This is a genomic window from Schaalia naturae, from assembly GCF_042665795.1.
In the GTDB taxonomy this organism is placed as follows: domain Bacteria; phylum Actinomycetota; class Actinomycetes; order Actinomycetales; family Actinomycetaceae; genus Pauljensenia; species Pauljensenia naturae.
In genome coordinates this window covers 747,215-803,512 of the sequence record NZ_JBHTEF010000001.1, presented here as the reverse complement: position 1 = coordinate 803,512, position 56,298 = coordinate 747,215, and the positions used below count along the sequence as shown (strand labels likewise).

Below are 56,298 nucleotides of genomic sequence, written 5' to 3'. Positions count from 1 at the left end.
TCCCGCTGGTCGGCGGCGAGGTCATGGGCGTAGACCTGCGTCCACCGTCCCTCGTGGTAGCGCAGATAGCGCGTCCCGCAGGTCGGCATGAGGTGCAGCCGCCGGAGCTGGGCGTCGCCGGCGTGCAGGTTCTCCAGGACCTGGGTGCGGAACTGGCCCATCTGCCCGCCCGAGATGATGCACACGTCGACGTGGTCGAGGAGCGCCTGGAGGCGCTGGTCCATCAGGGCCGGCAACGGGGACTTGGAGGGGGCGAGGGTGTCATCGAGGTCGAACGCGACCATCCGCAGTGCCATGAGTGCCTTTCCGGGAGGGATGTTCCCGGGGGTGTTCCTCGGGGACGAGGACGGGGCCGGGCGGTGTGCCGTCCGCCCGAAGCCTACAATGGGTCGGCGCCCGGGCTCCGCGCCGCGAGGGCGCGCGCCACCCACGAGCCGCCGCGGGGCGGCACCAGAGGAGATCCGCAGACATGGCCACACCCCACATCGACGCCGAGCCCGGGGACTTCGCTCCCGCCGTCCTCATGCCCGGGGATCCCCGGCGCGCCCAGCGCATCGCCGAGCAGCTGCTCGACCGGCCCCGGCTGGTCACCGACGTTCGCGGCATGCTGGGATTCACGGGCCAGGTCGACGGGCGTCCCCTGTCTGTCATGGGCTCGGGCATGGGCCAGCCCTCGATCTCCATCTACGCCACGGAGCTGTTCCGCGTCTTCGGCGTCGAGCGCATCATCCGGGTGGGCACCTGCGGGGGCATCGCGGACGGCGTCGAGGTGGGCTCCACGGTGGTGGCCCTCGGCGCCCACACGGACTCCGCGATGAACCAGCAGCGCATCCCCGGCATCAACTTCTCCGCGGTGGCGAGCTTCGGCCTCGCGCGCGCAGCCGTCGAGGCGGCGGGCCCCGGGGACCGGGTGCACGTGGGCACGGTGGTGTCGCGGGACCACTTCTACTTCACGCCGGCGGGGCAGTCCGAGGCTCTGGCCGCCTACGGCGTGCTGGGGGTCGAGATGGAGACGGCCGCCCTGTACGCCGTCGCCGCCGAGTTCCACCGGGAGGCCCTCACGGTGCTCACCGTGTCCGACCACCTCTTCGACCATTCCTCGGACATGACGGCCCAGGAGCGGGAGACGACGTTCCAGACCTCGCTGCGCCTGGCGGTCGCCGCCGCCCTGAGCTGACGGCCCCGGAGCCGGGCCCCCGCCTCACACCCCGATGACCGCGTGGAAGACCCACGCGGTCAGCAGCGTCATCGGCAGGGAGGCGAGCGTCGTGATGAGCACCGTGCCCTGGGCGATCTCCTCGCCGGCGTGGGCGCGGGAGGAGGCGACGAAGGCGTTCTGCGCGGTGGGGAGGCCGCCCATGACGGTGACCGCCATGAGGTCCACGCCCCTCAGGCCGAGGAGGGCGCCGACGAAACAGGCCAGCGCCGGCTCGAGCACCAGTTTGAAGACCGAGGCGATCGCCACGAGGTGTCCCAGGCGCGAGCGGATCGCGAAGGACTGTCCCACCAGCGAGGCCCCGAAGGCGATGAGCACCACCGGCGGCGCCGACTGCCCTGTCATCTCCGTGGCGATGGCGAGGAGACGGGGGACGGGGAGATGGAAGAAGGCGCAGACGAAGCCCAGGACCGCGGCGATCACCATCGGGTTCGTCGCCACGCTTCGCGCGATGCCCCACGCGGTGGGCCTGCGCCCCGACCCCGCCAGGTCGGCCAGCACGAAGAACATCGGTGTGAAGAACCCCAACTGGAACACCATGATGGGAACGCCGTGGGAGGCGGAACCCAGGACGTAGACGGCGATCGGGATCCCGATGTAGGCGGCGTTGTTGAGCGAGGACGACATCGCGCCCAGGATGACGTTCGGCCGGTCCGCGCGCAGGAGGGGGCCCGCGATGAGCCAGAAGGTCATCGCCGTCCCCACCCCGGAGGCGGCGGCGACGGCGAGGGGCGCGCCCAGGACCGCCGCGACGTCGGTGGTCGAGATGGTGGAGAAGAGCAGGGCGGGCGAGGCGATCCAGTACACGAAGTCCGAGAGGACGTGGGAGGCGTGGGGCCCCAGGGCGCCGCTGCGCCGGGCGATCCACCCGACGGCCATGATCAGCGCGATCGCGCAGATGCTCTGGATGATGTCGCCCATGGCCCCACGGTATCCTTCCCCTCCGCCGGGACGGACCGGCTTCCGTGGTCCAAGATGGACGTGTCCGAGACCTTCGGCGAAGGAGACCTCATGTCCGCTGTTCCCGCACTGCCGCTCAACGACGGCACGTCGATCCCGCAGGTGGGGTTCGGCGTCTTCCTGGTGCCCGAGGACCAGACCCAGGAGGCGGTGGAGACCGCCCTCGAGGCCGGGTACCGGCACATCGACACCGCCCGCATCTACCGCAACGAGGAGGCCGTGGGACGCGCCCTCGCGGCCAGCGGCCTTCCCCGGGACCAGGTCTTCGTCACGACGAAGCTGTGGAACTCCGACCAGGGGCCCGACACGACCCGCCCGGCCCTCGAGGCCTCCCTGGACCGCCTGGGCCTCGACCACGTCGACCTGTACCTCATCCACTGGCCCACACCGGCCCGCGACCGCTACCTGCCGACCTGGGAGGCCATGGAGAGGGCCGCCGACGAGGGCCTGACGACCTCCATCGGCGTGTCGAACTTCCTCCCCGAGCACCTGGACCGCGTGGTCGGCCTGGGCGGGCGCGTGCCGGCCGTCGACCAGATCGAGTGCCATCCCACTCTCCAGCAGGGGGAGATCCTCCAGGCCTGCGCGCGGCTGGGGATCGCCGTCGAGGCTTGGAGCCCGCTGGGACGCGGAGCGGACCTGGAGGTCGCCGAGATCGTCTCCGTGGCCCAGCGCGTCGGCGCGACCCCCGCCCAGGTGGTCCTCGCCTGGCACCTGGCCCGCGGCCGCGTGGCCATCCCGAAGTCCGTGACGCCCTCGCGCATCGCGGAGAACCTCCGCGCGGTGGACGTCCGCCTGGAGCCGGCTGACCTCGAGACGCTGGACTCCCTGGAGGCCGGGACCCGCATCGGACCGGATCCGGCCACCGTGAACGAGTAGGACCGGGGCTCCCCAACGGGGAGCCTCCCTCCCCCGGAGGTGTGGGAGACTGCTGGGGTGAGGATCGCGATCATCGGCACCGGCGGAGTCGGCGCGCACTTCGGTTCCTGTTTGATCCGCGGCGGCGAGGAGGTCCACCTGGTCACCACCCCCCGCCACGTCGAGGCGATTCGCGGCGGCGGCGTGGTCGACCTCACCGACGAGGGCGAGGCCCGCGCGCACCCCGCCTCCGTCACCTCCGATCCGGGAGACATCGGTCCGGTCGACGCCGTGGTGGTGGCCGTCAAGCTCTACCAATTCGAGGACGCCACCGGGCGCATCGGCCCGCTCATCGGCCCGGGCACCGTGGCCCTCACCCTGCAGAACGGAGTGACCGCGCCCGGTATGCTCGGTCGGCGCATCGGCGCGGACCACGTTCTCCCGGGCACGGCGAACATCGTCGCCTGGCTGGAGGGCCCGGGGCGCGTCCGCCAGACCGGTGGGCGTCCGGCGGTCGCGATCGCCGCGCGCCCCCTCGGGTCCCCTCGCCCGGACCCGCGGGACCGGCAGGCCGGCGGAGCGGATCCCCGGGCGCAGGCGCTGGCCGACGCGTTCGCCCGTGGCGGGGTCTCCGCCCGGCTGGCCCGCGACATCGACCGCGCTCTGTGGGAGAAGTTCGCGCTGATCTGCACGATGGGCGGGGTCAACGCCCTGGCCCATGCGACCACCGGCGAGGTCCGCTCCTTTCCGCCGACCCGGCGGCTCATGGAGCAGTCCCTGGCGGAGGTCCGCGCTGTCGCCACGGCGCGCGGCGTCGCGCTCACCGACGAGGACTGCGCCCGGGTGCTCGCCCAGCTCGACGCCGTCCAGGCCGGATCGACCACCTCGATGCAGCGCGATCTCGAGCAGGGCCGCCCCAGCGAGTTCGACGCCCTCAACGGCGCTCTGGTGGCCCTCGCCGACGAGTCCGGCGTCGACGTCCCCCTTCAGCGCGTCATCTGCGCGGTCCTGGGCCTCCACACGCATCGGGGGCACGTATGAGCGGCGACGGCGCGCGGGACACGGCCGGGTCCCGAGGCGAGGCTCCGGACGACGCCGGGCGCCTGGTGTTCCTCGACATCGACGGCACCCTGATCGACTCCCGTCAGCGCATGCCGGACTCCGCCCGCGCCGCCTGCGCGGCGGCGCGGGACAACGGGCACAGGCTGTTCCTGTGCACGGGACGCTCACGGCCCGAGGTCTACCCGTGGCTGTGGGACCTCGGATTCTCCGGCATCGTCGGGAGCGGCGGAGCCTACGGCGAGATCGGCGGCCGCCCGGTCTTCGACCATCGCGCGCCGAGCGCGGACGTCGCCGCCGCCTCGGCCTGGCTGGACGGCGTCGGGGCCGCCTGGGTCTGGCAGCTGCCCGACGGCCTGTGGACCTCGCCGACGTTCATGGACGCCTTCTCCGGTCCGCGCGGGGGCGCCGGCGCCGAGGGTGTCGACGGCGAATGGTCGCCCTACCTGCGGCTCGTCGCGCCGTCCTTGCACACCGGCGTGCCGGCCACGGCGTCGAAGTGCACGTTCATCCTGCCGCCGGCCTCGCCCGTGGCCCTGGACGATGTCGCCCGCCGTTTCCTGGGGCGGTTCCACGTCATCCCGGGCTCGTTGACGATGAGGCAGGACCAGCACGCGGAGATGGTCCCCTGGGGGATCTCAAAGGGGACCGGCCTCACCGAGGTCGCCGCCCGTCTGGGCGTCCCTCTGGAGCGCACCGTCGCCGTCGGGGACTCCTCCAACGACGTCGAGATGCTGCGCACCGCCGGCGTCGGCATCGCGATGGGCAACGGGCGCGCGGCCGCCAAGGAGGCCGCCGACCGCCTGACCTCCGGCGTGAACCACGACGGCCTGGCCCGCGCCTTCGCCGGGCTCGGCCTGATCTGAGGGCCGTCGGCCGGTCCCCGATCAGCGGTGCTGGTCGCCGCTCCCCTGGTGGGCGAAGAGACGGCGCGTCGTCATCGTGGCGCCCGTCAGCACGCCGCCGCGGGCCAGCAGGCGCCCGGACTGCCAGTTCGACAGCCCCAGCTCGGGCTCGTCCAGCGCGTACTGCCCGTCGACCCAGCGGGTGAACCCGTCTCCCACGAAGGGCGCGTTCACCGACTGGCGGAAGCGCTCCTGGGCCGCCGGATCCTCCGAGATCAAGGAGGCCACGAATTGGGGGCTCCACCGGTTGACGGCCGTGATCGCCTCATCCAGGCCGGCCACGACGAGCAGCGCGAGCTCGGGGGTCCCCTCCCACTCCCACTCCCGGGAGAGCCCGTCGACGGCCAGCACGTCGGCCCGCGGCTCCGTCACGTCCCCTTGCGCCCGGCGGACGGCGATGCTCGTGGCGAACTCCCCCGCGCCGACCCACTGCTGCGAGCCCTCCGCGACGTGGATGCGGGCGCGCGCCCCGACGCCCGCCCGGCTCGCGGCGGCGCGGTCCGCGGCCTCCAGCAGGACGGGCACCAGCTCAGCGGCCCGCTCCCGCACCACCACCGCGACGTTCAGCGTGTTGCAGACCTTGCGGTCCAGCGAGTGCTCGACGGCGCCCGAGAAGCGCGCGGCGTCCGCGGCGGCGTCCGCCACGAGCCAGGCGCCGCCCGTGCCGTGCGCGGAGACCGGGACGCCGGCCTGGCGGGCGACGGCCGACAGCTCCATGACGGCCCGCCCCGTGCCCCGGGTGACGGCCAGGGCCAGCCGCGGATCGCTGAAGAGGGCCCAGCCCGCCGACCGGTCCCGCACGGGGACGATGCCGATGGTGCCCTCGGGCAGGCCGGATGCCCGCAGCGCCGGGGCCAGCGCCAGGTCGCGGATGGCCTCCGCCGTCCCCAGGGCATCGCCGCCGATGCGCAGGACCGCCGTGTTGCCGGTCGCCACGACGCCGGCGGCGTCGGCCAGCACATTGGGCCGCCCCTCGAAGACGAAGGCGACGACGCCCAGCGGCGCCGTGACCTCGGTGACGTCCCAGCCGTCATGGGAGACACGGCCCACGGGCCTCGACAGGGCGGCGGGGCCTTCCCCGCCGACGCGTCGCGCCCATCCCCGCAGGCCGGCCGTCATCTCCTCGCCGACGCGCCCCGAGACCTCGAGGCGCGTGGTCGAGCGGCCGCGCCCCCTGGCGCGCGCGACATCCGCCTCGTTGGCCCTCTCGATCCTCTCCCACCCCTCCTCCAGGCGGGACGCGAACTCGTCGAAGAACGCGCCGATCGCGTCAGGAGGGACGGCCCGCAGCGCCGTGAACGCCTCGACGGCGGCGTCGACCTGCCGTGTGACGGCCCGGCGCACATCGGAGGGGACGTGCAGCAGCGCGCCGGTCTGCTGGACGACGTACAGCGCGTCTCCGGGCCGGAAGGCGCGGGCCAGCTTCTCGTCGACGACGGCGATCCGGTCGCCGCCGTACGGGATCGGCATGCCGGCGGTGAGCTCGGTGAGCGTCAATGTCATCGGGGCCTCCTAGGCGGGTGCCGGGCGCGGCTCCGCCCGTCGAGCCACCAGCCTAGGCGGTGGCCGAGCGCCCCGCCCGCGACGGCGCTCACGCGAGATGTCTGCGGCCGCGCGGTTCCGGGAGGAACGGCGGAGAGCCGACCCGGGACGCAGAAAAGCTGATATCAACCAGATATCAGTGATATCGTCACCCCATGAACGCCGCGCCCGACTCCGAGGCCTCCGAGACGTCCGCGAACGGGGGCACCGCTGCCCTCATCGCCGACATCGTCGGCTCCCGCACGCTCCCGGACCGCGCCGGGGCGCAGGCCGCCATCCTCGGCGTGCTCGAACGAGCCGGCGAGGGGCTCGATGTCCGCCGCGCCCCCTGGGCGACGGTCGGCGACGAGTTCCAGGTCGTCCTCGGCTCGCGCGAGGACGCCGTGGCCTACACCGCCCGCGTCCACCTGCTGCTGCCCGTCGACCTCGGCCTGCGCTTCGGCATCGGCATCGGGGACGCCCTCACGCTGGAGGCCACGGCCCACGACGGCGCGTCCCTGGAAGACGGGTCGGCCTGGTGGGCCGCCCGCGACGCCATCGACCGCGCCCACCGGCTGGAGGACTCCGGGCACCCCACCGCCCGGACCTGGATGTGCGCGACGGACGACGGTCCCGCGACGGCGGTCCCCAATGGGCTGCTCCTCATCCGCGACCATGTCATCGCCCGGATGAAGGCCCGGGAGCGACGCATCGCGGCGGGGCTGCTCATGGGCCGCACCCAGGTGGATCTGGGCGCCGAGGAGGGCATCGGCCAATCCGCCGTCTCCCAGTCGGCCCACCGCTCCGGGGCCGCCGATCTCCTCCTGGTCCAGCGGATGCTGCTGGAGGAGGGCCGGTGACCGCCGCATTGCTCCTGCTCGCCGCCGGCGTCGGTTCGCTGGTCCCGTCGGTGCCGGGCCTGCGACGTCGCCGGTGGCGCGTCCTCGCCGGGGCCGCGTGGGCCCTCGCCGCGGCCGCGCTGGGCGTGTGGGGCCTCGGGATGGCGCCTCCCGCCTCGGCGGCCGCGGCGGCCGTCTCCGCCCTGTGGTGGGCGCTGTCCGCCTGCGCTCCCCCGTCCGCGCCGGCCCGACTCATCGCCGGCGACGCCCTCCTCGCCGTCGCAGTCGCCGCGGCGCTCGTCTGGCCGCTTCCGACCGGCGCCGGCACGCTGGCGGGGCCGCCCCTCCTGGTCGCCGTCCCCGGAGTCCTGATCCTGCTCGGCCCGGCTGCGAACCGCCTGGTCGGAGCCGTGCTCGCCTCGGTCCGGGTGGGCCCGGCCCCCGCGCGGACGGGAGAACGCCCCGAACGCCGGATCTCGCGTCTGCGCGGCGGACGCGTGATCGGCCCCCTCGAACGGCTGCTCATCGTCGGTCTGGCGCTGTCCGGCGCCGAGACCGCGATCGCAGCCGTCATCGCCGCGAAGGGCATCGTGCGGTTCCCGGAGATCTCCCGCGACAACGCCGGTGACGCCGCCGAGGAGTTCCTCATCGGTTCCATGACCAGCTGGCTCGTGGCCGGTCTGGCGGCAGCCGCCCTGCACGGTCTGCAGAACTACTGATACACCTCGGATATCAGCAGTTCTGAGCGTCCGGGACGCCCTCGTCGACCGAGCCGGGGAGCCCGGCGCGCGCCGAGGCCCCGATCGTGGCCTCGGCGATCGCCCTCGTCCCCCGGTAGAGCACCAGCAACTGGCCCTGGGCGATGCCCCGGACGGGCCGGGCCAGGTCGACGACCAGGCGCCCGCCCGCGCGCGCGACCCCCCGCACCACCGACGGGGCCCCGTGCGCACGGACCTGGGCCGTGAGGACCCGCGACGGGACCTCCGCGAGGCGCCTTCCCTCCAGCGAGGGGCCGAACGCCTCCGTCGCCGCCCCCTCCACGGCTCCCGCGTCGTCGGGTGCGAGCCACACGACGTCCCGGCAGGCGATGCGATCCACGCTGAGCAGCTCGGAGGCGCCCACGACCACCTGGTTCGCCTCCGGCCGCGTCTCCACGACGTAGCGCGGCGCGCCGTCGGGGGCCGGACGCTCGAGGCGCAGCCCGCGGCGCTGGCCGACCGTGAAATTCCAGTACCCGTCGTGGGAGCCGAGGATTGCGCCGTCCACGCCGACGATGTCACCGCGGCGCGACCCGAGCCTTGAGCGCAGGAAGCCCCGCGTGTCCCCGTCGGGGATGAAGCAGATGTCGTAGGAGTCGGGCTTCGCCGACACGCCGAGCCCGCGGCGCGCCGCCTCGGCGCGCACCCAGGCCTTCGAGGGCGCCTCGCCCAGCGGCAGCACGACGCGGGAGAGCTCCTCGCGGCCCATGACGGCGAGCACGTAGGACTGGTCCTTGGCCTCGTCGCGGGCCCGGTGCAGCTCGGGGCCGGCTGCTCCGTCCGCGATCCGGGCGTAGTGTCCGGTGCACACGGCGTCGAAGCCCAATGCCCGTCCTCGCTCGGCGAGCTCGCGGAACTTGACGAACTCGTTGCAGCGCACGCAGGGGTTGGGGGTGTGGCCCGCCCGGTACTCGGCGACGAAGTCGGTGATGACGCTGTGCTCGAAGTCCTCGGCCAGGTCCCACACGTAGAACGGGATGCCGAGGATCTCGGCGGCGCGGGCCGCGTCCCCGGCGTCCTCCACGGAGCAACATCCGCGGGACCCGATGCGGCAGGCCTGGGGCTGGCTCGACAGGGCCATGTGGACGGCGACGACGTCGTGCCCGGCCTCGACGGCCAGGGCCGCGGCGACGGCCGAGTCGACTCCCCCTGAGAGCGCGGCGAGGATCCTCATGGCCGCGCCCCCCCGACGGTGGCGGGAGCCGTGGGCGCGCCCGCCCGGGGCTCCGGGCGGCGTGGGCGGCTCGCCCGGTCGCGGACGTCCAGCCTCTGTCCCGCGCGGATCGCCTGGGGCAGCGCGGCGAGAAGGGCGTCGACGTCGGAGGCGGAGGTGGTCGGACCCATGGAGACGCGCAGCACCCCCAGAGCCTGCCGTTCGCTGCGCCCCAGTGCGAGGACCGCGGCGGAGGGCCGGGTGACTCCGGCGTGGCAGGCGGAGCCGGCGGAGACGAGGACGCCGGCGGCGTCCATCGCCAGGAGCACGGCCTCCGGATGGGCGGTGTCCACGGAGAGGTGCGCGATGGCCGGGGAGCAGGGGGCCTCGGGGCCGAGCGTGGCGCGGGATCCCGCTGGGAGCCCGGACAGGAGCCGGGCGCGCAGGCCGGTGAGATGCCGGCGCAGGGCCTCGCGCTGGGCGACGGCCTCCTCGAGGGCGGCGGCCAGCGCGCAGGCGCCGGCCACATCCGGCGTGCCCGAGCGGATGCCCCGTTCCTGGCCGCCGCCCGGACGGTCGGTGACCAACGGCGTCCCCCGGCGCGCGAGCAGGACGCCTGTTCCGGCGGGGGCGCCGATCTTGTGTCCGCCGACCGTCATGAGGTCGACGCCCAGGGCGTGGAAGTCGACGTCGAGGACGCCCACGGCCTGCGCCGCGTCGGTGTGGACCAGGGGCCGGGATCCGTCGCCGCCCGCCAGCGCCGCAGTGAGCGCCGCCACGGGCTGAAGGGTCCCGAACTCCGAGGAGACCATGGACAGGGAGGCCACGGCGAGGCGGGGGGCGGCCTCCGCCAGCGCGGCCGGGTCGACGACGCTCACGCCGAGCGCGGAGACGGGCAGGACGGTCCACTCGAAACCCGCCGGGGCGAGCACCGCGCTCTGGGCGCCCACGGCGTCGTGTTCGAGGGCGGACGCCAGCACGCGGGTGCGCCGCGGGTCCCGGGCGCGCGCCCCGCGCGCGCCTCCGGCCACGGCCAGGGCATCGGACTCCGTGGCCCCCGAGGTGAGGATCACCTCCGCGCGGTCCGCCCCCAGCGCCGCGCCGATGCGCTCGCGCGCGTCCTCGAGCAGGCGACGGGCGGAGCGGCCGCCGGCGTGCAGCGCCGAGGGGTTGCCGGGCGCCGCCGACAGGGCGCGCGTCGCCCCCACCCACGCCCGGAGGGCGCACTCGCGCACGGGGGCGGTGGCGGCGTGGTCCAGGTAATGGACGGTGTCCGGGCTCACTGCCCGCCCAGCTCCTTCCTCAGGGTCTCAAGGGCCTGGGGGACGACCTCGAAGAGGTCGCCGACGACGCCGAAGTCCGCGATGTCGAAGATCGGGGCGTCGGGATCGTCGTCCACGGCGACGATGCGGCGGGCGGCCTGCATGCCGACCGTGTGGTGGATGGCGCCGGAGACGCCGAGTCCGATGTAGATCCGCGGGGCCACGGAGACGCCGGTCTGCCCGATCTGGAGGGCGCGGGGAGCCCACCCCTCGTCGCAGGCGACGCGCGTGGCGCCCACGGCCCCGCCCAGGACATCGGCGAGGGCGCGCACGGGGCCGAAGTCCCCGCCGGTCCCCCGGCCGCCCACGACGACGACCCGGGCGTCCGCCAGCGCCACGCCGCCCGTGGACTCCTGCCGCGTCGAGGACACGAGCTCGACGCCCAGGGACTCCGGCGAGGACCCGACCGCGACGCGGACGACCTCGGGCGAAGACGGTTCGGCGGCCGGTCGGGCCTCGACGCTGGAGGGGCGCACCGCGATCACCGGGACCCGCCCCGTCAGACGCACCCGTGTGGCCCATGTGCCGGCGAACGCGGACTTGCGGACCTCGAGCGCGCCGCCCTCCGCCTTGACGCCGGCGGCGTCCACGACCGCCCCGCCGCCCAGGCGCACCGCGAGCACCGCGGCGACCTCGCGTCCGCGGTAGTCCGACGCGACGAGCACGGCCGCGGGATCCTCCACCTCGGCCACGGCCCCCTCCACGGCGTCCGCGAGGACGGCGGGGACCCGCGGGGAGCGCCCGGCCAGGTCGGGCGCCAGCACGCGGGCGGCGCCCTGCTCCCCCAACGCCGCGAGATCCGGCGAGTCGATGGGGGCGACGGCCACGACCCCGCCCGTCGTGAGGGACCGGGCCAGCGTCAGCAGCTGCGCGGACGCCGGGGCCAGCCCGCCGCCCTCCGCCTCGTCCAGATGATCGACGAGGACGACGATCGGACGTTCCAGGACCTCGCCCATGCTCACTCCGCCTCCTCGATCAGGTACCGCGCCAGCCGCTCCCCCGCGTCCCCGGAGTCCGCGATCACGGTGCCGGGACCGGAGCGCCCGACGGCACCCGCCTCCAGGACCCGGGTCGAGGACGGGGGCAGGCCCTCCCCCTCCGCGAGGTCGTCCAGGGTCCACTGCTCGACCGGTTTCGCCCGCGCGGCCCGCATCGTCTGGAAGCTCGGGTAGCGCGGCTCGTTGATCTGGTCGGTGACGCTGACGACCACCGGGGCTCCGGCCTCGGAGACCTCGTCGAATCCATCCGCCGAGCGTTCGGCGCGCACGCGCCAGTCGCCCTCGGCCCCCGACACCTCCAGGGCGTGGGCCAGTCCCAGCGCAGGCCAGCGCAGCTCGGCGGCCAGCGCAGCCGGCACCATCGACGTCATGCCGTCCAGGCTCGCCATGCCGGTGACCACCAGGTCGACCGGAGCCTCGGAGCCGAGGCGCCGCACCGCCGCCGCCAGGACGGCCGCCGTCGCGATCGCGTCCGCTCCCGCCAGGCGGTCATCGGTGACCACGACGCCGCGGTCGGCTCCCATCTGGAGGGCGCGCATCACCGCGTCGTGGGCGTCCTCGGGTCCCATCGTCACGGCGACGACCTCGCCGCCGTGGGCCTCGACGAGGCTGACCGCTTCCTCCACCGCGTTCTCGTCGAGCTCGTTGAGCACGTCGTCCTCGCCGCGCACGACGCGGCCGTCCTCGATGCGGCGGTCCGACTGGGCGTCGGGCACGTGCTTGACACACACCACGATTCTCATGGTCCCAGCGTGCCACATTTTCCGTACCCGGCTCCTTCCCTATTTCGTCGCGAAGGTCACCCGGGACGCGGCTCCCGGGCGGGGGCGCGCCCGTCCGGCGGCTACGATTCGGGGAGGCGCACGACGCCATGACCGTGTCCGATGCCTGGAAGGTGAGCGAGCCCATGGCCAGCCGCACAGGGACCAGCCCCGCGTGGGAGCCCCCCGCGCAGCCGATCCCCGCCCCCAACCCCACCCCGCAGCGCCTCGGCGTACACGTGCGCGGCTCGGGCATCGACATCGCGGTCGTCGCCGGACGCGCCACCCGCGTCGACTTCTGCATCGTCAACGAGGGCGGCCCCCGTTTCGAGCGGCGCTGGTCGCTGCGGGGCCCGGTGTCGGGAGTGTGGCACGGGCATCTCGACGGCGTCGGCGAGGGACTGCGCTATGGCTTCCGGGTCTTCGGGCCATGGGACCCCGACGGGGGCCTGTTCCACAACCCCGCGAAACTGCTGCTCGACCCCTACGGCCGGGGCCTGGAGGGCACGGTCGACCTCGGGCCCGAGATCCACGCCCACCAGGTCGACGACGACCTCTTCCCCACCACGTACCCGCTGGTGAAGTCCGACCTGGACTCCGCCGGCCACGTCCCCGTCTCGGTGGTGACGGGCGCGCCCGGAGCCCTCAGCCCCAAGCCCCGCACGCCATGGGAGGAGACGGTCGTCTACGAGCTCCACGTCAAAGGGTTCACCCAGCTCATGCCGGAGGTGCCCGAGACTCTGCGGGGCACCTATGCGGGGCTCGCGCATCCCGCCGTCGTCGCCCACCTGCGCCGCCTGGGGGTCACCGCCGTCGAGCTGCTGCCCGTCCACGCCAAGCACGACGAGTCCTTCCTCTCCGACCGGGGCCTGACGAACTACTGGGGATACTCGACGCTGTCCTACTTCGCGCCCGAGCCCTCCTACGCGACCGCGGCGGCCCGCCGCCGCGGTGCGCAGGCCGTGGTCGACGAATTCCGCTCCATGGTCTCCGACCTCCACGACGCGGGCCTCGAGGTCATCCTCGATGTCGTCTACAACCACACCTGCGAGGGCTCGGACGCCGGGCCGTCGCTGTGCTGGCGAGGCCTGGACTCCGAGCTCTACTACCGCCACACGCCCTCGCGCCCGATGCAGATGGTCGACGTCACCGGCACCGGTAACACGCTCAACATGGACCACCCGCGCGTCGTCCAGATGGTCCTGGACTCGCTGCGCCACTGGTCGCGGGACCTGGGCGTCGACGGCTTCCGATTCGACCTGGCGACCACCCTGGGGCGTTTCTCGACCGGCTTCACGCCTCTGCATCCCCTGCTCGTCGCCATGGGCGCCGACGAGGAGCTCACCTGCGACAAGCTGATCGCCGAGCCCTGGGACCTCGGTCCGGGCGGCTGGCAGACGGGCGGCTTCCCCACGCCGCTGTCGGAGTGGAACGACCGTTTCCGCGACTCGGTGCGCAGCTTCTGGCTGGCGGACATGCGCGATCTCTCGCGCGGACGCCCCGTCCAGGGCCCCAACGACCTGGCGACCCGGCTGTCCGGCTCGGCCGACCTGTTCACCCACGGCGCGGGGTCGGACCGGGGCTGCCGGGCCTCGGTCAACTTCGTGACCTCGCATGACGGTTTCACCCTGGCCGACCTCACCGCCTACGACCACAAGCACAACCTGGCGAACCTGGAGGGCGACCGCGACGGCTCGACCCACAACCTCTCGTGGAACCACGGGCTGGAGGGCGCGGTGGCCTCGGCCCTCACCCCGGACGGCACGCGGGACGCGGCGGGCCTGGTCGAGGATCTCTTCCCCGCCCGCCAGCGCTCGCAGCGCAACCTGCTGACGACGCTCCTCGTGTCGGCGGGCACCCCAATGATCACCGCCGGCGACGAGTTCCAACGCACCCAGTACGGCAACAACAACGCCTACTGCCAGGACGGCCCGATCTCCTGGGTCGATTGGACCCTGTCGGAGGACCAGCTCGACCAGGTGGAGACGGCCCGGTGGCTGCTGTGGCTGCGCCGGGAGCACCCCGTGCTGCGCGTGCCCGGGTTCTCGACCGGCCAGGCGGCGCCGGGCGACTCCATCGACGACGTCGCGTGGTTGACGCGCGCGGGGACCCCGATGTCGCAGGGGGCTTGGTCGCGCCAGGAGAACCGCGTCTTCCAGATGCTCGGCTCGGGCTCGCCGCTGGGCGACCGCGACAAGCTCATCGTGTTCAACGGGACCCTGGACGACCAGGCGGTCACGCTGGCGGCCGGCCACGAGGCCGCCGGCTGGGTGGTCGTCGCCGACACGTCGTGGTCGAACCCCCGCCAGGGCGGCATCGACCCCTCGGCCGGCCTCGACGGCCTCCACGACCTCCCCGAGGGTCTCCAGGGCGCGGCCGCGGGCGCCGCCCTGGAACTCGAGCCCCAGTCGATGGTCGTGCTGCTGTCGGACCGCGCCGTCCCCCTGCGGCGGTGAGGGCGGGACCCCGGCACCCGGCGACCGCCTAGACTGTCCGGGTGACCACCAGCGAAGACCTTCTTGCCGACTCCACCACCGAGGCGTCGCTCGCTCGGACGCGGGCGCGATCCGCCGAGATCGACGCCGCGATCACCCGGGACCCCTCGCGGTTCCGGATGCTGACCGGGGCGAGGCCCACGGGATCGCTCCACATCGGGCACTACCTCGGGACGTTGCGCGAATGGGTGGACCTGCAGGATCGGGGCGTGGACACGTGGGCGCTCATCGCCGACTACCAGGTCATCACCGACCGCGACGGGGTGGGCCCGCTCAAGGACCGCGTGCTCGGCCTCCTCGCCGACTACATCGCCTGCGGACTGGACCCCGAACGCACCACGATCTTCACCCATTCGGCCGTGCCCGCGCTCAACCAGCTGATGCTCCCCTTCCTCTCGCTGGTCACCGAGTCCGAGCTGCACCGCAATCCCACCGTCAAGGCGGAGCTGGAGGCCACGGGCGGACGGGCGATGACGGGGCTGCTGCTCACCTACCCCGTCCACCAGGCGGCCGACATCCTGTTCTGCAAGGCCAACGTCGTGCCCGTCGGGCAGGACCAGCTGCCCCACCTCGAGCAGACCCGGGCGATCGCCCAGCGCTTCGACAAGCGCTATGGGCGCGCCCAGGCGGACCACGCGATCTTCCGCCAGCCCGAGGCCCTCCTCTCCGAGGCCCCCCACATCCTGGGAACGGACGGGACGAAGATGTCCAAGTCGCGTGGGAACACCATCGAGATCAGGATGACGGCCGACGAGACCGCGAAGGTCCTCAGGAAGGCGAAGACCGACGCCGACCGCGTCATCACCTACGACCCTGCGAACCGCCCCGAGGTCTCGAACCTGCTGCTCATGGCCGCCCTGGCCACGGGCCGCACGCCCCAGGACATCGCGGAGGAGATCGGCGGCGCGGGGGCCGGGGCCCTGAAGAAGCTCGTCATCGAGGCCCTCAACGAGATGCTGGCGCCCATCCGCGCGCGTCGCGCGGACCTCGTGGCCGATCCGGGGCACCTGCTCGACGTGCTCCACGACGGCAACTCGACCGCCAACGAGCAGGCGGACCGCACGCTGGCCGAGGTTCGCTCCGCCATGCAGATGGACTACTGAGCGGCGCGTCCCCGCGCCACCGGACGGGGACGCATGGATGTGCACGGACGCGCACCCGGAATGGACATCTGCGCAGATCCGCCCCGCCACCGGGGACCTCCGACCCGCCTCCCGGCAGGTCCAGGTGAGGTGTTGAGGCGCTCCTCATTCCCCCCAGGAGCGCCTTTCCTTCATGGAAATGCCCTCTGACCTGCCATTACGTTCGAGCCATGAGCGCTTCGAGCACCGTCCGCACCGGCCCCGTCGTCAGCGGCCTCCTCGCTTGCCTCCAAGAGGACCGTCTCCGCGCCTCTCGCCTCCGGCGCGTCGGCCATCTCCCGGCCGACACCGACGCCGCCCAGCACGAGGACCAGGAGCCGTTCGGCGGGGGCTCAATCACTCAGCGCCTCAACTGGTTGAGGGCGGGCGTGCTGGGAGCGAACGACGGGATCGTCTCGATCTCCGGCCTGCTGGTGGGCGTCGCCGCCGCGGACCCCGCGAACACGACCGCCATCGCGATCGCCGGAACGGCCGGCATCGTCTCTGCGGCCCTTTCGATGTCCGTCGGCGAGTTCGTCTCGGTGTCCACTCAGCGTGACACCGAGCGCCAACTGGCTGTGGAGAAGGAGGTCGACCTCGCCCGCGACCCCGCCGGCGAGCTGGACCGGTTGGCGTCGATCTGGGAGTCCAAGGGCCTCTCCTCGGCCACGGCGCGCTCCGTGGCCGAGGAGCTCTCCGCGCGCGACGCCGTCGGCGCCCATCTCACCACGGAGCACAACATCGACCCCCACGATCTCACCAGTCCATGGGCCGCCGCGCTCAGCTCCCTCGTCGCCTTCGTGGCGGGGTCGCTTCTCCCCTTCCTCACGATGCTCGCCCTGGGCCCGAGCGTGCGGATCCCGGCGACGATCGTCGCCGTGCTGGTCGCCCTGGCCGTCACGGGATGGGTGAGCGCCTGGCTAGGCGAGGCGCCCCGGACCCGCGCCGTGCTCCGGCTGCTCGTGGGCGGCTCCGCTGCCCTGGCATTCACCTACGGGATCGGCCATGTCTTCGGAGTCAGCGCCTGACGGAGCACCCCCGGCCGGCGGCGGACGCGCGGGGCAGACGGAGCAGGAACGTCGTTCCCTCCGCGGACGTGCTCTCGACAGCCACCGTCCCCCCGGCGCGCGACACGACGTCGCGGACCAGCGCCAGGCCCAGCCCGAAGCTCCGATGCCCCTGGCGATCCGCCGTGTGGGAGAAGCGCTCGAAGACCCGCTCCGGATCGATCCCGCGGATGCCGGCGCCCTGATCTCCCACGCGAATCTCGACGGCGCCGTCCTTCCCGGACGCCGCTGACACGGCCACCACGCCCCTGGGCGGCGAGTGCCGGATCGCATTGTCCACCAAGGCGACCACGCAGCGAGAGAGGGAGACCCGAGGGATCGCGACCATGGCATCGCCGGTGACCGCGATCGCGATCCGGACCTCGGACGCCGACGCGAGGCCCTCCATCGAGGAGGCCGCCGCCCGGACGGTCGACGCGACCGCAGCGGTGCCGGCCGCGCCCTCCGATTCCTCGGCGCTGAGCAGCAGGTCGTCGAGGACCTCGGCCATCATTGTCGTATCGGAGCGCAGCCGCGCGACGACGCCGTCGACGGGCTCGCCTCGTTCCAGACGGCGTTCGAGGGTCTGGACACGGCTGCTCAGCACCGTCAGCGGCGTCCGGAGCTCGTGACTGGCGTCGGCCACGAAGTGCCGCTGCACCCGCAGCGCCTCCGCCAGCGGCGCGACCGCGCGTCGCGAGGCCATCCAGGCGACCCACGCGGTCAGCACGATCGCGACGAGGCCGAGGAGGGCGACCAGGAGGACCGTCTCGTCGAGGTCGACCACCAGATGCCCGCCACCGTCTCCCCTCGCCCGCGGATCGCCGCCCTCGGCGCCCTCGTGATGCGACCGTCCGGCGAGGACGCCGACCAGCACCGCGGCGCCGCCCACCGTCGCCACCGCTGACGTGAGGCCGACCATCACCCCGACCGAGCGCGCCGACCGGCGCACCCGGGCCTCGTCGTCCTCGATCCTCATGTCGCCTCCCCCAGCCGGTAGCCCCGAGCGCGGATCGTCTCGATGACGTCACGGCTGGTCTTGCGGCGCACGTAATGGACGTAGGTGTCGACGGTGCCCGGCGAGTCCTCCGGGCTGAACACCGCATCGAGGATCTGCTCGCGCGAGAAGACGTGCTCGGGGCTCTGGGACAGGAGATCCACCAGCGCCGCCTCCGTGGGCGTCAGTTGGACGCGGCCCCCCACGGGGGAGTACATGGTGGCGGTGTCTGGAAGGAAGGTCCAGTCCCCGATCTCACGGCGGCGCCCTTCCGCGCGGAACCCCCGTCGCAGGGCGCGCAGGCGGGCCGTCAGCTCTTCGAACTCGAAGGGTTTGACCAGGTAGTCGTTGGCCCCGCCGTCCAGGCCCGAGACCCGGTCCTCCAGGGTCCCCAACGCCGTCAGCATGAGGACCGGGGTGGTGATCCTGGCGCGGCGCAGGGCCGCGATGAACGCCACTCCGTCCATCCCCGGCAGCCGACGGTCCACGACCATGACGTCGAAGTGGGCGCGCAGGCTGTCCTGCAGGGCGCGCTCGCCGTCCAGGTCCCAGGTGACGGCGTAGACATCGGACAGCGTCTCGGCGGTCATCTCCCCGATGTCGGGATCGTCCTCGATGAGCAGCAGACGCGGGAGCTGCGTCCCCGCCGACCGGTTCATGCCGTCCCCTTCCCGGGGTTTCCGTCGCAGGCTCCGCGCCGGCGCGGCAGGCGCCCGTTGATCCGTTCAGCCTAGTCCAGACCGCTCGTCCGTCCCGTCTGACGCCGGTGCCGTCGCCTGTGCGCGGCATCAGCGCCGGATGTGAGTTCCCTGTCAGGACCCTCGGAATGCCGGATTCTTGGCGAAGTCTGGGGAACCACCCCTTTCACTGGCGACATGACATCGAATGCGCACCCTCTCGGCGACCCGGGGGCTCGGCCCGCGAGCCGAGCCCCATCGGGCGCCCCGGCCTCGCGGCGACCGCGCCGAGCCGAGGCCTGGCGCCTGGCCGGCGTCACCGCGGTGTGGGCGACGGGCCTGTTCGTCGTCGACCTGTGGATCAGCGGCGGCGGCCTGCAGACGGTCCTCGGCGGCGGCGCCACGGCGTGGACATCCCTGGGCCGCCTCGCCGGGCTGGTCGCCTCCGACCTCCTCCTGCTCCAGGTCCTCCTCATGGCCCGCATCCCCCTGTTCGAGCGGGCGTTCGGCCACGACGCGCTCACCCGGGCCCACCGGCTCACCGGGTTCTGGGCGTTCTGGCTGTTCTTTGCCCATATCGCCCTGGTCGTCGTGGGCGACGCGGGCGCGAACGCCACAGGCCCGCTCGCCGAGCTCTGGGCCATGATCACCGGCTTCCCGGACATGGTCCCCGCCGCTCTGGGGACCGTTCTGCTCCTCCTCGTCGTCGCCGTCTCCATCCGGGTCGCGCGACGGCGCCTCCGCTACGAGCTCTGGCACGTCCTCCATCTCGGGTCATACGCCGCGGTCCTCCTGGTCCTGCCCCACCAGCTGTCCACCGGCGCGGACTTCCTCTCCTCGCCGGTGGCCACCGCCTTCTGGTGGGCTCTGTGGGCCCTGGCGGTGCTCTCCGTCGCCGTCTTCCGGGTCCTCGTCCCCCTGGGACGGTCCCTGCGCCACCGGATCACGGTGCGCGCGGTGGTCCCCGACGGCAGTCGAGGGGTCACGGTTCTCCTCGACGGCCATGAACTCGACCGGATGGGGACCCAACCCGGGCAGTTCTTCGTCTGGCGCTTCCTCGACGGGCCCGGATGGAGCGCCGGACACCCATTCTCGATATCCTCGCGTCCCACGGACAGCCGTCTCACGCTGACCGCCAGGATCGTCGGGGACGGCACCCTGCGCCTCACCCGACTGTCTCCCGGCACGCGCGTGCTCATCGAGGGCCCCTACGGGCATCTCACGGGCGAGCGCCGACGCGGCGGCAAGCTCCTGCTCATCGGCGCCGGAGCGGGCGTCGCCCCCCTCGTGTCCCTGCTCGAGGGCCTGCCGTACCGACCCGGGGACGCGACGCTCATCACCCGCGACACCGACCCGGACCAGGCGCTGCTCCAGGACCCGATCGCGACCCTGGTCCAGAACCGGGGACTCGCCCACCTCCGCTTGGACGGGCGCAGGGCGCACCACGGGTCGGCCTGGCTGCCGGAGTCCTCCGACCGGAGGGACGGCGCCGGACTGCTCGCCGCGACCGTCCCGGACCTTCATCAGCGCGACGTCTACGTGTGCGGCCCCGGGCCCTGGATGGACGCCGTGCGCGCGGACCTCGACCGCGCAGGCGTCGACCCCGACCGGGTCCACGTCGAGGCCTTCGACCTGTGAGACCGAGGAGATCTCCATGAGACGAACCATCTACTCCCTGCTCGCCCTCGTGACGCTGACCCTGAGCGTCCTCAGCTTCCGCGCCTCGTCGGGGCTCGCGGACGCCGGGGAGGGCACCCCGACCGCCTCCGGTTCCGCCCTGGCGCCCTCCGCGTCCGCCCCGTCCTCCGCCCCGTCGACGACCTCCACGACCCCTGGCACCGGCCTCACCGACGGCACGTACACGGGCTCGGCGGTGTCGACCCGTTACGGCACGGTCCAGGTGCAGATCGTCGTGAGCGGCGGCGTCCTCACCGAGGCAGATGCCGTGGCCGCCCCCTCGGGCGACCGGCACACCGAGCAGATCAGCGCCTCCGCGATCCCGGTCCTCGGCCAGGAGGCCGTCGCGACGGGCAGTGCCTCGATCCAGATGGTCTCCGGCGCGACGTTCACCTCGAAGGGATACGTCACGTCCCTCCAGAGCGCGCTCGACCAGGCGAGGGACTGAGCCATGCCGCTCACGCCCGACGCCCGACGCGGCTGGGTCCGCGTGGCCGACGTCATGGGGACGGCCGTCAGCATCCGCGTCGTCACCGACGACCCTGTCTCCGCCCCCCCGCGCGCGGGCGACGCCGTCGACCGGGCCCTCGCGCGCCTGCGCCGCGCGGACCGCGTGTTCTCCCCCTTCCGGACGGACTCCGACATCAGCCGGATGGCCCGCGGCGAGCTGGCGGCCGGCGACGCCGCGCCCGAGGTCCGTGAGATGGCGGACCTCTGCCTGGGGGCCCGTTCGCGCACGGGTGGGCGCTTCGATGCCTGGAGGACCGGCTCGTTCGACCCGACGGGTCTGGTCAAGGGCTGGGCAGTCGAGGAGGCCGCACGCCTCGACCTGGCGCCCCTCCTGGAGGACCCGTCGACGATGGCTGTCGGTATCTCCGCCGGCGGGGACATGCAGCTGCTCACAGCCCCGGACGCCGGCTGGGAGTGGGGCGTCGGGATCGCGGACCCGTTCCACCGCGGCTCCCTGATCTCGACTCTCACCCTGCGCGAGGGCGCGGTCGCCACCTCCGGTCCCGCCGAGCGCGGCCGGCACATCACGGATCCGCGCACCGGGGAGCCCGTGACCGGGGTGGCGTCTGCGACCGTCGTCGCCGACGGGCTGACCACCGCCGACCTGTGGGCGACCGTGGCCGTCGTCGCGGGTGCCGATGACCTCGGCTGGATCCGCGACGCAGGCACGGTGTCCGGCCTGCTCGTCGCCGAGGACGGCCGGTGCCGACGCTGGGCCGGGTCCCGGGTCCTGGACCCCGCCTGAGACGAGGACGTGTCCGGCGGCGCGACGGCCGGGTCAGTCGCCGAAGCTCGTGTGCTGCTCCGAGGTCACCGTCGACGGCGCCGCCACCGCGACCAGGCCCAACTCCGTGGGGGCGGCCATCAGCGGATTGCGCGGCACGACCCTCACGGCGAGGCCGAAGGGACCCGCGACCTCCAGGGCCTCAGACCCGCGGAAGACCCAGCGTCCCTCCCCGACGGCGTCCACCGGGGGCAGCTCGGTCGTCGAGAAGTCGTGGATCTCGTCGTCGGCGCCGACACGCCCGGCGAGCACCTCGACCGTCACGTCCTGCGGGCTCAGCGCCCCCAACGACACCTGGGCGGTGATCTCCGCGGAGTCCCCGATCTGGGCGACGTCGGGCAGGTGCGCCTCGACGTAGTCGACGCGGACCTCCCCCCACTGCGAGCGCACCTTCGCCTTCCACGACGCCAGGGAGCGCGCGGCCTCGTGCCCGGGGACGTCCAGGACGTCGTGCGCGTCGGACACCGGGACGTAGAGCCGCTCGACGTAATCGCGGACCATCCGGGTCGCCTGGACCTTCGGACCCAGGTCGCTGAGCGTGTGGCGCATCATCTCCATCCAGCGGCGCGGGATGCCGCGCCCATCGCGGTCGTAGAACCTCGGGGCCACCGTCCCCTCGATGAGGTCGTAGAGGGCCGAGGCCTCGATGCGGTCGCGCCGCTGGGGATCCTCCACCCCGTCGGCCGTCGGGATCGCCCAGCCGTTGGCGCCGTCGTACATCTCGTCCCACCACCCGTCGAGGATCGACAGGTTGAGGGCGCCGTTGAGCGCGCACTTCATGCCGGAGGTGCCCGAGGCCTCCAGGGGGCGCAGCGGGTTGTTCAGCCACACGTCGCATCCGGGCATGAGCGTCTGGGCCATCGCGATGTCGTAGTCCGGCAGGAACACGATGCGCTCGCGCACCCGGGGATCGTCCGTGAACTGGACAAGGCGCTGGATGAGGCCCACGCCCGGTTCGTCGTCGGGGTGGGACTTCCCGGCCACGACGATCTGGATCGGGCGCTCGGGGTCCGTGAGCAGACGGGTCAGCCGCTCCGGGTCGTCGAGCATGAGCGTGAGGCGCTTGTAGGTCGGGACGCGGCGGGCGAACCCAATGGTGAGGACATCCGGGTCGAGCACGTTGTCGACCCATCCCAGCTCCGCGGGGGACGCTCCGCGCTCCAGCCACGAGGAGCGCACGCGCCGGCGCGCCGAGGCGACGAGGCGCTCGCGCAACTCGCGCCGCGTCGCCCACAGGACGTCGTCGGGCACTCCGCCGTTCTCCGCCGGGGTCAGCCATCCGCCGCCGGACTCGATCTCCGGGGCGGGCAGATAGCGCTCCGCCATCTCCTGGAAGGCGGGGGCCCGCCAGGTCGGTCCGTGGACGCCGTTGGTCACCGAGGTGATCGGCACCTCGTCGACGTCGAAGCCCGCCCACAGCGAGGCGAACATCTGGCGGGAGACCCTGCCGTGCAGCTTCGCCACGCCATTGGCGCGACGCGCCATCCGCAGGCCGAGGACCGCCATGTTGAACACCGACGGGTCCCCGCCCTCGTAGGACTCGTTGCCCAGGGCGACGACCTCCTCGGTGGGCACCCCCGGCAGAGGCATCGCGTCCAGGTATCGCGTCACGAGACCGCGGTCGAAGCGATCGATACCCGCGGGGACGGGCGTGTGCGTCGTGAAGAGCGTGCCGGAGCGCACGGCCTCGATGGCCGTGCCCAGGTCCAGGTGCTCCTCGCCCTCCATGAGCTCGCGGAGCCGCTCGACCGCCAGGAACCCGGCGTGGCCCTCATTGCAGTGGTAGACCGAGGGGGCGGGAGCGCCGGTCAGCCGCGAGTACAGCCGCAGGGCCTTGACCCCGCCCACTCCCAGCAGCAGCTCCTGTTCCATGCGATGTTCCTTGGAGCCGCCGTAGAGCCGGTCCGTGACATTGCGCGAGACCGGATCGTTGTCGGGGATCGAGGAGTCGAGCAGCAGCAGAGGGACGCGGCCGACCTCGGCGACCCACACCTGGGCGTTGAGGGTGCGCTCCCCCGGAAGCGGGAGCGAGACGCGGGCGGGCGTGCCGTCCCACTCGCGCAGGAGCGTCAGCGGCATGTTGTTGGGGTCGATGAGGGGGTAGGTCTCTCGCTGGTACCCGTCCCGCGACAGCGACTGGCGGAAGTACCCGGACTCGTAGAGCAGCCCGACGCCCACAATGGGCACCCCGAGGTCCGAGGCGCTCTTGAGATGATCGCCGGCGAGGATGCCGAGCCCGCCGGAGTACTGGGGCAGAACCGCCGTGATGCCGAATTCCGCGGAGAAGTAGGCGATGGCCTTCGGCTTGCCTGGAGCGGCGAAGCCGCTCTGGTACCAGCGGGGCTCCTTCATGTAGCGGTCCAGGTCCTCCGCCAGCTCCCTCGCCCGGTCCACGACCGAGGCGTCGGCGGCCAGCTGCGCGAACCGCTCCGTGCCGATCTCTCCCAGCAGGGCGATGGGGTCACCGTGGACGCGATCCCAGGCGGCGGGATCCAGCGACTCGAAGAAACGGGTGGTGGGGGCGTGCCAGCACCAGCGCAGGTTGCGGGCCAGGATGTCAAGGGGGGCCAGCGCCTCGGGCAGGACGGTTCTCACCGTAAAACGTCGAATTGCTCTCACGGCTGAAGCATATCGGGGCCGGTCCCCCAGCGGAACAGCTGCCCGCGCGGATCCCGGGCATCCGGCCCGCCGCCGGCGTGTGCCGCAAGCCACATCGCCCGGCGGTCGCCCACTAGGCTGGGGGCGTGAACACGACCAGTCCCGATCAGGTCCGACTCCCCCACGTGCTCGACGCGCCGGACCTCCCGCGCATCCCGGCCCTCGAGCTGTTCCCCGTCGTGGAGGGCGGGCGCCTTCCCGCCAAGGCGACCCAGGGCGAGCCGTTCCCCGTCCGCGCGACGGTGTTCCGGGAGGGGCACGGCGCCTTCGCCGCCGAGGCCGTGCTCATCGACCCGAGCGGCTGTGTCCATTCGCGCACCCCCATGGCCGACATCGCCCCTGGCCTGGACCGCCTGGAAGCGTGGGTGTGCGCCGACTCCACGGGCCCCTGGGGCTTCCGCGTGGACACGTGGTCCGACTCCTACGCGTCCTGGCGCCACGACGCCACCGTCAAGATCGGCGCGGGCATCGACGTCGAGCTCATGCTCGAGGAGGGGGCGCTCCTGCTGGAGCGGGCCGCCTCCGGGCGTGCGGAGCGCAACCCCGCCCAGAGCGCGCCCGGCGAACCCGGGCGCTCCGTCCTGCTGGAGGCGGCCGCAGCGGCCCGGGACGGGGACCGCTCCGCCCAGCAGCGGCTCGCGGCGGCCACGTCCCCCCAGGTGCGCGACGTCCTGGCCGCGCACCCGCTGCGCGACCTGTACGGGCACACCGAGACCTATCCGCTCCACGTCGCCCGCCCTCGCGCCGTCCACGGGTCCTGGTACGAGATCTTCCCCCGCTCCGAGGGCGCCGTCCAGCGCCCCGACGGCTCCTGGGTCTCCGGCACACTGAGGACGGCCGCGGAGGACCTGCCGCGCATCGCGGGCATGGGGTTCGACGTCGTCTACCTCACGCCCGTCCACCCCGTGGGCACCACCTTCCGCAAGGGACGCAACAACGCCCTGCATGCCGGACCCGGGGACCCGGGTTCGCCCTACGCCGTCGGCTCGGCCGAGGGCGGGCACGACGCCCTCCACCCCGATCTGGGAGACTTCGACGACTTCGACGCCTTCGTGGGCAGGGCCCGCGGCCTGGGGATGGAGGTGGCCCTGGACCTCGCCCTCCAGTGCTCGCCCGACCACCCCTGGGTCGCGGAACACCCCGAGTGGTTCACGACGCGCGCCGACGGCTCGATCGCCTACGCGGAGAACCCCCCGAAGAAGTACCAGGACATCTATCCCCTGAACTTCGACAACGATCCGGAGGGGATCTACCGCGCCGTCTGGGACCTCATCGAGCTGTGGGCGTCCCACGGGGTGAGCATCTTCCGCGTGGACAATCCCCACACGAAGCCCGTGCGCTTCTGGCAGCGCCTCATGCGCGAGATGCACCGGGCCCACCCGGACCTCCTGTTCCTGGCCGAGGCCTTCACACGGCCGGCCATGATGCGCACGCTGGGCGCCGTGGGCTTCGACCAGTCCTACACGTACTTCGCGTGGCGCACCGCCAAGGAGGAGATCCAGGACTACCTCCGCGAGGTCTCCACCGAGACGGCCCACCTGCTGCGCCCCGCGTTCTGGCCCGTCACCCCCGACATCCTCACCGAGCAGATGACCGCGGGCGGCACGGCTGTCTTCGCGATCCGGGCGATCCTGGCGGCCACCGGGTCGCCCACCTGGGGCATCTACTCCGGCTACGAGTTCGCCGAGGGCGTCCAGCGCCCCGGATTCGAGGAGCCGAACGACAACGAGAAGTACGAGTACAGGCCGCGCGACTGGTCGCAGGCCGAGCCCACGGGCATCCCCCGCCTGCTCGGCCTGCTCAACGCGGCGCGGGCCGCCCACCCCGCGCTCCAGCAGCTCCACCGGCTGAGCATCCACCCCACCTCCCATCCCTCGCTGCTGTGCTTCTCCCGGCATGTCGACGGCCGCTTCACCCCCTCGGGGCGGGACGACACCGTCATCGTCGTCCTGTCCCTGGATCCCCGTCAGGAGGTCGAGGGCACCGTGGACCTCTCCGCGCTGGGGGACGCCCGCCTGCCCCTGGTCGACGAGCTGGACGGCCGCTCCTATTCCTGGGGCCCCTCGAACTACGTCCGGCTCGGGCCCTGGACCCGCCTGGCCCATGTCATGGCCGTCGAGGCCACGCCCGCCACCACTTGGGAGCAGAAGCGATGAGCACGCCATCCTCATCGGAGGCCGCGACAGCCGGGGCGATCCCCCCGGTCCGGGTCCCGGAGCCCGCTCCGCCCTCGGGCCCCCGGGCGGGCGCCGCCCCGCTGCCCCCGGTGGCCGAGGACCCCCAGTGGTACCGCCGCGCCGTCTTCTACGAGGTCCTCGTCCGCGCCTTCGCCGACTCCGACGGGGACGGCCTGGGGGATTTCCGCGGCCTGATCGGCCGGCTCGACTATCTCCAGTGGCTCGGGGTCGACGCCCTGTGGATTCCCCCGTTCTTCGACTCGCCGATGGCCGACGGCGGGTACGACATCTCCGACTACACGCGCATCGACCCCCGCTACGGGACGATGGAGGACTTCCGCGCGCTCGTCATCGAGGCGCACTCGCGGGGCATCCGGATCATCGTCGACATGGTCCTCAACCACACCTCGGACCAGCACCCGTGGTTCCAGGCCTCCCGGCAGGACCCGTCGGGGCCCTATGGGGACTTCTACGTGTGGCGCGACCGTCCCTCGGAGTATCTGGACGCGCGCGTGATCTTCGTCGACACCGAGGACTCGAACTGGGCGTGGGACCCGGTGCGCCAGCAGTTCTACTGGCACCGCTTCTTCAGCCACCAGCCCGACCTGAACTTCGAGAACCCGGCGGTGCGCGAGGCGATGCGCGACGTCGTGCGCTTCTGGTGCTCGACGGGGGTCGACGGGTTCCGGCTGGACGCGATCCCCTACCTGTTCGAGGAGGACGGCTCCATCTGCGAGAACCTGCCGGCCACCCATCGCTACATCGCGAGCCTGCGGGAGATGGTCGATCGGGAGTTCCCCGGCACGGTCATGATCGCGGAGGCGAACCAGCCCCCGCACGAGGTCGTCGCCTACTTCGGCACCGATGAGGCCCCCGAGTGCCACATCTGCTTCCACTTCCCCGTCATGCCGCGGATCTTCGCCGCGCTGCGCGAGGAGTCCAGCCACGGCCTGCGCGAGATCCTCGCCGAGACCCCGCCTCTGCCTCAGGGAGGTCAGTGGGGAACGTTCCTTAGGAACCACGATGAGCTCACCCTCGAGATGGTCTCCGACGAGGAGCGGGCCCGCATGTACCAGTGGTACGCGCCCGAACCGCGGATGCGCGCCAACGTCGGCATCCGCCGGCGGCTGATGCCGCTCCTGGAGGGCTCGCGCCGCGAGGTCGAGCTGGCCAACGCCCTGCTGCTGTCGCTCCCCGGCTCCCCGTTCCTCTACTACGGCGACGAGATCGGCATGGGCGAGGACATCCAGCTCAACGACCGCGACGGGGTGCGCACGCCGATGCAGTGGGACGCGACGCCCTCCGCCGGGTTCTCGACAGCGGACCCCCGGGACCTCTATCTCCCGATCATCTCGAACCCGACCTACGACCAGCGCGCCGTCAACGTGGCGGAGCACCGCACCCGGCCCACCTCGATGCTCAACTGGACGCGGCTCATGCTCGCGACGCGGCGCGCCCACCCGGCCTTCGGGATCGGTTCCATGACGGTGCTGGCCACCTCCGACGACTCGGTGCTGGCCTTCCTGCGCCGCGACGAGTCCGAGACGATCCTGTGCGTCAACAACCTCGCGACGAATCCCCGCGCCGCCCGCATCCAGCTGCCCGGCATGGCCGGATGGCATCTGTCGGACCTGGCCACGGGGAACCCGTTCCCCGATGTGCGCGAGGACGAGACCGTCGACATCACCCTGGGACGCCACGGCTTCTACTGGCTCGCCGTGACGTTCCTGGAACCTCACGAGGAGGAACAGTGAGCGCATCATGGCCCCCGGACATCGACGTGCTGTCCGTCATCGACGAGTGGGCGCACGCGCAGAGGTGGTTCCCGGCGGACCCCGGCGCGAGCCTCGAGCTGCTGGACAACCTCGACGTCTCCGCCTACTCCGCGCCACCTGACTGGGACGGCGGCACCGCCCTGGATCCGGTGTGGATCTCATGGATCCGCGTCGGCTCGCAGACCATCCAGGTGCCGCTGGTCTACACCGACACGGCCCCGCCAGGCGGCCTCGGCGTCATCGCCAGGGTGAGGGACGCCTGGCTGGTCGACGGCGTGCTCCACCCCTCGTTCCTGCGCGCCTGGATCCGCGCCGCGGCGTCCGCCGGCACCCTGGGAGAGGGGATCGCCGACCCGGCCGCGCTCGAGGCGTCGCTGCTGACCCGCGCCGACGACGCCCGACCCGTCACCGGGGAGCAGTCGAACTCCTCGATCGTCATCCCCCCGCCCGCCGACGGGGCCGGCGGCGCCGGGGCCGACGTGCTGCGCAGCGGCGTCATCCTCAAGTGCCTGCGCGCGGTGATGCCGGGCATCCATCCGGATCTCGAGGAGCCCCTCGCCCTGGCGGGCCGGGGATGGGCCCATGTTCCGCCCCCGCTCGCCCACCTCGAGCTGCCGGTGCCGCTCCCCGGGGCGGGAGACGGCTCCGCCCGCCGCACCGAGCAGGCCGTGTCCGGGATCGCCTCGGTCCTCGTCGAGGGCGCCCGCGACGGTTTCGAGTTCTTCGTCGACCTCGCCCGCGCCGGCGAGGATCCCACCGGTCCCGCCCGCGAGCTCGGGGACCTCACCGCGCAGATGCACCGCCATCTCGCCGACGCCTTCGGGCTGGGGGGCCCTCCCTCCGCCGCGGAGCTGGCCTGCCGCATCCGCTCCAACCTCGAGGCGGCCGCCGCCGAGGTCCACGCGCTGTCCGGGGACCTGCTCGGCCGCCTCAAGGACGCCGTCGCCCCGCTCGAGCAGATCGGGGAGCTGCCGCCCGCCATCCGCATCCACGGCGACTACCACCTGGGACAGACGCTGCGCGGGGGCGACGGCCGGTGGTACATCGTCGACTTCGAGGGCGAGCCCTTGCGCTCCCTGGAGGAGCGCCGCCGCCCGGACCTCGCGGTGCGCGACGTCGCCGGGATGCTCCGCTCCTTCGACTACGCCAGCGCCCAGGCCGCCCGCCACGCCCCGCGCGGCCGGGCGATGGCCGCCTCGACGGCGGAGCTGCCCGTCATCACCGCGGGGACGGCCCCTAGCGGCAGCGGGGACCCGGAGTGGAGCCGGGCCGCGCAGGCGTCCTTCATCGCCGGCTACACCGACGACCACGGGTTCGACGGCGGGCTCCTGGTCCTCGTCCGCGCGCTCATGATCGAGAAGGCCGCCTACGAGGTCGTCTACGAGCACCGGCTGCGTCCCAGCTGGCTCCCGATCCCGATGGCCGCCCTCGGGGCGCTCGCCGGGCCGGCCTGAGACGGCCTGAGCCGGCCTGCCGGGATGCCCCAGCAAACCGCACCGCGGCCCCACTCCACGTGGGAGTATTGAGACATGGACAACGTCCCCATCCCCGTCGACCCGGCCGTCCTCGACGCGGTCGCCCAGGGCAGCTACTACGCCCCCCACTCCGTGCTCGGGGCGCACCTGGGCGACGGGTCCGTGACGGTTCGCACCGTCCACCACCTGGCCGACTCCGTGGAGGTCGTGACGCCCGGCCTCACCGTCGCGGCCACCCACGAGCGGGGCGGCGTGTGGGTGGCGGTGCTGCCGCTCGGCGAGGTCCCCGACTACCGCCTCCGCGTGACCTACGGGGATCAGGCGACCCTCCTGGACGACCCCTACCGCTTCCTGCCCACGCTGGGAGAGATGGACACCTATCTCATCTCGGAGGGCCGCCACGAGCAGCTGTGGACGGTCCTGGGCGCCCACGTCAAGCGCTACACGGGTCCGATGGGCGACGTCAACGGCGTCGCCTTCGCCGTCTGGGCCCCCAACGCCCGCGCCGTGCGCGTCGTCGGGGACTTCAACTTCTGGGACGGGACGGCGACGTCCATGCGCTCGCTCGGCGTGTCGGGGGTCTGGGAGATCTTCGTCCCCGGCGTCCACGTGGGCGCCCGCTACAAGTTCGAGATCCAGGGTCCGGGGGGCAACTGGTTCCAGAAGGCCGACCCGCTGGCCCGCGCCACAGAGGTCCCGCCCTCCACCGCCTCCGTCGTCACCGACCGATTCCACGAGTGGGGCGACGACGCGTGGATGGAGGCGCGACCTGGCAGGACGCCCCACACGCGCCCGATGTCGGTCTACGAGGTCCACGTCGGCTCATGGAGGCAGGGCCTGGGCTACCGGGGTCTGGCGGAGGAGCTCATCCCCTATCTGCGCGAGACCGGCTTCACCCATGTCGAGTTCATGCCCGTGGCCGAGCACCCCTTCGGCGGGTCCTGGGGCTACCAGGTGACGTCGTACTACGCGCCGACCGCCCGCTACGGGACGCCCGACGACTTCCGCTGGCTCATCGACCAGCTCCACCAGGCCGGGATCGGCGTCATCCTCGACTGGGTGCCCGCCCACTTCCCGAAGGACGACTGGGCGCTCGCCCGTTTCGACGGCACCCCCCTGTACGAGGATCCGGATCCCCTTCGCGGGGAGCATCCCGACTGGGGCACCTACGTCTTCAACTTCGGCCGGCGAGAGGTCCGCAACTTCCTGGTCGCCAACGCCCTGTACTGGCTGGAGGACTTCCACGTCGACGGCCTGCGTGTGGACGCCGTGGCCTCCATGCTCTACCTCGACTACTCGCGCAAGGACGGCCAGTGGCGGCCCAACCAGTACGGTGGCCGAGAGAACCTCGAGGCCATCCAGTTCCTCCAGGAGGCCAACGCCACGGCCTACCGCCGCGACCCGGGCATCGTCATGGTCGCCGAGGAGTCCACCGCATGGCCCGGCGTCACGGCCCCCACCAGCGGTGGCGGCCTGGGCTTCGGCATGAAATGGAACATGGGGTGGATGAACGACACCCTGCGCTACATCCGCGAGGACCCGGTCAACCGCCGATGGCACCACGGGGAGCTGACCTTCTCCCTGGTCTACGCCTTCTCGGAGAACTACGTGCTGCCGATCTCCCACGACGAGGTCGTCCACGGCAAGGGGTCGCTCTACGCCAAGATGCCCGGGGACGACTGGCAGAAGCTCGCCAACATGCGGGTCCTGTACGCCTACCAATGGTCCCACCCCGGCAAGCAGCTGCTGTTCATGGGCCAGGAGTTCGGCCAGCAGCAGGAATGGGCGGAGTCCTACAGCCTGGACTGGTGGCTCCTCGACGAGGACCGCCACCGCGGCCTCCAGCGCCTCGTCTCCCGGCTCAACCAGGTCTACCGCTCCGAGCCCGCTCTGTGGGACGACGACTACACGGGCTTCGAGTGGATCGACGCCTCCGACGGGGATCACAACGTCATCTCCTACCTGCGCAAGGGACCCGACGCGGACGGCCAGCAGCGCGTCCTCGTGTGCGTGGCGAACTTCGCGGGGACGCCCCACGAGGGGTATCGCGTCGGCCTGCCCTTCGGCGGGGAGTGGGAGGAGATCCTCAACAGCGACGACGAGTCCTTCGGCGGCTCCGGCGTGGTCAACGTCGGGCCGCTCCTCGCCGAGCCCGTCACGTGGAACGGGCGCCCGGCCTCCGTCGAGCTGCGTGTCCCCCCGCTCGGCGCCGTGTGGCTGGCGCCCCGCGCCCACTGAGCCGCCGCCCGCCAGCCCGGCCGTCTCGGCTCGACGGTCCGGGGAGGGCGCTCAGGCCAGGAGCAGCGTCGAGAGGCGGCGCCTGGCGGAGCGCACGGCATCCGTGTTCCCCGCGACACGGAACAGGTCGAGCAGGCGCACCCGGGCGTTCTCGCGCTGGTCGGGGTCCCGGGACTCGGCGATGATCCCGAGGAGCAGGTCGAAAGCGCCCTCCTGGTCCCCCGCCTCGAAGGCGGCGTCCGCCTGGGCGGCCCGGTCGTCGCCCGAGGAGGGCCTTGACCTCCGGGCCGCGATCCGCACCCGCGCCAGGTGGGCTTTCGCGTCCTCGTCACGGGGGTTGTGCTCGATGGCGTTCTCCCACGCGGCGATCGCGCCCTCCAGGTCCCCCGCCTCCTCCGCCGCCAGGGCCGGCAGGTGGTCCTCGGGCGTGGGCTTCTCGGTGTCCCGGGCGGTCACCGCGACGGCCCCGGTGACGCCCATCTGCTGGGCGACCTGGAGCAGCTCGTCGATGACGGGCGTGATCTGCTCCTTGAGGGCGCTGCCCTGGAACATGGGGACGGGGCGCCCCGCGACGAGGGCGACGACGGTGGGCAGGGACTGGGCCTGGAAGGCCTGGACGATCGAGGGGGAGGCGTCCGCGTCGATCTCGACCAGCTGGAAGCGCCCGGCGTACTCGCGGGCGACGCCCTCGAGGACGTCGAGGGCCGCCCTCGCGTTGAGGGTGCGCGGCGACCACAGGACCGCGACGACCGGCACGGTGCGCGAGGTCGAGACGACGTCGTTGAACCCCTGTTCATCGGACTGGGCGATCAGCGGGACGTCGATCCGCACGGTCGCGGCGTCATCCTGCTCCATCTGCTGGGCGCCGGTCCCTGCCGTGAGGTCGACGGCGCCGTGCGCGTCGACGTGGCTCATGTCCTGCTCGGGCCCGGCGTGCGCCGCCTTGGCCTGTGCCGTCTGTCCCGACTGGATCGTGTGAGGATCGCTCACTGTCTCATTCCCCTTCCGGCTTCTTCGTGTCGTCCCGGCTCACGGACTCGATGGCGCGTTCGGCGCCGACGACGCTGGCCTTGCCGCCCGTGTCCTGGTCCGGGATCTGGATGAGCACGGTGACGAGATAATGGGTCGTCACCGTGCCGATGACGCTGTCGTCGCCCTCGTTGAGCTGGGCCGCGGCCCCGCCGAGCTTCATCGTCGAGTCCTTGACGGTGCGGGCGTAGGTGTGCGTGTAGGTGAACGAGGCGGCGACCAGCGCCGACCCGTCCCTCAGGACGACGCCCGAGATCCCGGAGTCATCGTCGGGGGCCTCGGCCTCGGCGGTGACCGAGCCGGCGGCCTGCACGGACTGGTTGATGCTCGCGGCCTCGTCGAGGTAGGTCTGGGCGAACTCGTCGGTCGTGAAGTGGTCGTCGCCCGCCGTCTGGCCGTTGAGCATGTCGACGTAGGCGGACACCGCCTGCGCGGGCGTCATGACGAAGCCTGTCGCGTCGGCGCCGACGTAGGGCGAGCCCTGGTCCGCCGAGATCGTGGTCAGCGAGGTGCCGCCGAGCAGACGCGTCCAGTTGACCAGCTTGTAGCCCGACCGCGGGCCGTCCTGCCGGAGGACGTAGACGATCGGCAGGTCGCCCTCGTCGGCCTGGGCGATGTCGACGATCGCGCGCGGCCACGACGCCGCGTTGGTCACCGTCACCGTCTGGGCGGTGAGGTCCAACGGGGTCGCCGTGGCCCCCTTCGCCCGGGCCAGCGCGTACTGGGCCGCGCGCAGCCGCAGCGCCGGGTCCGCCACCCGGGCCTTCAGATCGTCGGCGCTCATCTCCGCGTCCCCGGCGGTGAGGGTCTCCTGGACGTCGGAGAGGACCGAGTCGATGCGAGCCGAGTCGAGGTTCGGCGTGCCGCTCTGCTCGGTTCCCGACTGCTCCGCGCCCGAGGGCGCCGTCAGCTCCCCCTGCGAGCAGCCGGTGACGGCCAGAACCGACGTCAGCGCCACCAGGGCGAGGAGTTCACGAGTCCTGCGCATCGGAGTCCCCCTTCGGCGCTCGCCGCGTCCATGAGGACATCAGCGAGGTCCACCGGCCCGTCCGGCCGGAGTGGCGGGGCGCCTCCCCCTGGGGGGGCCGCACCGCGCGGGTGACCCCCGTGTCGAACTCGTGGCCGTCGACGACGAAGCGGCCCTCCCCGCGGTCCCGCGCCTCCCGCAGGGCGCGCCGCGAGGGGAAGGCCATCCCCTCGCGGATCGCGGAGACGTCGATGATGCCGGAGTCCGTCGGCACGGTCTCGGGCGGGTCCTCGTCGCCGGCGGGACCGGCGGCGTGGCGCCCCAGCAAGGAGCTGCGCTCGACCGCAGGCGACTCCTCGGGCTCCGGCTCCTCCCAGGCCTCCGGCGGCGCCTCGCGGGCGCCAACGTCCTCCGCGTCCCGCGCCTCGCCATCCCCGGGAGCCTCCCCGGCACCGGTCCCGCCCTCGGGGCGGGCGCCGGCACGAGCCATGACCTCCTCGACTGGGAGCTGCTGGGTGGCCGTGGAGTCCGCTGCCTCCTGCTCGGCCAGCTGCCGGGCACGGTTCCTGCGGTGGCGCAGGGTGCGCAGCTCGAGCAGGGACAGGGCGGCCGCCACGACGAGGAACAGGCCAGCCAGCGAGAAGGCCGCGATCGCCGCGCCGTTCGTCTGGTGGACCGCCCAGGCGATCGTGATCCCCGGGGCCGTCCGGGCCCCTTCCGCAGCAGCCAGCACCGACCGTCCGGCCGGCACGTCCGTCAGGGTGAGAGAGGCCGAACCCGTGCCCGAGGCCCGCTCGAGCCACATGTCGTTGTCCAGCGGGGAGGCCGCCGCCTCCCCGGACTGGGCGGTCTCGGCCGATGTGGCCGAGCCGCCGGACTGTTCCCGGGACCCGGACTGCGCGTCCTCTCCGGACTGCGCGGTCCCGCCGGACTGCGCGTCCTCCGCCGACTCGCGCTCGGCGGGGTGGTCGACGACCTTGAGGTCCGTCCATCCCTCGGCGATGCCGACGACCTCCGTGTAGCCGGAGTCGCCGATCCATCCGAGGACGTCGCTCGTGGTCCCCAGGACCAGCGACACCTCCTGGCCGGGGTCGGCGGACTCCACGGTGACCGTGACCTGGCGGCCGTCGCCCTGCAGGGGCAGCACGCCGTCCCGGGTCATCACATAGGGCTCCCCGGGTGCCGCGGAGGCCACGACCTGGTCGGCCGGCCTCCACACCGTCAGCAGGAGGACTCCCACCACCGCAGCCACCACGGCCAACGCCAGGGCGACCAGAGCCGCGCCGAACTGCCTCACGCGTCGCACGTCGTTTGCTCCTCGCGCTCGCTCATCCGTCCCATTCCGTCCACGATACGGTCTTCGTCCCCGCTGTGCCCACATCGCCGCCTGCGGCTCACACCACAGGCCCCCGGCCGCAGCCTCATGAGGGCCTCAGGCCGCGCCGCCAGCACGCCGTGTGCCAGTGCCGCCGGGCCTCGACGCCGGTGGGCACCCCGAACGCCGCCTCCTCCGGCCAGACGACCACATGGGAGGACCCGATCGCGACGGGATGCAGGCATCCGGGGCACATATACTCCTTCGATGCCGCGCCCAGGTACTGGACATGGTATTCGATCCCGTCGCGCCCGGTCTCAATCCGCGGCATCGACGCCAACCGGCCCATGTCGAGCCGGCGATGCGGTCGCTTCCTGGATCCTCTGCCCCGTGGCATCAGCCCACAGGCTCCCCGCGTCTCCACACCCGTACCGCGCGCAGGTCCCCATCCGTCTCCACCAGGTCCGCGAACGCCCCCGCCGCGAGCCGGCCGACCCGGGGGTCCCCGAGGATGTCCGCCCCCTGGGCGCTGGCCATGTGGACGGCGTCGGCCAAGGGGATCCCCGCCTGCTGGACGGCCACGCGCACGCAGTCGAGCAGGTGCGCGGTCCCGCCGGCGATGGAGCCGCCCTCCGAGAGGCGGGCGACGCCGTCCGTCACGGTGACAGCCTGCGGGCCCAGCTGGTAGCGGCCGTCGGCCATCCCCGCGGCGGCCATCGCATCCGTGACGAACACGCAGCTGTCCCGCCCCACGGTCTCGTAGACGTCGCGCACGAGGGAGGGGGCCAGGTGCACGCCGTCGCAGATCATCTCCACGATCGCGCCGCCGCGCGCGGCGTCCGACACGAACTCGGCGATCGGTCCCGGGTCGCGGTGGTGCAGGGGGCGCATCCCGTTGAACAGGTGCGTCACGGTGGCCCGCGCGGAGCGCCGCCCCGCCTCGCCCCGGGCCTCGAGCTTCTCCCGGGAGTACTCCAGCGCCGCTCGGGCGGCCCCGGGCGCGGAGTCGGTGTGACCCCACGACGGCAGGGCGCCCCCCTCGATGAGGACCTCGGCCACCGACCCGGGGCCGAAGGCCCCCGGCTTCTCCGGCGCCAGCGTCATCGTCACCGCATGCCCGCCGGCGGCGTCGAGCAGGGCGCGGGTGAGGCCGGCATCGGGGTCGACGATGAAGGCCGGGTCCTGCGCCCCACACCGCTCCCGCGAGACGAAGGGCCCCTCGAAGTGGATGCCCGCCAGCTCTCCGCGCCGCGCCAGCCCCGCCATCATCTGCGCGCGGGCGAGGAGGATCTCCGGCGCTGCCGTCACGCAGGAGCCGACCAGGGAGGTCGTCCCGTGACGGCGGTGCTCGAGCACCGCGGTCATCGCCTCCTCGGCGGTCTCCGCATTGGGGAAGGACGCGCCACCCCCGCCGTGGCAGTGCACGTCGACGAGACCCGGGATCACCGTCCGTCTGCTCGGAGGCGCGGAGCGCACGGCTCGGGCCACGTCCTCGCCCGCCGAGCCGGCATCGGCGACGGCTCCGGCCCAGAGGATCCGATCCCCCCGGAGGACCACCGCCCCGTCCTCCGCCACTGAGTCGTCCAGGACCGTGCGTCCCCGCACCACGATGCGCTTCGTCTCCATGTCGGCAATTGTGCACCACCCCGCGCGGCCGGCGCCCCGACGTGCGGAGAGGGTCAGAACAGGCGGAACTCCGTGTCGTCGAAGCCCCGCATCGCGTCGTAGTCCAGGATGACGCACCGGATCCCCCGGTCCTCGGCCAGGGTCCGCGCCTGCCGGGTGATCTCCTGCGCCACGAACGCCCCCGAGATGTCCGCTAGGAGGGGATCCCGCGAGAGCAGCGCCAAGTAGCGCGTGAGCTGCTCCACGCCGTCCACTCCGCCGCGCCTCTTGACCTCGACCGCCACGGGACGGCCGTCCGGGTCGCGCACGAGGAGATCCACCGGGCCGATCGGCGTCGGGTACTCCCGGCGCACCGGCGTCCAGCCCATCCCCAGGATCTCCGGCACCTGGTCGGCCAGCAGCTCCTGGAGGTGCGCCTCGACGCCGTCCTTGACCAGCCCAGGATCCGGCCCCAGATCCTCGGCGATGTCGTGGACCACCTCGTGGATGCGGATGACCAGGCGGTCGTCGGTCTTCGCGGCCTCCACGGTCCACACCTGCGTGATCCCCTCGGCCCGCTCCTCCTCCGTGGGGTCCTCGACATGTGGCGTGCATGGCGCGCTCATCCAGTTCAGGGGCTTGTACGAGCCGCCATCCGAATGGACCAGGACGGAGCCGTCCGCCTTGAGCATGAGGACCCGCCGGGCGAGCGGCAGGTGGGCGGTCAGCCGCCCCGAGTAGTCGACGGAACATGAGGCGATGACGAGACGCACGGCCGAGAGCCTAACAGGCCGGCGGCGGTCCCGCCGGGGCGCTCCGCGGCCCCTCTACAAATGGGGCGGCCCGGACTCGATCCACGAGACCAGGCCGTTGTAGGTGGCGGGGGCGATCGCGAAGTCGCATCGCTCGTCACCGGACTTCACGCGGACCTCGACGATGGAGCCGTCGGTCGCGCGCCGCACGGGCGCGGACACCTCCATCCCGCGGCGCGGCAGGGTCAGGGCCGGACGCGTCGACACGCCGATGAGGCGGTACCACGACAGCGTCTCCACCCCGTAGTGCGCGATCCCGGAGGTCCATCCCGACTGGGGATCCGGGCGCATCCAGCACCGGAACGATCCGACACGGCGGTCCAGCCCGCGGGCGCGGACGTTGAAGAACACCCACACCCCCACCGACACCACGGCGACGATCAGGACGATCCACACCACCGTATCGAGGAACGTCCCCATGCCGCTCACCTCCCCGTGTCCGTGCCCGGCCCGGCGTCCGCCCGCGTCTCAGGCAACACTACCGTGATCGGCCACGACGGTGACGAAGTCGGAGTCCACCGAGACGAATCCCCCGTCGACCCGGAAGGTCCTCGTCCCCTCCTGAGGGGTGTCGACCTCGACCGCGCCGGCCGTCAGCGTGGCGAGCAGCGGCTGGCGTCGGGGAAGGATCCCCAGCATGCCGTCCGCCGCCGGCACCCGGACGTGGCCGCTCACACCGTGCCACAGCCGTCCCTCGCGAGAGACGACCTCGACCTGGAGCAGGGATCCGGCCATCAGGCGTCCGCCTGCATGTCGTGCCACTTCCGCTCGAGGTCGTCGATGCCGCCGATGTTGAAGAACGCCTGCTCGGGGATCTCGTCGTACACGCCGGTCACGATGCGCTTGAACGCCTCGACGGTCTCGGAGACAGGGACCGTGGTGCCTGCCACGCCAGTGAATTTCTCCGCCGTGTACGTGCTCTGGGAGAGGAATTGCTGGATGCGCCGGGCCCGGGCCACGGTCACCTTGTCCTCCTCGGAGAGCTCGTCGACGCCCAGGATCGCGATGATGTCCTGCAGCTCCTTGTTCTTCTGCAGGATCGCCTTGACCTGGGTGGCGACGTCGTAGTGCTCCTTCCCCACGATCTGGGGATCGAGGATGCGGCTGGTGGAGGCCAGCGGATCGACGGCCGGGTAGAGGCCGCGCGAGGCGAGGTCGCGGGTGAGCTCGGTCGTCGCGTCAAGGTGGGCGAACGTCGTCGCCGGCGCCGGATCCGTGTAGTCGTCCGCCGGGACGTAGATCGCCTGCAGCGAGGTGATCGAGTGGCCGCCCGCCGAGGTGATCCGCTCCTGGAGCTGTCCCATCTCGTCCGCCAGGTTCGGCTGGTATCCCACGGCGGAGGGCATGCGCCCCAGCAGCGTCGACACCTCGGAGCCCGCCTGGGTGAAGCGGAAGATGTTGTCGATGAACAGCAGGACGTCCTGGTGCTGGACGTCGCGGAAGTACTCCGCCATCGTCAGGCCCGTCAGGGCGATGCGCAGACGGGTCCCCGGCGGCTCGTCCATCTGGCCGAACACCAGCGCCGTCTTGTCGATGACCCCGGACTCCGCCATCTCGTGGATGAGGTCGTTGCCCTCGCGGGTGCGCTCCCCCACCCCGGCGAACACCGACACGCCGCCGTGGTTCTGGGCGACGCGGTGGATCATCTCCTGGATGAGGACCGTCTTGCCGACGCCCGCGCCGCCGAAGAGGCCGATCTTGCCACCCTCGATGTAGGGGGTCAGCAGGTCGATGACCTTGATGCCCGTCTCGAACATCTTGGTCTCGGGCTCCAGCTGGTCGAAGGGCGGCGGCTGGCGGTGGATCGGCCACCGCTCCGCGACCTCGAGGTGCTCGCCCTCCTTGAGGTTGAGGACGTCGCCCGTGACGTTGAAGACGTGCCCGAGGGTCACGTCGCCCACCGGCACGGAGATCGGCCCGCCCGTGTCGGTGACGCGCGACCCGCGCACCAGGCCGTCCGTCGGCTTGAGCGCGATCGCGCGCACGAGGTTGTCCCCGAGGTGCTGCGCGACCTCGAGCGTCATCACGCTCGAGCCCGTCCCCTCCCCCTCGCCCTGCCCCGCCAGATCGATCTCGACGGTGAGCGCGGTGTACAGCGGCGGGATGCCGTCCGGCGGGAACTCCACGTCCACGACGGGTCCCACGACGCGCGCGACCCGACCGGTGGCGCCGTTTCCTGTGTCTGCCATTGTTTCCTTCTCCGTGTGCCTGGGCTCAGCCCTGGACGAGGGCGTCGGCCCCGCCGACGATCTCGGTGATCTCCTGCGTGATCTCCGCCTGGCGGGCCGAGTTCGCCAGACGCGTGTAGGTCCTGATGAGGTCCTCCGCATTGTCCGTCGCCGTGTGCATCGCCTGCTCGCGGGCGGCGAGCTCCGAGGCCGCGGACTGGAGGAGGACGTTGCGGATGCGGCTCTCCACGTACAGCGGGAGCAGCGCGTCCAGGACGTCCTCGGGCGAGGGGATGAACTCGTACTCCGGGAACGCGTTCTCGGGGCGGTCGGCGTAGCCGAGCTCCTCCTCGCGCTCCTCATCCTCCTCGGGGGCGTCCACGACGGTGAGCGGCAGCATCTGACGCACATCGGGCACCTGGCTGATCATGGACCTGAACCGCGTGTAGACCAGGTAGACGGCCGAGACGCCGGAGAACCGGTCGGGATCGCGGAAACGGTCCAGCAGTTCCCGGGCGATCTCCCGCGAGATCCCTGGGCCGGGGGCGTCCGACTCCCCCTGCCAGGACCGCTCGATCTCGACGCCGTGGAAGCGGAAGTACTGCTCCGCCCGCCGACCCGACGTGTAGAGGACCGGGACTCGCCCCTCCTCGCGCAGCCGCGCCATGAGCCCCTCGGTCTCGCGCAGGACGGTCGCCGAGTAGGCGCCCGCCATCCCGCGGTCCGAGGCGACGACCAGCACCGCGACCCGCGGCGTGTCGTGGCGTTCGTTCGTCAGGGGATGGTCGAGCTCCGTGTGGACCGCGACCGCGGCCACCGCCTGGGTGAGGGCCTTCTCGTAGGGGCCCATCTCCGTGGCCGCGCGCCGGGCGGCCCCGATGCGGGAGGCGGCGATCATCTCCATCGCGCGGAAGACCTTCGCCAGCGTCTGCGTGGAGGCGATGCGCTGCTTGTAGATCCTCTGCTGACCTCCCATGCGTCAGGCCCTCCCGCCCTGGGCCTGCGAGCCGCGCACGATCTCCTCGCGAGAGTGCTCGGCATCCTCTTCGCCTTCGCCGTCTCCGCCGGCGCCCGCGCGCCCGCCCGTCCACTGGTCGTGGAACTGGGAGATCGCCTGGCGCAGCGCCTCCTCCGACTCCTCGGAGAGCTCGCCCGTGGAGGCGATGACGTCGAGGACCGTCGTGCGGGCGTGGAGGTGGTCGAGCATCTGGCGCTCGAAGGAAAGCACCTCCGGGACCTCCAGATCGTCGAGGAAGCCGTGGGTGCCCGCCCAGATGGAGGCCACCTGGTCCTCGACGCTGTAGGGCGAGTTCTGGGGCTGCTTGAGCAGCTCCATGAGCCGTTCGCCGCGCAGCAGCTGCTGGCGGGTGGTCGCGTCGAGATCGCTGGCGAACATTGCGAAGGCCGCCATCGACCGGTACTGGGCGAGGGTGAGCTTGAGGGTGCCCGCGACCTTCTTCATGGCCTTGACCTGGGCGTCGCCGCCGACCCTGGACACCGAGATGCCGACGTCCACGGCGGGGCGCTGGTTCGCGTTGAACAGGTCCGACTGGAGGAAGATCTGCCCGTCGGTGATCGAGATGACGTTCGTCGGGATGTAGGCCGAGACGTCGTTCGCCTTCGTCTCGATGATGGGCAGCCCCGTCATCGAGCCGCCGCCCAGCTCGTCGGAGAGCTTCGCGCAGCGCTCCAGCAGCCGGGAGTGCAGGTAGAAGACGTCACCCGGGTAGGCCTCGCGCCCCGGCGGGCGCCGCAGCAGGAGGGACACGGCTCGGTAGGCCTCCGCCTGCTTCGACAGGTCGTCGAAGACGATGAGGACGTGCTTGCCCCCGTACATCCAGTGCTGGCCGATCGCGGAGCCCGTGTAGGGGGCCATGTACTTGAAGCCCGCCGGATCCGAGGCGGGCGAGGCGACGATCGTCGTGTACTCCAGGGCGCCGGCCTGCTGGAGGGTGGATCGCACCGAGGCGATGGTGGAGCCCTTCTGGCCCACTGCCACGTAGATGCACCGCACCTGCTTGGCGGGGTCCCCGGATGCCCAGTTCTCACGCTGGTTGAGGATCGTGTCGATGGCCAGCGCCGTCTTGCCGGTCTGCCGGTCGCCGATGATGAGCTGACGCTGCCCGCGCCCGATGGGGATCATCGTGTCGATCGCCTTGAGGCCCGTCTGGAGGGGCTCGTTGACCGAGCGCCGCATCATGACGCCCGGGGCCTGCAGCTCCAGCGCGCGCCGCCCGTCGAGGCCCGTGATCTCCCCAAGGCCGTCGATGGGGTTGCCCAGCGGGTCGACCGTGCGGCCCAGGTAGCCGTCTCCCACGGGCACCGAGAGCACCTCGCCGGTCCGGTGGACCACCTGCCCCTCCTCGATCCCCGAGAAGTCCCCGAGCAGCACCGCGCCGATCTCGCGCACGTCGAGGTTCATGGCCAGCCCCAGCGTGCCGTCCTCGAAGCGCAGCAGCTCGTTCGCCATCGCGCCGGGGAGGCCCTCGACGTGGGCGATGCCGTCGGCCGTCTCGGTGACGCGCCCGACTTCCTCGGTCGCCACCTCGGCGGGTGCATAGGACTCCGCGAAGGAGTCCAGGGCGGCCCGGATTTCCTCCGGACTGATGGAGACGTCGGCCATGGGGCATTCCTCTTCGTTGTCTGAGATGGTGTGTGACCTGGTGTCAGTGGGTGAGCGCCCGTTTGAGCTGGGACACCCGCGTGGACACGGTCGAGTCGATGGACGTGGTGCCGGTGCGCAGGCGGAAGCCCCCGATGAGGGAGGGATCGACCGTGGCGTTGAGGGAGACCTCATGCCCCAGCCGCTCAGCGGCGAGACGGCGCAGGCGCTCCTCCTGGACCTCGCTCAGCGGGGAGGCGGCCTCGACCGTGACGAAGACGAGGCCCCTCATCGAGGCGGCCCTCTCGCAGAAGCGGCGCAGAGTGGACAGCAGCCTCCCGTGAGAGGTCCGCCCCACGCCGCGGCGCAGGAGCCGCATCGCCCACCGCGACAGGTGGGGGCCGAAGATGCGTTCGGCCAGGTCCGCGCGTTCGTGGGGCGTGCCCCCTCCCAGATCGGAGAGCGCCTCGCGCAGCTCCCGATCGCGGACGAGCAGCTCGGAGACCGAGAAGAGCTCCTTCTCGACGTCCTCGAGGCGGCCCTCGGCCCGAGCGTCCTCCAAGGTCGCCGTGATCCCGAGGACCTCCAACGCATCGTAGAGGGCCATCGGATCGCTCCAATGCAGGGAGACCACCCGCTCGACGAGGCTCACGGTCGCAGGCCCCACGTGCTTGCCGAAGGCGCTGCGGGCGAGCCCCTGCCGCTCGGCGGCCGACCGGCCCGGATCGGTGAGGCTGCGCCGCAGAGCCGGGTCCGTCTTGACGACGTCGGACAGGCCGAAGAGGTCCTCCGCCAGGCGCATGACGTCCGTCCCGCCGTCCACGGCGTCGGCCAGAGCCGACCGCGCCCGGTCGAGATTCGCGTCGCGGACGGAGCTCATCGGTGATCGGCCTCCACGGACTCCGAGGCTCCGTCGTGCTCCAGCTCATCGAGGAAGCGGTCGACGACCCGCGCCGTGAGCGCCGTGTCACGCAGCTGCTCCCCGACGATCCTCTCGGCGAGTTCGGCGGCCAGCAGCCCGACGTCGGTGCGCAGTGAGATCTGCGCGGCCTGGCGCTCCGCCTCGATCTGGCGCTGCGCCGTCTCGGCGATGCGGCGCGCCTCGTCCTGGGCGTCCTGCTGGGCCCGCGCGACGATGTGCGCGGCCTCCTCGTTGGCCTGTGAGCGGATCTCCTGGGCCTGGGTGTTCGCGGCGCGCAGGATCTCCTCGCGTTCGCGAGCGGCCTGGGCCTGGTCCTCCCGGGCCCTGTCCGCGGCGGACAGCCCGTCCGTGATCTGCTTCTCGCGGGCGTCCAGCATCGCGTAGATGCGCGGGAGCGCGTACTTGCCGACGACGAGGACGATGATCAGCAGGATCAGGGCGGCGTAGAAGATCTCGCCCCATGGGGGCAGGACCACCTGCGTTCCGTCGACGCCACCCTCCTCGGCGGCGATGGGCAGCAGCGAGGACAGCATCAGACGATGAAGGTGAGGACGAAGCCGATCAGACCGAGCGCCTCGACAAGGGCCGCGCCGATGATCATGTTGGTGAACAGGCGCGAGGCGACCTCGGGCTGGCGGGCGGTGGCCTCCTGGGTCTTGCCGACCAGGATGCCGATGCCGATGCCCGGGCCGAGCGTCGCGAGACCGTAGCCGATGGTGGCGATGGAACCGGTCATATGTGTCTTTCCTTCTCTCATGGCGCCCGGAGGCGCCGGTGGGATTCCAGTGGAGGGTGGACGGTGGGTCAGTGGCTCTCCACCGACATCTTGATGTAGACCGTCGTGAGGACCGCGAAGATGTAGGCCTGGAGCACGGCGATGAACAGCTCGAAGAGCGTGACGGCCACGGCGGCCAAGCCCGTCAGGGCGGCCAGCCCCTTCATGCCGCCGGCCGCGGCGAGCAGCGCGGACGTCCCGAAGTACGTCATCGCCAGCAGGAAATGGCCGGAGATCATGTTCGCGAGCAGTCGGATCGCCAGGGTCGCCGGGCGGACCACGAAGGTCGAGAAGCACTCGATGGGGGTGATGAGCAGGTAGACGACCTTGGGGACGCCGGGGGGCAGGAGCTGGGAGGCGAAGAAGCGGCCCGCGCCCTGCGCCCGGATCCCCGCCGCGATGAACCCGACGTAGGCCAGCGCCGCGAAGACCAGGGGCACCGCCATCACGGAGGAGGCCGCGATGTTGATGCCCGGGACGATCCCCGTGAGGTTCATGCCGAGGACGCCGATGAAGATCAGCCCGATGAACGGGGCGTAGCGCCGGCCCCGGGCCTCCCCCAGCATGTCGATGCAGATCGACCGCCGCACGAACTCGGCGAGGAGCTCGAGCAGCTGCTGGCCGCGCGTGGGCACGAGCTTCAGGCGCGACGCGCCCAGTCCCAGGACGAGGCACACGACCGCGCAGGCGATGACCCGTGCGAGTGTCAGCCGGTTGAAGGAGAGGAACGTGCCGTCCCCGAAGATCGCGTCGGGGAAGAAGTCCGCGACGCTGGGCCGATGGGCGGGTTCGTTCATCGCGGGCCAGAAGGTCGCGAGGACGATCGCCCCCAGGATGCCGACGGTGACCCAGTACCACCGCGGCCTGGCCTCGCGCGCGGGCGCGACCGATCGATCCTCAGTCGAGGTCATAGCGGACAGGATGCCCTCCTGGTTTCGTCAAGTGCGTCCGTGCATGAGGGACCGTGTGCCGGAGTCTCCGGGACCTGCCCATGGTAACAGCCTCCGGGGGCGCGGACGCCAGCCGGCCCCGGCGGCTCCCCGCGGCGCCATCTCACCCCGCAGGGTGCTCCTCCGCACCGGCGTCGACGGCCGGCGCCCGCCGCCGCGTGAGGGCCACGACCTCCGAGCCCGCGCACGCGACGACGGCCGCGATCATCCACAGGCCGACCCATCGGTGGCCGATCTGCGCGGTGCGCGCGGCGATCAGCGCGCCGGCGACGATCGCGGCCTTGAGCAGGTAGCCGCCGGCGACCCACCCCGTCATGCCCTCACCGCCCGCGACCGCGTGCGAGGTCGTCCACCAGGTCCCCGCCGCCAGCAGTCCGGCGGCGGCGACCGCCGTGGCGGTCGCCGCCCATGGGCGCGCCGGCGTCACGGCCGTGGCGGCGGTGGCGGCCACCGCCAGGACGCCCCAGGTGAGCAGGAGCATCCGGCGCAGCTCCGCGACGGCGCCCCCCAGGGCGGGCCGTGCCGCGGGGCGGCTCCCCCCACCGGGTGCGGAGGGGATCTGATCGGTCATCTCTGCTCCTCGGTGGTTGTGAGGGCCCGCTGCTCCCGCGCGCGCCGATGGCGCCCCGGGAACTCGGACGCGGTGAGGACGAGGACGACGACGGCCGGCGCCGCGGCCCACATCAGGACCTCTGTCCAGGTGAAACGGAGCAGGGCGACGGCCGAGAAGGACACGAGCGCGGTCCACAGGTAGAGGATCACCACGACGCCGCGATGGGTGTGCCCCCGGCGCAGGAGGTTGTCGTGGAAATGCGTCCGATCGGCGTGGAAGGGGCTCTTCCCGTGGAGGACGCGCCGCAGGCTCGTGACCAGGAGGTCGCCCAGCGGGACGACGATGACGGCCAGGGGCAGGATGATCGGCATGAGCCCCGCGAGCACCTGCTGCTGTCCCAGCACGGTCGGGTCGATCTGGCCGGTGACGATGATGCCCGCGGAGGCGAGCACCAGCCCGAGGGTCTCGGCCCCGCCGCCCATCATGATCGAGGCCGGGTGGAAGTTGAACCAGAGGAACCCCAGGCAGATGCCGAGCAGGGCGATGACGACCAGCGACGCCGTCGTCGCGTAGGACGCCGCCCCCATGAAGCGCGTGAGCAGGTAGGAGTAGGCGAAGAAGGCGCTCGCCCCGATGGCGACGACGCCTGCGGCCAGGCCGTCCAGCCCGTCGATGAAGTTCACCGCGTTGATGATGGCCACGACGACGAAGACCGTGACGAACAGGGACAGCCTCGAGGATCCGATGGTGAGCCCGAAGATCGGGAAGCTCACCAGCTGGACGCCGTTGGCGGCCATCAGGCCCGCGATGAGCAGCTGCCCGGCGAGCTTCGTGAACCAGTCGAGCTCCAGGAGGTCGTCGACGACGCCGAGGAGGCACATGCCCACTGCGCCCCACATGACGGCCCAGGGCACCGAGGTCGCGTACACCGGCGCCATGTAGGGGATACGGCTGGCGACGAGCAGCGCGACGACCAGTCCGAAGGTCATGGCGATCCCTCCCAGGCGGGGGACGGGAACCGTCTGGATGTCTCGCTCGCGCAGGCCGGGGATGATCCGCCAGCGGATGGTCGCCCAGCGCACCAGGGGGGTCGACAGCGCGGTGACGCCCATCGCCACGAGCATGAGGAGCAGGTAGACCTTCATCGTGTCAGGCGGCGGGCAGGATGTCCGCGCCGGCCGATGCGCAGAGCGCGTCCAGCGTCAGGGTGCCCACGCGGATCGCGCGGGGCCGGCCGTGGGCGAGGTCGAGGATCGTCGAGGGCGTCGAGCCCGGCGTCGGCCCGCCGTCCAGATAGGCGGCGACAACCCCGCCGAAGGAGCCGACCGCCTGGGAGACGTCCGTGGCCGGCGGTCTCCCTGTCAGGTTCGCCGAGGTCACCGCCAGAGGGCCGGCGGCGCGCAGCAGGGCGAGCGCCATCGGGTGGTCGGGCATGCGCAGCGCGATCGTGCCGCCTGTCTCCCCCAGGTCCCACCCGAGGTCGGGCCGGGCCCGCAGGATGAGCGTGAGGCCTCCGGGCCAATGCGCGCGGGAGAGGGCGCGGGCCTCGTCGGGGACGTCGACGCACAGCCGGTCGATCGCGTCGGCGTCGGGGACCAGCACCGGAGGGGGCATCTGCCGCCCGCGCCCCTTGGCCGCCAGGAGGCCGGCGACGGCCCGGGGGCTCCGGGCGTCGGCGCCGATGCCGTAGACCGTGTCGGTCGGCAGGACGACCAGCCGACCGGACCGGATGACGCCGATGAGGATCTCCAGGGTCGACGGCGCCATCGGCACGCCGCCGACGAGGATGCGTGGTTCGCTCACCGCTCCATTGTCACACGTCATCTTCGCCCGGCCTGCTCGCCACGAGCATGCGGTCCCGCCCCGCCAGGTCGGGCAGGGTCCTCGCGCCGACGAGTCCGGCCTGGGCGGCGATGCCGCGCAGCGCCGCGGACTGAGACTCGGCGTGCTCGACGACCAGGGTCCCGCCCGGCGCGAGGAGCCGGGCCGCCCGATGGACGATGCCGCGCGGGACGACCAGCCCGTCCTCTCCCCCGCCGAACAGGGCCGCCTCCGGATCGGTGAGGGCCTCGGCCTGTGTCGGGCGGTCCGCCGAGGGGACGTAGGGGGGGTTCGAGACCACGACGTCGACGCGGCCGTCCCACTCCTCCAGCGCGCTCATGGCGTCGCCGTGGACGACGACGACCCGGTCCGGCGCCAGTGCGCGGGCGTTCGCCCGCGCGAGGGCGACCGCCCGCGGGTCCAGTTCGACGGCGACGACGCGGGCTGCGGGGACCTCGCAGGCCATGGACACCGCGATCGCACCCGACCCGGCGCACAGGTCCACCACCAGGGGTGCGCCGCCGGGACCGCCGCCCGACCCGGCCGGCACGCGCCCTGCCGCGTCGATCGCGGCGCCGGCGACGACCTCGGTCTCCGGTCTGACGACGAAGACCCCCGGACGGGCCTCGAGCGTCAGTCCCCGGAACCACATCCGTCCCGTGATGTGCTGAAGCGGCTCGCGGTGACGGCGCCGGGCGACCCCGGAGCGGAGACGCTCGGCGGCGCGCGCGCCCACGACGTCGGGTGCCGACCAGAGCGACTCGACTCCGAGCGCCCACTCGAGCAGCGCCCGCGCCTCCTGCGAGGGGTTGGACCCGGGCAGCCCGCGCAGCCGTCCCCGCGCCCATGCGAGCATCTGGGCCTGCGTCGAGGAGCCGGACCAGTCGGTCATGCCGGCTGCCCGCCGGTGGCCGCGGCGAGGCGCGCCGCCTCGTCGGCGCGGATCGCGGAGTCGATGACGGCGTCCAGATCCCCGTCCAGCACGTGGTCCAGGTTGTACGCCTTGTATCCGGTGCGGTGGTCGGCGACGCGGTTCTCGGGGAAGTTGTAGGTCCGGATGCGCTCCGAGCGGTCGACGGTGCGCACCTGCGACAGGCGTTGGGCGGAGGCCTCCGCCTCCCTCCGCGCGCGCTCCTCCGCGGCCAGGCGCGAGGAGAGCACGCGCATCGCGGCCTCCTTGTTCTGCAGCTGGGACTTCTCGTTCTGCATCGACACGACGATGCCGGTGGGCAGGTGGGTGATGCGCACCGCCGAGTCCGTCGTGTTCACGGACTGCCCTCCGGGCCCGGAGGACCGGTAGACGTCGATGCGCAGGTCGGCGGGATCGATGCGCACCTCGTCGTCGGCGTCCAGCTCCGGCATGGCGAAGACGCCGGCCGCCGAGGTGTGGATGCGGCCCTGCGACTCGGTGACGGGGATGCGCTGGACGCGGTGGACGCCGCCCTCGTACTTGAGGTGCGCCCACACTCCCTCCTCCGGCGCCGGGGAGCCCTTCGCCCGCACCGCCAGCGTGATGTCCTTGTAGCCGCCGAGCTCGGTGGGCGTCGACGACAGCTCCGTGACAGACCATCCCCTGCGCTCGGCGTACCGGCGGTACATGCGGGCCAGGTCGGAGGCGAACAGCGCCGACTCCTCGCCTCCCTCCCCGGCCTTGACCTCGAGGATGGCGTCCGAGGCGTCGTCGGGATCGCGGGGCGCGAGGACCTGGACCATCGCCTCATGCGCGGCCTCGCGCTCCGCCTCCATCGCGGGGATCTCCGGGGCGAAGGAGGGGTCCTCCTCCGCGAGCTCGCGCGCGGCCTGCAGGTCGTCCTCGGCACGGCGCCAGCGCTCATGCGCCGAGGCGACACGCGCAAGCTCCGCCAGACGGCGCCCGAGCCGGCGCGAGCGCGTTCGGTCGTGCGGCGCCGACGGGTCCGCCATCGCCAAGCGCACCTGCGCGTACTCCTCGAGGAGCGGGGCGACGGCAGCGGCTTCGTCCCATTCGGGCGGGGTCATGGGGAGGGGTCCTTCCAGGGGGGTCGACGGGACGGCATCGGAATGCGCGGCGGCGCCGGTGACCGCGAGGGTCACCGGCGCCGCATCCGCACGCTACTTGGAGGCCGAGGGGCGCACGCGCTTGCCATAGCGCGCCTCGAACCTCGCCACGCGCCCGCCCGTGTCCATGATCTTCTGCTTGCCCGTGTAGAACGGATGGCAGGCCGAGCACACATCCACGCGCATCTGACCGGACTTCAAGGTGGAGCGGGTGTGGAACGTGTTCCCGCAGGTGCAGGTCACGACCGTGTCGACGTAGTCAGGGTGGATTCCCTGCTTCATGGTGTCTCCTTAAGGGATTCGAGGACGCCGGGTCCCCCGGATCGCGCGCCCGCGGGCGCCGGGATCGCGGAGGTGAACCGGAACCGACATGCCATTGTGCCACCGGGCATGACGGGGGTCCATCTGCCGCGGGCGGACGGCCGGTGACATCGCCGACACTGTCTTCCCGCGGGGGGGGCGGACTCAGTCCATGTTCGGGGTGGTCTTCTGGACGACCATGAGGAACTCGGCGTTCGACTGCGTGTCCTTGAGCTTGCCCAGAACCGCCTCGAGGGCGGACTGCTGGTCGAGCGAGCCGAGCACGCGGCGCAGCTTCCACATGATCCGCAGCTCCTCCGGCTTGAGGAGCATCTCCTCGCGGCGCGTGCCCGAGGCGTTGACGTCGATGGCTGGGAAGATCCGGCGGTCCGCCAGCTGGCGCGACAGGCGCAGCTCCATGTTGCCGGTGCCCTTGAACTCCTCGAAGATCACCTCGTCCATCTTCGAGCCGGTCTCCACCAGCGCCGAGGCGATGATGGTGAGCGACCCTCCCTCGCGGAGGTTGCGCGCCGCTCCGAAGAACTTCTTCGGCGGGTACAGCGCCGAAGCGTCGACGCCGCCGGAGAGGATGCGCCCCGAGGCGGGAGCGGCCAGGTTGTAGGCGCGGGACAGGCGGGTCAGCGAGTCCAAGAGGACGACGACGTCCTGGCCGAGCTCGACGAGCCGCTTCGCGCGCTCGATGGCGAGCTCGGCGACGATGGTGTGATCCGAGGCGGGACGGTCGAACGTCGAGGCGATGACCTCTCCCTTGACGATCGAGCGCATGTCCGTGACCTCCTCGGGGCGCTCGTCGACCAGGACCACCATGAGGTGGACGTCCGGGTTGTTGATCTCGATGGCCTTCGCGATCTGCTGGATGATCATCGTCTTGCCGGCCTTCGGCGGGGAGACGATGAGACCGCGCTGCCCCTTGCCGATGGGGGCGACCAGGTCGATGACGCGCGGCGTGATCGCCTTCGGCGTGGTCTCCATGCGCAGCTGCTCGGTGGGGTACAGCGGCGTGAGCTTGCCGAACTCGCGGCGGCGCTGGGCGTCCTCGATGCTCATGCCGTTGACGGTGTCGACGCGGGCCAGCGCGTTGTACTTCTGGCGCTGGCGCTCGCCCTCACGGGGCTGGCGCACCGCGCCCGACACCGCATCCCCGGGGCGCAGGCCCCAGCGGCGCACGTTGCCCAGCGTCACATAGACGTCGTTGGAGCCGGGCAGGTAGCCGGAGGTGCGCACGAACGCGTGGTTGTCCTGGACGTCGAGGATGCCCGCGATGGGCGCGAGCACGTCGTCCTCGCGGATCTCGATGTCGGCCTCGCGCTGGCGCTCCCGGCGGCCCTGGCGGTCGTTGCGCTCGGGGCGGTCGTTCCTCTCGCCCCGGCCACGGCGCCGCGAGTTGCGGTCGCGCCGGTTGTGCGCGTGCTGGCCGACGTTGTCGCCCTCGGGCAGGGCGATCTGATCGAGGGCGCGGGGATGGCGCTCGCGCGTCGCCTCCGGCGCCTCGGCGGGCGCCGAGCCGCGCCGGTGCGAGCCTCTCTCCTCGGCGACGGCCGCGAGCACGTCGAGAGCCGGAGCCTCGGCCTCGGGGCTCGGCGCCCGGGTGTCGGCCGAGGGGAGCTCGACCTGGGCGGTGCGGCGATCGCGGCCGCGGCGCGGCTCCGACGCGGGGGCGTTCTCCTCCCCCGCCTCCTCCTCTGCCGTGTCCGCGGACCTGTCGGTGGCGCCAGCCGGAGCGGGCAGGTCCAGCAGGGCCTGCGCGGCCGACGAGGGCTCCACGGTCCCCGACGACATCGCGACACGGCGGCGGCGCCCACGCGGGCGGGACGCCCGGGCCTCCGGAGCGGGGGCGGCGGGTGTCTCCTCCGCGGCCGGGGCCGGGTTGTCGGAGGGGGCGGGAGTGGCGGAGGGCGCCGCGTCGGCGGGGCGGACGGAGCCGGAGGCGGCTGGCGCAGCTTCATCGCCGCGCGCCTGGGCGATCGCCTGGGCCAGCTCCGACTTGCGCATGCGGTAGGTGCCCTTGAGTCCCATCTGCGAGGCGAGGGCCTGCAGTTCGGCCAGCTTCATGGCTGACAGAGGGCCAGAGGGAGCGGCACCCGGATTGTGATCGATGCTCACGAATGTTCCTCACTTGGTTGCCCGAGACGGGCAGGTGAAATCCCCTGCAACACGAGACAGGGATGCGCGACGGTGGGATGTCGTGCGAGAGATGCCGATTCATACGGCGGGGCCACATTGCGGCCACCGCTTCAGTGTAGCAACGACTTCCGCCTCCGCGTCACCCCGCGACTGTCGCGGATCCGCGTGTGAGCACAACATCACACCGGCGAGCCTGCCCCCCTCACGGCCGGACCCCGGCCAAGCGCCCCCGCGTCTGACGCACGCCTTCCAGCGCGACGGGCAGTCGGCGGACCTCCCATCCGGCCGCTCCGGCCTCGGCCAGGACCGCATCCGGGACGGCCTCCAGGGACAGGACCGTCGGTCCGGCGCCCGAGATCACGGCCGGGCACCCGGCCTCGCGCAGCCAGTCGACCAGCGCCACCGACGATTCCATCGAGGGGCGACGGTACTCCTGGTGGAGCCGGTCGCGGGTCGCCTCCATGAGGAGCGCGTGCATCGTCGTCGCACGGGCCCCGCCCTCGCCGGCTGCCACCTCACCGGAAAGGGCCGCTGCGGGCCCCTTCTCCCCCGAGGACAGGAGGGCGGCGAGGAGCGCCGCGCGCGAGACGTTGAACACGCCGTCGGCGTGCGGGACGGTCCCGGGCAGGACCGCGCGGGCCGTGGAGGTGGCCAGGGAGAACGAGGGGATGAAGGCGACCGGACGCAGGAAGCCGGGAGGGTCCAGGCGGACGGCGCCCGCGCGCCCCTCCTCGGTCCACGCGACCGTCGCACCCCCCAGGACGGCCGGGGCGACGTTGTCGGGATGCCCCTCGACGTCCGTTCCCAGCTGGAGGAGATCTTGGGCCCTCAGCGCCTCCGGATCCCCCACGAGGGCGCGCGCGAGGGCGAACCCGGCGACCAGCGCCGCGGCCGAGGATCCCAGCCCGTGCCCGTGCGGGATCCGGTTCGTGCAGTGCATGCGGATCCCGGCCTGCGGCGCGCCGACGTGGTCGAGGGCCAGCCGCAGCGCGCGCACGACCATGTTCGAGTCGTCCTCGGGGACCCGGCCCGCGCCCTCGCCCTCGACGACGACGGAGGTGGGCCCCGTGATCGCGTGCACGGAGACGGTGTCGTGCAGGTCGAGCGCCAGTCCCATCGAGTCGAATCCCGGACCCAGGTTCGCCGACGTCGCCGGCACGGTCACCGCCACGAAGTCATCCCTGAGACGCATCCGGCCCACCTCCCAGCAAGCCGGTCCCCCACCGAGGCCACATCGCTCAGTCGCCCTCCATGCGCAGTGTCGACGCCACCCGGCGCACGGCGGGCGAATGGGCCAGCGCCGCCGCCACTGCGCGCAGATCCGCCTCGCGCGCCTCGTGGGTCGCGATGACGATGACGGCCTCGCCCGGCGCCTGCCCGTCGCGCTGGTGCACGGACTGGATGGACACCCCATGGCGGGCGAAGATGCTGGAGACCTCCGACAGGACGCCGAGCCGGTCGTTGACCCGAAGCCGGAGCTGGTAGCGCGTCCGGGTCGACCCGGGGTCGAGGATCGGCAGGTGGGCGTAGACGGACTCGCGGGGGGCGTGGCCCCCGTGGACGCGGTGGGACGCGGCTGCGACCAGGTCCGAGAGGACGGCCGAGGCGGTCGGCGCCCCGCCCGCGCCCTGCCCGTAGAACATGAGGCGACCGGCCGCCTCCCCCTCGACGACGATCGCGTTGAAGGCGCCCGACACGGAGGCCAGCGGGTGGTCCAGCGGCACCAGGGCCGGGTGGACGCGCACGGCGACGCCCTCGTGGCCGGACTCGTCCGTGCGCCTCTCCGCGATGGCGAGCAGCTTGATGACGCGGCGGAAGAACGCGGCCTCGGCGACGTCCTCGGCCGTGACGCCGGCGATGCCCTCGACGGCGACGTCATCCATCCCGACCCGGGTGTGGAAGGCCAGCGAGGCGAGGATCGCGCACTTCGCCGCCGCGTCCAGCCCGTCGACGTCGGCGCTGGGGTCGGCCTCGGCGAAGCCGCGGGCCTGCGCGTCGGCCAGCGCGTCCCCGTAGGAGGCTCCCGAGGTCGCCATGGCGTCGAGGATGAAGTTCGTCGTGCCGTTGACGATGCCCAGCACCCGGGTGATGCGGTCGCCCGCCAGCGATTCGCGCAGCCCGTAGACCACCGGGACGGCGCCGGCGACCGCCGCCTCGTAGTAGAGGTCCGCGCCCGACTCCGCGGCCGCCGCATAGAGCTCGGGGCCGTGGGCCGCCAGGAGCGCCTTGTTCCCCGTGATGACCGACGCCCCGGCTCGCAGCGCCCGCAGCACGTAGGTGCGAGCCGGCTCGATCCCGCCGATGAGCTCGACGACGAGGTCGCGCCCGTCGATGGCGGTCGCGGCGTCCGTGGTGAGCGCCGACGGGTCGATGTCCGCCGCCCGGGGGGCGGAGGGGTCGCGGACCAGGACCGCTCCGATGGACAGCCGCGCCCCGGACCGGGCGGCGAGGTCGCCGGCCTGCTCGCCCAGGAGGCGGATCACCTGCGAACCCACCGTTCCCGCGCCCAGCACGGCGATGTCGAGGACCGGCAGGGACGGGGAGGCGGCGCTCCCGGATGAATCAGGCGTGTGGACCACGGCTCTCCTCCGCTGGTGTCGGCGCAGGTCGGGTCTCCTCCTCCGGTGCTCCCGGCGCTCCGCCCGGCCCGCGCGGTCAGTCTAGGCGGCCGGGACGCCCTCGGGCGGCAGCGTCCGGGAGGTGGCGGGGAGACGGCCCGCGAGGAGGGGCGGGCTAGGAGAAGAAGGACAGCAGCACCCATATGCCCAGCGGGAAGGAGGACGCGACGAGCCCTGCGACATTGAGGCGCGCGTGGTCCCGCATGATCGCGACGTACTCGCGTAGCACCGCCGTGGGCCAGTAGTAGTGCGCGGTGGGCGCCCCCACCGCATAGCCGTCCAGGCCCGCGGCGCGCATCAGGGTCGCCGCGCGGAAGGCGTGGAAGCTGCTCGTGACCACGGCGACCCGCCCGGTGATGCCGCGCTCGTCGAGCAGGCGCCGGGTGCGCTCGAGGTTCTCCCGGGTGGTCGTGGACTCCCGTTCCACCAGGATCCGCTTCGGATCCGCGCCGTGGTCGCGCGCGTAGTCGGCCATGGCGTCGGCCTCGGCGCGCTCCTCGTCGGGGCCGCGGCCCCCCGAGAGCACCAGCGGCGCCGGCCGCCCCCGCTGGGCCTTTCTCCCCGCCCACTGGATGCCCCGGTCGACGCGGGAGGCCAGCAAGGGCCCCACGCGCGTTCCCCCGACCAGTCCGGCGCCCAGGACGATGACCGCGCCCACCTGCCGGCCGAGACGCACGGCGGACTTCCCGTAGACCCATGACCACAGGAGGTAGGCCATGAGCCCGTACCCGCACCAGCCGGCCGGCAGGGCCAGCAGGAGGAGGACGGCCATGAGACGGGTGGAGCCCGCGGCGATGGCCAGGGCGCCGAGCGCGGGGTAGGCGAGGATCAGGAGCCCGACCACGAGGGCGAGGGCGTGGGCGAGGGAGCGGCCCTCGCGCCGGATGACCTGGACGCCCGTGAGGACCAGGAACACCCCGAGCGTGAGGACGGCCAGTGTGAGGACCACCATGACGGCGAGCAGTAGCCAGGCGTCGACCTGGACGTCCGGGAGGAGGCTCGCCGCCCGCTCAAGGAACGACCCGAACGCCAGCAGCGCCAGGAGCATGACCAGCGTGAGCAGGAGGACCCCGCACCGCACCGTCCGCGGATCGCGCCAGACGGCCAGGACGAGGGCGGCGGCGAGCACGAGGAGCGGGGCCACGATATCCATATCTGGATAGTACCGACCGCGCCTGCCGAACCGTGATGTAACAGACATGATGAGCCCAGACCCGGGACGTTGGTCCCCACGTCGGCGGGCCGTCCCAGGCGCGGCGGTCCATTGAGAGGTACCGCATAGGGTCGCCTCACTCCCTGTTCTGGTCGGGTGCTCCGGCGACGAGGACAATGGTCCGTGGACGCCCACCCGGCGCCCATGACGGGCCCGCCCCGTCGTCGGACTCCCCGACCGGGGAGGCTGAGATCGAGAGAGGGATCATGACGACCCAGATGACTGCTCCCGCCGCCCAGACGACCGATCCATGGACCGGATTCGTCACGGGTCCATGGACGGAGGACATCGACGTCCGCGACTTCATCCAGCGCAACTACACGCCGTACGAGGGCGACGCGTCCTTCCTGTCCGGCCCCACTGAGAAGACCTTGCGCACCTGGGACACCCTGGAGAAGAAGTACCTCTCCGTGGAGCGCGAGCGCCGCGTCTTCGACGTCGACACCCACACGCCCGCCGACGTCGACGCCTTCGGCCCGGGCTACA

The 56,298-nt window shown here is 72.6% G+C and carries 52 protein-coding genes (2 of these 52 only partly in view); 17 read left to right on the top strand and 35 right to left on the bottom strand.

The window, feature by feature from the left end:
- Window positions 1-290 carry the 5' end (the start) of an HAD-IIB family hydrolase gene (locus ACFQWG_RS03490; protein ID WP_380976200.1) on the bottom strand. The gene continues 463 nt to the left of window position 1, outside the view, so only the first 290 of its 753 coding nucleotides appear in the window; it begins with the start codon at window positions 288-290; its stop codon lies off the left edge, out of view.
- Window positions 291-469: 179 nt separating this feature from the next.
- Here ACFQWG_RS03490 and deoD point away from each other — a divergent pair, with 179 nt between their 5' ends.
- On the top strand, window positions 470-1,177 hold the full coding sequence (deoD, locus tag ACFQWG_RS03485) for a purine-nucleoside phosphorylase (protein ID WP_380972153.1): 708 nt from the start codon (window positions 470-472) through the stop codon (window positions 1,175-1,177).
- A 24-nt stretch (window positions 1,178-1,201) separates the two neighbouring features.
- On the opposite strand, the gene ACFQWG_RS03480 is transcribed toward deoD, so the two are convergent.
- Window positions 1,202-2,137 carry an AEC family transporter gene (locus tag ACFQWG_RS03480; protein WP_380972150.1) on the bottom strand — a complete coding sequence of 312 codons (936 nt, stop codon included), beginning with the start codon at window positions 2,135-2,137 and terminating at the stop codon, window positions 1,202-1,204.
- Window positions 2,138-2,227: 90 nt separating this feature from the next.
- Between ACFQWG_RS03480 and ACFQWG_RS03475 the strand changes: the two genes are divergently transcribed.
- From ACFQWG_RS03475 to ACFQWG_RS03465, 3 genes are read left to right on the top strand one after another with little or no spacing between them, the layout of a single operon-like run.
- Window positions 2,228-3,055 (top strand): aldo/keto reductase, encoded by an 828-nt coding sequence (locus tag ACFQWG_RS03475; RefSeq protein WP_380972149.1) that lies wholly within the window; start codon window positions 2,228-2,230, stop codon window positions 3,053-3,055.
- A 57-nt stretch (window positions 3,056-3,112) separates the two neighbouring features.
- Window positions 3,113-4,075 (top strand): ketopantoate reductase family protein, encoded by a 963-nt coding sequence (locus tag ACFQWG_RS03470; RefSeq protein WP_380972147.1) that lies wholly within the window; start codon window positions 3,113-3,115, stop codon window positions 4,073-4,075.
- The gene (locus ACFQWG_RS03465) at window positions 4,072-4,959 is read left to right on the top strand and encodes an HAD hydrolase family protein (RefSeq protein ID WP_380972144.1); all 888 of its coding nucleotides are present in this window, start codon (window positions 4,072-4,074) and stop codon (window positions 4,957-4,959) included. Before ACFQWG_RS03470 ends, ACFQWG_RS03465 begins: the two co-directional genes overlap by 4 nt.
- 21 nt (window positions 4,960-4,980) lie before the next feature.
- Here ACFQWG_RS03465 and ACFQWG_RS03460 read toward each other — a convergent pair whose 3' ends face one another.
- The gene (locus ACFQWG_RS03460; protein WP_380972142.1) at window positions 4,981-6,501 is read right to left on the bottom strand and encodes an aldehyde dehydrogenase family protein; all 1,521 of its coding nucleotides are present in this window, start codon (window positions 6,499-6,501) and stop codon (window positions 4,981-4,983) included.
- Window positions 6,502-6,695: 194 nt separating this feature from the next.
- Between ACFQWG_RS03460 and ACFQWG_RS03455 the strand changes: the two genes are divergently transcribed.
- Both ACFQWG_RS03455 and ACFQWG_RS03450 read left to right on the top strand, forming a co-directional pair.
- Window positions 6,696-7,379: a SatD family protein gene (locus tag ACFQWG_RS03455; RefSeq protein ID WP_380972140.1), complete on the top strand. Its 684-nt coding sequence runs from the start codon at window positions 6,696-6,698 to the stop codon at window positions 7,377-7,379.
- Window positions 7,376-8,077 carry a beta-carotene 15,15'-monooxygenase gene (locus ACFQWG_RS03450; protein ID WP_380972138.1) on the top strand — a complete coding sequence of 234 codons (702 nt, stop codon included), beginning with the start codon at window positions 7,376-7,378 and terminating at the stop codon, window positions 8,075-8,077. Before ACFQWG_RS03455 ends, ACFQWG_RS03450 begins: the two co-directional genes overlap by 4 nt.
- A gap of 13 nt (window positions 8,078-8,090) precedes the next feature.
- Here ACFQWG_RS03450 and mnmA read toward each other — a convergent pair whose 3' ends face one another.
- Genes mnmA through ACFQWG_RS03430 form a run of 4 tightly spaced genes read right to left on the bottom strand, consistent with a single transcriptional unit; the run spans window position 8,091 to window position 12,332 of the window.
- Window positions 8,091-9,290: a tRNA 2-thiouridine(34) synthase MnmA gene (gene mnmA / locus ACFQWG_RS03445; protein WP_380972136.1), complete on the bottom strand. Its 1,200-nt coding sequence runs from the start codon at window positions 9,288-9,290 to the stop codon at window positions 8,091-8,093.
- Complete coding sequence (locus tag ACFQWG_RS03440) at window positions 9,287-10,552, bottom strand: cysteine desulfurase family protein (RefSeq protein WP_380972133.1); 1,266 nt, start codon at window positions 10,550-10,552, stop codon at window positions 9,287-9,289. Before ACFQWG_RS03440 ends, mnmA begins: the two co-directional genes overlap by 4 nt.
- Complete coding sequence (locus ACFQWG_RS03435) at window positions 10,549-11,547, bottom strand: electron transfer flavoprotein subunit alpha/FixB family protein (RefSeq protein WP_380976198.1); 999 nt, start codon at window positions 11,545-11,547, stop codon at window positions 10,549-10,551. Before ACFQWG_RS03435 ends, ACFQWG_RS03440 begins: the two co-directional genes overlap by 4 nt.
- 2 nt (window positions 11,548-11,549) lie before the next feature.
- Window positions 11,550-12,332, bottom strand: a complete 783-nt coding sequence (locus tag ACFQWG_RS03430) for an electron transfer flavoprotein subunit beta/FixA family protein (RefSeq protein ID WP_380972130.1) — start codon at window positions 12,330-12,332, stop codon at window positions 11,550-11,552.
- 164 nt (window positions 12,333-12,496) lie between these two features.
- On the opposite strand from ACFQWG_RS03430, the gene glgX reads away from it, so the two are divergent.
- The 3 genes from glgX to ACFQWG_RS03415 all read left to right on the top strand — a co-directional run bounded on the left by glgX (window position 12,497) and on the right by ACFQWG_RS03415 (window position 16,994).
- Window positions 12,497-14,806, top strand: coding sequence for a glycogen debranching protein GlgX (gene glgX, locus ACFQWG_RS03425; protein ID WP_380972129.1), 2,310 nt, complete (start codon window positions 12,497-12,499; stop codon window positions 14,804-14,806).
- A 41-nt stretch (window positions 14,807-14,847) separates the two neighbouring features.
- Window positions 14,848-15,948, top strand: coding sequence for a tryptophan--tRNA ligase (trpS, locus tag ACFQWG_RS03420; protein ID WP_380972127.1), 1,101 nt, complete (start codon window positions 14,848-14,850; stop codon window positions 15,946-15,948).
- A 209-nt stretch (window positions 15,949-16,157) separates the two neighbouring features.
- Complete coding sequence (locus ACFQWG_RS03415; RefSeq protein ID WP_380972125.1) at window positions 16,158-16,994, top strand: VIT1/CCC1 transporter family protein; 837 nt, start codon at window positions 16,158-16,160, stop codon at window positions 16,992-16,994.
- Here ACFQWG_RS03415 and ACFQWG_RS03410 read toward each other — a convergent pair.
- Both ACFQWG_RS03410 and ACFQWG_RS03405 read right to left on the bottom strand, forming a co-directional pair.
- Window positions 16,984-17,991 carry a sensor histidine kinase gene (locus tag ACFQWG_RS03410; RefSeq protein ID WP_380972122.1) on the bottom strand — a complete coding sequence of 336 codons (1,008 nt, stop codon included), beginning with the start codon at window positions 17,989-17,991 and terminating at the stop codon, window positions 16,984-16,986. The genes ACFQWG_RS03415 and ACFQWG_RS03410 overlap by 11 nt on opposite strands.
- On the bottom strand, window positions 17,988-18,668 hold the full coding sequence (locus ACFQWG_RS03405) for a response regulator transcription factor (RefSeq protein WP_380972119.1): 681 nt from the start codon (window positions 18,666-18,668) through the stop codon (window positions 17,988-17,990). Before ACFQWG_RS03405 ends, ACFQWG_RS03410 begins: the two co-directional genes overlap by 4 nt.
- 216 nt (window positions 18,669-18,884) lie before the next feature.
- Between ACFQWG_RS03405 and ACFQWG_RS03400 the strand changes: the two genes are divergently transcribed.
- From ACFQWG_RS03400 to ACFQWG_RS03390, 3 genes are read left to right on the top strand one after another with little or no spacing between them, the layout of a single operon-like run.
- The gene (locus ACFQWG_RS03400) at window positions 18,885-20,324 is read left to right on the top strand and encodes a ferredoxin reductase family protein (RefSeq protein WP_380972117.1); all 1,440 of its coding nucleotides are present in this window, start codon (window positions 18,885-18,887) and stop codon (window positions 20,322-20,324) included.
- Window positions 20,325-20,340: 16 nt separating this feature from the next.
- Entirely contained in the window at window positions 20,341-20,811 is a 471-nt protein-coding gene (locus ACFQWG_RS03395) for an FMN-binding protein (RefSeq protein WP_380972115.1), read from the top strand.
- 3 nt (window positions 20,812-20,814) lie between these two features.
- Complete coding sequence (locus ACFQWG_RS03390; protein ID WP_380972114.1) at window positions 20,815-21,618, top strand: FAD:protein FMN transferase; 804 nt, start codon at window positions 20,815-20,817, stop codon at window positions 21,616-21,618.
- Between the two features lie 33 nt (window positions 21,619-21,651).
- On the opposite strand, the gene glgP is transcribed toward ACFQWG_RS03390, so the two are convergent.
- A complete protein-coding gene (gene glgP / locus ACFQWG_RS03385; protein WP_380972111.1) occupies window positions 21,652-24,276 on the bottom strand; it encodes an alpha-glucan family phosphorylase in 2,625 nt (874 codons plus the stop codon).
- A gap of 125 nt (window positions 24,277-24,401) precedes the next feature.
- On the opposite strand from glgP, the gene ACFQWG_RS03380 reads away from it, so the two are divergent.
- The 4 genes from ACFQWG_RS03380 (at window position 24,402) to glgB (ending at window position 31,980) form a co-directional block, all read left to right on the top strand.
- Entirely contained in the window at window positions 24,402-26,471 is a 2,070-nt protein-coding gene (locus tag ACFQWG_RS03380) for a maltotransferase domain-containing protein (protein WP_380972109.1), read from the top strand.
- On the top strand, window positions 26,468-28,246 hold the full coding sequence (gene treS, locus ACFQWG_RS03375; RefSeq protein WP_380972107.1) for a maltose alpha-D-glucosyltransferase: 1,779 nt from the start codon (window positions 26,468-26,470) through the stop codon (window positions 28,244-28,246). Before ACFQWG_RS03380 ends, treS begins: the two co-directional genes overlap by 4 nt.
- Window positions 28,243-29,721: a phosphotransferase gene (locus ACFQWG_RS03370; protein WP_380972104.1), complete on the top strand. Its 1,479-nt coding sequence runs from the start codon at window positions 28,243-28,245 to the stop codon at window positions 29,719-29,721. The genes treS and ACFQWG_RS03370 overlap by 4 nt, the downstream gene beginning before the upstream one ends.
- Before the next feature lie 75 nt (window positions 29,722-29,796).
- Window positions 29,797-31,980 (top strand): 1,4-alpha-glucan branching protein GlgB, encoded by a 2,184-nt coding sequence (glgB, locus tag ACFQWG_RS03365; RefSeq protein ID WP_380972101.1) that lies wholly within the window; start codon window positions 29,797-29,799, stop codon window positions 31,978-31,980.
- A 51-nt stretch (window positions 31,981-32,031) separates the two neighbouring features.
- Here the strand turns inward: glgB and ACFQWG_RS03360 are convergent, their stop codons facing one another.
- The 25 genes from ACFQWG_RS03360 to ACFQWG_RS03240 all read right to left on the bottom strand — a co-directional run bounded on the left by ACFQWG_RS03360 (window position 32,032) and on the right by ACFQWG_RS03240 (window position 55,752).
- The gene (locus ACFQWG_RS03360; protein ID WP_380972100.1) at window positions 32,032-32,970 is read right to left on the bottom strand and encodes a tetratricopeptide repeat protein; all 939 of its coding nucleotides are present in this window, start codon (window positions 32,968-32,970) and stop codon (window positions 32,032-32,034) included.
- A 4-nt stretch (window positions 32,971-32,974) separates the two neighbouring features.
- A complete protein-coding gene (locus tag ACFQWG_RS03355) occupies window positions 32,975-33,997 on the bottom strand; it encodes a hypothetical protein (protein WP_380972098.1) in 1,023 nt (340 codons plus the stop codon).
- Window positions 33,981-35,282: a hypothetical protein gene (locus ACFQWG_RS03350; protein WP_380972096.1), complete on the bottom strand. Its 1,302-nt coding sequence runs from the start codon at window positions 35,280-35,282 to the stop codon at window positions 33,981-33,983. The genes ACFQWG_RS03355 and ACFQWG_RS03350 overlap by 17 nt, the downstream gene beginning before the upstream one ends.
- Window positions 35,283-35,397: 115 nt before the next feature.
- Window positions 35,398-35,622: a hypothetical protein gene (locus ACFQWG_RS03345; RefSeq protein WP_380972094.1), complete on the bottom strand. Its 225-nt coding sequence runs from the start codon at window positions 35,620-35,622 to the stop codon at window positions 35,398-35,400.
- 65 nt (window positions 35,623-35,687) lie between these two features.
- Complete coding sequence (locus ACFQWG_RS03340; protein WP_380972092.1) at window positions 35,688-36,917, bottom strand: N-acetylglucosamine-6-phosphate deacetylase; 1,230 nt, start codon at window positions 36,915-36,917, stop codon at window positions 35,688-35,690.
- Window positions 36,918-36,970: 53 nt separating this feature from the next.
- A complete protein-coding gene (nucS, locus tag ACFQWG_RS03335; protein ID WP_380972090.1) occupies window positions 36,971-37,669 on the bottom strand; it encodes an endonuclease NucS in 699 nt (232 codons plus the stop codon).
- A 54-nt stretch (window positions 37,670-37,723) separates the two neighbouring features.
- Window positions 37,724-38,128: a DUF2550 family protein gene (locus tag ACFQWG_RS03330; RefSeq protein ID WP_380972088.1), complete on the bottom strand. Its 405-nt coding sequence runs from the start codon at window positions 38,126-38,128 to the stop codon at window positions 37,724-37,726.
- 48 nt (window positions 38,129-38,176) lie between these two features.
- Complete coding sequence (locus ACFQWG_RS03325; RefSeq protein ID WP_380976196.1) at window positions 38,177-38,446, bottom strand: F0F1 ATP synthase subunit epsilon; 270 nt, start codon at window positions 38,444-38,446, stop codon at window positions 38,177-38,179.
- On the bottom strand, window positions 38,443-39,897 hold the full coding sequence (atpD, locus tag ACFQWG_RS03320; RefSeq protein ID WP_380972085.1) for a F0F1 ATP synthase subunit beta: 1,455 nt from the start codon (window positions 39,895-39,897) through the stop codon (window positions 38,443-38,445). The genes ACFQWG_RS03325 and atpD overlap by 4 nt, the downstream gene beginning before the upstream one ends.
- Before the next feature lie 25 nt (window positions 39,898-39,922).
- Entirely contained in the window at window positions 39,923-40,852 is a 930-nt protein-coding gene (locus ACFQWG_RS03315) for a F0F1 ATP synthase subunit gamma (RefSeq protein ID WP_380972083.1), read from the bottom strand.
- A gap of 3 nt (window positions 40,853-40,855) precedes the next feature.
- Window positions 40,856-42,499: a F0F1 ATP synthase subunit alpha gene (atpA, locus tag ACFQWG_RS03310; protein ID WP_291494848.1), complete on the bottom strand. Its 1,644-nt coding sequence runs from the start codon at window positions 42,497-42,499 to the stop codon at window positions 40,856-40,858.
- A 43-nt stretch (window positions 42,500-42,542) separates the two neighbouring features.
- A complete protein-coding gene (locus tag ACFQWG_RS03305) occupies window positions 42,543-43,358 on the bottom strand; it encodes a F0F1 ATP synthase subunit delta (protein WP_380972081.1) in 816 nt (271 codons plus the stop codon).
- Window positions 43,355-43,933: a F0F1 ATP synthase subunit B gene (atpF, locus tag ACFQWG_RS03300; RefSeq protein ID WP_380972079.1), complete on the bottom strand. Its 579-nt coding sequence runs from the start codon at window positions 43,931-43,933 to the stop codon at window positions 43,355-43,357. Before atpF ends, ACFQWG_RS03305 begins: the two co-directional genes overlap by 4 nt.
- Window positions 43,933-44,136 (bottom strand): ATP synthase F0 subunit C, encoded by a 204-nt coding sequence (atpE, locus tag ACFQWG_RS03295; protein WP_291494845.1) that lies wholly within the window; start codon window positions 44,134-44,136, stop codon window positions 43,933-43,935. Before atpE ends, atpF begins: the two co-directional genes overlap by 1 nt.
- Before the next feature lie 68 nt (window positions 44,137-44,204).
- Window positions 44,205-45,086 (bottom strand): F0F1 ATP synthase subunit A, encoded by an 882-nt coding sequence (atpB, locus tag ACFQWG_RS03290; RefSeq protein ID WP_380972076.1) that lies wholly within the window; start codon window positions 45,084-45,086, stop codon window positions 44,205-44,207.
- Between the two features lie 142 nt (window positions 45,087-45,228).
- On the bottom strand, window positions 45,229-45,696 hold the full coding sequence (locus tag ACFQWG_RS03285; protein WP_380972073.1) for a hypothetical protein: 468 nt from the start codon (window positions 45,694-45,696) through the stop codon (window positions 45,229-45,231).
- Entirely contained in the window at window positions 45,693-46,823 is a 1,131-nt protein-coding gene (locus ACFQWG_RS03280; RefSeq protein WP_380972071.1) for an MraY family glycosyltransferase, read from the bottom strand. Before ACFQWG_RS03280 ends, ACFQWG_RS03285 begins: the two co-directional genes overlap by 4 nt.
- Before the next feature lie 4 nt (window positions 46,824-46,827).
- Window positions 46,828-47,445, bottom strand: a complete 618-nt coding sequence (locus tag ACFQWG_RS03275; protein ID WP_380976194.1) for an L-threonylcarbamoyladenylate synthase — start codon at window positions 47,443-47,445, stop codon at window positions 46,828-46,830.
- Window positions 47,446-47,491: 46 nt separating this feature from the next.
- Window positions 47,492-48,391 carry a peptide chain release factor N(5)-glutamine methyltransferase gene (gene prmC, locus ACFQWG_RS03270; protein WP_380972069.1) on the bottom strand — a complete coding sequence of 300 codons (900 nt, stop codon included), beginning with the start codon at window positions 48,389-48,391 and terminating at the stop codon, window positions 47,492-47,494.
- Window positions 48,388-49,497, bottom strand: coding sequence for a peptide chain release factor 1 (prfA, locus tag ACFQWG_RS03265; RefSeq protein WP_380972066.1), 1,110 nt, complete (start codon window positions 49,495-49,497; stop codon window positions 48,388-48,390). The genes prmC and prfA overlap by 4 nt, the downstream gene beginning before the upstream one ends.
- Window positions 49,498-49,590: 93 nt before the next feature.
- Entirely contained in the window at window positions 49,591-49,818 is a 228-nt protein-coding gene (gene rpmE / locus ACFQWG_RS03260; protein ID WP_380972064.1) for a 50S ribosomal protein L31, read from the bottom strand.
- 183 nt (window positions 49,819-50,001) lie between these two features.
- Window positions 50,002-51,954, bottom strand: a complete 1,953-nt coding sequence (rho, locus tag ACFQWG_RS03255) for a transcription termination factor Rho (protein WP_449329134.1) — start codon at window positions 51,952-51,954, stop codon at window positions 50,002-50,004.
- A 229-nt stretch (window positions 51,955-52,183) separates the two neighbouring features.
- Window positions 52,184-53,173, bottom strand: a complete 990-nt coding sequence (thrB, locus tag ACFQWG_RS03250) for a homoserine kinase (protein ID WP_380972061.1) — start codon at window positions 53,171-53,173, stop codon at window positions 52,184-52,186.
- A gap of 46 nt (window positions 53,174-53,219) precedes the next feature.
- Window positions 53,220-54,560 carry a homoserine dehydrogenase gene (locus tag ACFQWG_RS03245; RefSeq protein WP_380972059.1) on the bottom strand — a complete coding sequence of 447 codons (1,341 nt, stop codon included), beginning with the start codon at window positions 54,558-54,560 and terminating at the stop codon, window positions 53,220-53,222.
- A 154-nt stretch (window positions 54,561-54,714) separates the two neighbouring features.
- Entirely contained in the window at window positions 54,715-55,752 is a 1,038-nt protein-coding gene (locus ACFQWG_RS03240) for a YdcF family protein (RefSeq protein WP_380972058.1), read from the bottom strand.
- Window positions 55,753-56,018: 266 nt separating this feature from the next.
- Here ACFQWG_RS03240 and pflB point away from each other — a divergent pair, with 266 nt between their 5' ends.
- A protein-coding gene (gene pflB / locus ACFQWG_RS03235; RefSeq protein ID WP_380972055.1) for a formate C-acetyltransferase crosses the window boundary here: on the top strand, window positions 56,019-56,298 show its start. The gene runs 1,817 nt beyond the window's last position; 280 of the gene's 2,097 nt are visible here — the first part of the coding sequence; its start codon is at window positions 56,019-56,021; its stop codon lies beyond the right edge, outside the window.

Bases quoted from the DNA above. Each gene is read 5' to 3' on its own strand.
- deoD (WP_380972153.1), top strand. From the start codon at position 470: ATGGCCACACCCCACATCGACGCCGAGCCCGGGGACTTCGCTCCCGCC.
- ACFQWG_RS03480 (WP_380972150.1), bottom strand. From the start codon at position 2,137: ATGGGCGACATCATCCAGAGCATCTGCGCGATCGCGCTGATCATGGCC.
- ACFQWG_RS03475 (WP_380972149.1), top strand. From the start codon at position 2,228: ATGTCCGCTGTTCCCGCACTGCCGCTCAACGACGGCACGTCGATCCCG.
- ACFQWG_RS03465 (WP_380972144.1), top strand. From the start codon at position 4,072: ATGAGCGGCGACGGCGCGCGGGACACGGCCGGGTCCCGAGGCGAGGCT.
- ACFQWG_RS03460 (WP_380972142.1), bottom strand. From the start codon at position 6,501: ATGACATTGACGCTCACCGAGCTCACCGCCGGCATGCCGATCCCGTAC.
- ACFQWG_RS03455 (WP_380972140.1), top strand. From the start codon at position 6,696: ATGAACGCCGCGCCCGACTCCGAGGCCTCCGAGACGTCCGCGAACGGG.
- mnmA (WP_380972136.1), bottom strand. From the start codon at position 9,290: ATGAGGATCCTCGCCGCGCTCTCAGGGGGAGTCGACTCGGCCGTCGCC.
- ACFQWG_RS03435 (WP_380976198.1), bottom strand. From the start codon at position 11,547: ATGGGCGAGGTCCTGGAACGTCCGATCGTCGTCCTCGTCGATCATCTG.
- ACFQWG_RS03430 (WP_380972130.1), bottom strand. From the start codon at position 12,332: ATGAGAATCGTGGTGTGTGTCAAGCACGTGCCCGACGCCCAGTCGGAC.
- glgX (WP_380972129.1), top strand. From the start codon at position 12,497: ATGGCCAGCCGCACAGGGACCAGCCCCGCGTGGGAGCCCCCCGCGCAG.
- ACFQWG_RS03415 (WP_380972125.1), top strand. From the start codon at position 16,158: ATGAGCGCTTCGAGCACCGTCCGCACCGGCCCCGTCGTCAGCGGCCTC.
- ACFQWG_RS03410 (WP_380972122.1), bottom strand. From the start codon at position 17,991: ATGAGGATCGAGGACGACGAGGCCCGGGTGCGCCGGTCGGCGCGCTCG.
- ACFQWG_RS03405 (WP_380972119.1), bottom strand. From the start codon at position 18,668: ATGAACCGGTCGGCGGGGACGCAGCTCCCGCGTCTGCTGCTCATCGAG.
- ACFQWG_RS03400 (WP_380972117.1), top strand. From the start codon at position 18,885: ATGACATCGAATGCGCACCCTCTCGGCGACCCGGGGGCTCGGCCCGCG.
- ACFQWG_RS03395 (WP_380972115.1), top strand. From the start codon at position 20,341: ATGAGACGAACCATCTACTCCCTGCTCGCCCTCGTGACGCTGACCCTG.
- ACFQWG_RS03390 (WP_380972114.1), top strand. From the start codon at position 20,815: ATGCCGCTCACGCCCGACGCCCGACGCGGCTGGGTCCGCGTGGCCGAC.
- treS (WP_380972107.1), top strand. From the start codon at position 26,468: ATGAGCACGCCATCCTCATCGGAGGCCGCGACAGCCGGGGCGATCCCC.
- glgB (WP_380972101.1), top strand. From the start codon at position 29,797: ATGGACAACGTCCCCATCCCCGTCGACCCGGCCGTCCTCGACGCGGTC.
- ACFQWG_RS03355 (WP_380972098.1), bottom strand. From the start codon at position 33,997: ATGCGCAGGACTCGTGAACTCCTCGCCCTGGTGGCGCTGACGTCGGTT.
- ACFQWG_RS03345 (WP_380972094.1), bottom strand. From the start codon at position 35,622: ATGCCGCGGATTGAGACCGGGCGCGACGGGATCGAATACCATGTCCAG.
- ACFQWG_RS03340 (WP_380972092.1), bottom strand. From the start codon at position 36,917: ATGGAGACGAAGCGCATCGTGGTGCGGGGACGCACGGTCCTGGACGAC.
- ACFQWG_RS03330 (WP_380972088.1), bottom strand. From the start codon at position 38,128: ATGGGGACGTTCCTCGATACGGTGGTGTGGATCGTCCTGATCGTCGCC.
- atpD (WP_380972085.1), bottom strand. From the start codon at position 39,897: ATGGCAGACACAGGAAACGGCGCCACCGGTCGGGTCGCGCGCGTCGTG.
- ACFQWG_RS03315 (WP_380972083.1), bottom strand. From the start codon at position 40,852: ATGGGAGGTCAGCAGAGGATCTACAAGCAGCGCATCGCCTCCACGCAG.
- atpA (WP_291494848.1), bottom strand. From the start codon at position 42,499: ATGGCCGACGTCTCCATCAGTCCGGAGGAAATCCGGGCCGCCCTGGAC.
- ACFQWG_RS03305 (WP_380972081.1), bottom strand. From the start codon at position 43,358: ATGAGCTCCGTCCGCGACGCGAATCTCGACCGGGCGCGGTCGGCTCTG.
- atpF (WP_380972079.1), bottom strand. From the start codon at position 43,933: ATGCTGTCCTCGCTGCTGCCCATCGCCGCCGAGGAGGGTGGCGTCGAC.
- atpE (WP_291494845.1), bottom strand. From the start codon at position 44,136: ATGACCGGTTCCATCGCCACCATCGGCTACGGTCTCGCGACGCTCGGC.
- atpB (WP_380972076.1), bottom strand. From the start codon at position 45,086: ATGACCTCGACTGAGGATCGATCGGTCGCGCCCGCGCGCGAGGCCAGG.
- ACFQWG_RS03285 (WP_380972073.1), bottom strand. From the start codon at position 45,696: ATGACCGATCAGATCCCCTCCGCACCCGGTGGGGGGAGCCGCCCCGCG.
- ACFQWG_RS03280 (WP_380972071.1), bottom strand. From the start codon at position 46,823: ATGAAGGTCTACCTGCTCCTCATGCTCGTGGCGATGGGCGTCACCGCG.
- ACFQWG_RS03275 (WP_380976194.1), bottom strand. From the start codon at position 47,445: ATGGCGCCGTCGACCCTGGAGATCCTCATCGGCGTCATCCGGTCCGGT.
- prmC (WP_380972069.1), bottom strand. From the start codon at position 48,391: ATGACCGACTGGTCCGGCTCCTCGACGCAGGCCCAGATGCTCGCATGG.
- prfA (WP_380972066.1), bottom strand. From the start codon at position 49,497: ATGACCCCGCCCGAATGGGACGAAGCCGCTGCCGTCGCCCCGCTCCTC.
- rpmE (WP_380972064.1), bottom strand. From the start codon at position 49,818: ATGAAGCAGGGAATCCACCCTGACTACGTCGACACGGTCGTGACCTGC.
- thrB (WP_380972061.1), bottom strand. From the start codon at position 53,173: ATGCGTCTCAGGGATGACTTCGTGGCGGTGACCGTGCCGGCGACGTCG.
- ACFQWG_RS03240 (WP_380972058.1), bottom strand. From the start codon at position 55,752: ATGGATATCGTGGCCCCGCTCCTCGTGCTCGCCGCCGCCCTCGTCCTG.